Raw genomic sequence first — 54,879 nt, 5'->3', positions numbered from 1 at the left:
TCGGCTCCGTGCAAGGGCTTTTCGGGCCTGATGCCGGAGAGCAAGAGCCGCACCGCCAAGTACGTAGCCCTTAACCGGCTTACCGAACGCGGAGTGATGCTGTGCCTGGAGGCATACAAAGACGATCCGGTCGAGATGTACATCTTCGAGAACGTTCCGCGCATCATGTCGCGCGGTCGGCATCTGCTGGACCGCATCATCGCCCTGTTCCGCGCATATGGATACGTGGTCGCCGAAACCACTCACGACTGCGGCGAGCTTGGCGCCTTGGCGCAGAGCCGCAAGCGTTTTCTCATGGTCGCTCGGCATCGCGACAAAGTGCCGCCGTTCCTGTACGAACCCGTGCGGCGGACGTTGCAGTCGGTTGGTTCGGTGCTGGATCGCATGCCGCTCGCGGGGGATGTGGAACGCGCTGGACCGATGCACCGCGTCCCTGCATTGCAATGGAAAACCTGGGTGCGTCTTGCGTTCGTTGAGGCCGGCAGCGATTGGCGCAGCCTGAACCGCCTGGAGACCGAAGACGGTTATCTGCGCGACTTTCTGATCGTGCCCGAGCATTTCGGCGGATGGCTGGGCGTGCGTCGCTGGGAGGATTCCACCGGCGCCGTCGCCGGCGAGAGTCTGCCGAGCAATGGCGCATTCTCGATCGCGGATCCACGCGCGGCCGCCGGCGCGGCGCAGTACCAGCAATTCGGCGTCATGCGGATGACCGACACTGCCGGCGCCGTCATCGGCGTGAAGTCGCCCGGCCAGGGCACTTTCAGTGTCGCCGATCCGCGGCACAACGGCCCGGCCAAGCACAACAACGAGTTTCGCATCGTGCCGTGGCGCGGAGAAGCCGGGGCGGTGACCGGCGCGCACGGCACAGGGCAATGCGTGCAAGATCCCCGCGCGATTGGTGGCTTCGGCGGCTCAGGCAAATATCAGGTGAGTCGCTATCGCGAGGCCGCTGGCACCGTGATCGCCAGGAGCGACACAGGTCACGGCGCATACGCGGTCGCAGATCCGCGTCCCACCAACCAACGCCAGCAAGGTGACGCCTATCTGACAAACGGGCACTACGGCGTGGTCGGCTGGAACGGCTCCAGCGGCGCCGTGAGCGCCGCCGCCGGTCACGACAACGGCAGGTGGTCCGTGGCCGATCCGCGGCTTCCTGCCGCGCGGGAGAGCCTAACGTGCGTGATTCGGAGTCTCGACGGCACTTGGCACCGGCCCTTTACGACCCTGGAGCTGGCGGCGCTGCAATCGCTGGTCGATCCCGAGGAAAAGCTCGAACTCGACGGCCTCTCCGACCAAGCGTGGCGCGAGCGCATCGGCAACGCGGTCCCGCCGGCAGCGGCGCAGGCAATTGGCGAGGAAATCGGCCGCACGCTGCTACTGGCTTGGACCGGACAAACCTTCGCCCTAGGCGCTACGCCGATCTGGGTTCGAGATTTGGCCGTCGCCCTGGCCCTGCCAGGGGAGGTGCGCCAGTGACCTCGAATGTCCAGCATTTGATCAGCGTTAGCGGCGGCAAAGACTCGACAGCGGTCTATCTGATGGCGCTGGAGTCCGGCCGGCCGTTCCGCGCGGTATTCGCCGACACCGGCAACGAACACGAGCTGACGCTCGAATACCTCGCGCGACTGCCCGAACGCACCGGCGGCCCCAAGATCGAGACCGTTCGCGCCGACTTCACCTTGCAACTCGCGCGACACCGAGAGTACGTCCTGCGCGAGTGGCCAAAGCAAGGCATTCCCGACCAGGTCGTACAAGAAGCGGCCGCACTGCACGAGCCCACCGGAAATCCTTTCCTCGACCTGTGCATCAGCAAAGGCCGATTCCCTTCACGCATGGCGCAGTTCTGCACCGGCGAGCTGAAGGAAATTCCGATTACGACCCAGGTCGTCGGGCCGATGCTCAAGGGCGGGCCGGTGCTGCAGTGGCTTGGCATTCGCGCCGAGGAGAGCGCGAACCGCGCCATGCAGCCGCGATTCAACCGCCACGAGTCCGGCAGTATGGTCTGGCGCCCTATTTTCCGGTGGGAACTGGCCCAGGTCTGGAAACAGCACAGCCGGCACCGACTGGCGCCGAATCCGTTGTACGCCATGGGAATGGGGCGCGTCGGCTGCATGCCGTGCATCAACTGCCGCAAGTCCGAACTGCGATCAATCGCCGACCGGTTCCCCGACCACATCGACCGCATCGAGCGATGGGAAAACGTAGTTTCGGCCGCCAATAAGCGTCGCTCCGCAACATTTTTCCCTGCCGTCACCGATCCGACAGACGCCGAACGACCGGGCACCTATTCCCGGATCCGCACGCTCATCGAATGGAGCCGGACCACGCGGGGGGGCCGGCAGTTCGGCATGTTTTTCGATGAGCAGCCCGGCGGCGGTTGTAGCTCCGACTTGGGCTTGTGCGAGGTGGCGTCATGACCCAGCGCCAGATCTCCCACGAGACGAATTTGCCGCCGTGCGCCGATGGCCACGCAGCGCGGCACATGCGCGACCACCGTTGCGCCACTGCTGGCGGCGGGCACTTCCTCGAATGCGAGTGCCGCCGGACCGTCAGACACGCCAACGTAGAGCTGGCCCTCGTCGATTGGAAAACCATCAATCAGGTCCAAGCGGATCCCGCTATCCAGGCAGATCCGATCATCAAAGAGCGCAGGACGCGCACGCGCAAGAAAAAGACGCCGGTGCCAGTGCCCGCGGCAAGCGCGGACGTTCTGCAGTTCGCCCTCTTTCAAAGGAGCGACAACTCATGAACAAGCCTTTGAACCGCTACGTCGGCGTCGATCAGGCCAGTACCGCTCGGCCGAACGATCGCACCGCGACCACCATTCACGGTCGCAGCTGCTGCAAATGCAAACAACGGCGATTTGCCGCAGGCGGAACCGTACGCTGGGTGCTGGTCAACAACCTGCGGTCGTCAAGATTCGTCTGCGCCGGGTGCCGCCAATGAGCCGCACGATTCGAATCGAACCTGACCAAATCTGGGTGACACGAAAGAAGCACACCCGCACACCCTCGCGACGCGTTGTGGATCTGGCCGGCACCGTCGTGTGCTATTCGTCCGGTGGCGACACAACGCGCTGGTGCAGGATCCGAGCTTTCCGGCTGTGGATCCGTCGCTACCAAGCGATCGCCACTCGCCCTCGCCGCCGGCGCAGCTTGACGTTGCGCAGTGGGGGTGCCTGATGAATCGCTGGATCCGAATGTTCCTTCAGCGTCACGAGCCAACCGAACGAGAGAAAAGACTGCACACGCTGGCTTGCCAATTCGTCGACGAATGCCACGCCTACGACCTGCACGTCTGTAGCGAGCACGGCCCGAACGGCCCGATTCCCTACAGCACGCGCGAGGCGATGCTGTGCAGCCGACACGCCCTTCATGTTCGCAAGCGGCTGTTCGGCGCCGAATCGTTCACGAACAAAGAAATCAGCGACGCAATCGCGATCGCTCATCGGGAACGACCGCAGCGTGAGGCCGAGAAACGCCTCAAAGGGAAAGACGATTGAGCAGTTCGCCCGCTATCACAGGGGCAGCGCCCGGCGACACAGGTCGCCGGGCGGACTCCCCGGAAACGCCGGCGCGGCGCCGGCGCACAGCCTCCAGAACGGCCGAAATCTCAGCTCCTACCCAGAAGCGTCCGGGTAAACAGTGCAATTCCGTAACCTTTAGGGTAATTAATAAGCCCGACCCGCAGCTGCTCGCCGCTGCCCTTGGCCCTTTGATCGCTGAATATCTGAAAATCGAACATGAAGAAAAACTGCGCGCTCTATCTGAGGTCGAGCAAAGACCGTAAAGACGTTTCGCCCGACGCGCAGCGGCGCGCCCTGCAGGAACTGGCGAAGGCGCGCAATCTCCATATCGTTGAGGAATTCGTCGACGCTGTCGAAAGCGGTAAAGACGAGAACCGCCCCGGATTTCAGAAACTGATCAAGGCGGTGCGCAATCCAGCCCGCGGCTGGGACACCGTGCTGCTGCACGACACGTCGCGCCTTTCCCGGCGCCGCGTGATTTCTCTGATCTTCGAAGAGATCGATTGCAAGAACAACGGCGTCAACGTGGTCTACAAGACACTTCCCGAAGTAGACCCGCTAACTGAGATCGTCCTCAAATCCGTCATGGTCGCGTGGGACGAGTACCACAGCATTTCGAGCAAGCAAAAAGGGCTTGCTGGAATGAATGAGAACGTCCGCGCCGGCTTCCGCGCTGGCGGCCGAGCGCCTACCGGGTATCAGCTGCGCAAGATACCCACAGGCGCGATCCGCGACGGTGCGCCGGTGACCAAGTCGGTCCTGGAACCAGATCCCGAGATAGCCCAGGCAATCGGCGTTTATCTGACCGAACGCGCCGCGGGAACTCGCCGGTTGAAAGCGAAAGCAAAGGCTGGCATCAAGGCAATGAAGGACTCGACGCTGAGCAGCCTCGAATGGAACGCGCTCACGTACGCCGGGCATACCGTGTGGAATGTCCACGCGGAGCGCGCGGGCAGCTCGTATGTCGGCGGCGAGAAGCGGCGACCGCGCTCGGAATGGGTCATTCAACGCGACACACATCCGGCGCTGATCACCGACACTGAGGCGCAGCTGCTACTCGATCGCTTGGAGAAGCTCGCCAAGTCGAAAGCGACCCAGCAATCTGAGCAGCGCGATCGCGATTCCTCCGCGCTGCTGGGCGGCCTACTGTTCGCGCCGGACGGTTCTAAATGGTGGACGGAGACGGACCGTTATCGCTACGACCAGAAAGGCCTTGTGCGATCTGTGTCCCGTCCGGTGATCGAGGCACAGTTCATCGAGCAGGTTTTAGAGGATCTGAACTCGCCGGATTTCGCACCTGCGATGCTCGCCGGCACGAAGGCATCGCTCGCGACCGACACCGATCCGGCCGAGATCCGCAAAGTCGCGGCCTCGGTGTCCGAACTGAGCGAGCGCATCAGCAAGACCTTGGATATGGCCGCGCAACTAAGTGACCCGGCGCCGGCGCTACGAAAGATCGAAGCGCTCGAACAAGAGCGCGCGGAAAAAGCCTTGCGCCTGCAGGTGCTCGAAGCCGAAGCCGAACGCGCGAGCTGGATTCACGGCATCAGCGCTGCGGACGTCATGCAAATGATCGCGCGCATCGGCCGCGAAGCAAAAGAAACGGGCCGGAGCGATTTGCTCCGGCCCGTAATTGCTTCTGTAGTTGATCGCGTCGAGATGGATCCTCGAACGCTGAGCGGTGGCATTTGCTACCGCATCATGTGCCCCGATGTTCCGGGGGTTAAGCTGGCGTCCCCACGGGGATTCGAACCCCGGTCGCTACCGTGAAAGGGTAATGTCCTAGGCCTCTAGACGATGGGGACAAAACTGAATGTTCTTGCAGCTAACCCTTCGAAAACCCTTTCAATTCCGAAGAGTGGTGGAGCCAGCCGGGATCGAACCGGCGACCTCTACAATGCCATTGTAGCGCTCTCCCAGCTGAGCTATGGCCCCACGTGCTGGAAAGACGAACATCTTAGCGGCTGTTCAGCGATGTCGTCAAGCGGTCATCGCTAATTTTTTCTGCCGCTCCGGCCAACCCAGGTCCGTGTGGATCGGGTGAAGCCGGGTCGTGTTCGACGGGGCGCAATCTTGCCATGCCATGGCCACGTTCGGCTAGATACTCGAGCCACTTTCCTAAAAAAGTATTCATCCGCATGCGGTGGCCGATCACTTCGGCCGGCGGCGGGTACAGGCCGATCACGTCCTGCCAACGTCGACCGACATAGCAATGGGTGGCTTCGACCTGATGCGCGTCGTGGTACAGACGCAAATAAGCGGACGGATCGGGCTCGCCGGTCAACGGGTCCAACAGCGCATACGTCAAGCGCATTTCGGTGGTGTAGCGATGTTGTTCGATCACGTCCAGGCGCAAGTCCAGGCCGTCGCCGACGCTGGACAGATAAGCGCCGCGCGCCAGTTCGGCCGGCGCGAACAGGCGCGTGAGGCGTTCGTGGTTCTCCGCATAAAGGCCCATCAGCCAACCGAAACGGCTGAGTTTGGGGATGCGTGCGAAACGGGAAGCGGATTGGCTCATGGAGGCGATCCTACACGCCTGCGGCGGATCGCGGCAGGATTGACGAAATCGCAAAAAAGGCCTAATTTATAGGCTCTTTCGCGATCCTTTTCGGGATCGATTCAGCCGGGCGCCATTCAGCATCGCGCGCCGCAGGCAGCCCCGCTCTCTTTCGTCGCCTGCCGCAGCTTTTGGCAGGCATTGGCGTGGGTAAACGCCCGTGCGGGCCGAGGGTGGGAGCCTTACGGGTATTGAGGTTCCGCGCGCGTTGAATCGGGAGGTCGCCAGTGGGCGGCACGCGCCCTCAGTTGCGATATAGCCGCCGATTCGCGGTCGCGGCTCGCGCCGCTCCTACAGTCGCGAGCGTGGCTGCCCTGCGAACATGTTCTCGCTGGCGCTCGGCGCATCTCGGAGAATCAGAACATCTCGCGATGGATCCCCAGCGTGGTCAACACTTTGCTGGCGATTTCCTCGATCGAGGTATGCGTGGTGCTCAAGGTCGGAACGCGCTCGGCGCGGAACATGGTCTCGGCCGCGGCGACCTCGCGCTTGCAGGTGTCGAACTGGGCGTAGCGCGAGTTGGGCCGGCGCTCCTGGCGAATCTGCTGCAGGCGGACCGGGTCGATGGTCAGGCCGAACAGCTTGCTGCGGTAAGGCCGCAGGCGCGGCGGCAGACGGTCGTGCTCCAGGTCTTCCTCGGTCAATGGGTAGTTGGCCGCGCGCACCCCGTAATGCAGGGCCAGGTAGACGCAAGTGGGGGTCTTGCCGGCGCGTGAAACCGCTACCAGGATCAGATCGGCCTCGTTGTAGTCCACGCTCTGGCCGTCGTCGTGGGTCAAAGCGAAGTTCATCGCGTTGATGCGCCGGTGATACGTCTCGAAATCGGCGATGCCGTGGGCCTGGCCGACTCGGCGCTGGCGGGTCTCGTGCAATTCGCGTTCCAGCGGTTCGATGAACGGCGCGAACACGTCCAGCATCAGCGCCCCGCTCTCTGCCAGGGCCGCGCCGACCTCGCCGTCCATGCACGAATTGATGACCACAGGGCGTACTCCGTGGGCGATCGCGGCCTCGCGGATCTTGGCCGCGGCCTCCTGGGCCCGCTCCACGCTGTCGACGAACGGAAGGCGATCGGTGACGAAGCGCGTCTCGGTGAATTGGGTCAGCAAACTGTGTCCGATGGTCTCGGCGGTGATGCCGGTACCGTCGGAAACGTAGAAGACCGGGCGGGTTCCTGCCATCGATAACCTCGTCAAGAAAGCTGCACCAATACGAAAAACCCCGCCGGATCAAGCTTGTATGCCCCGGACGCACGGGCGATCATAGCGTCTTGGCCGCGCCCGACGCGTCCTCGCCCCCCACGGAGATAGTGTGTCTTGAACGAGAACATCCTCTGGCTGCACGCGCTGCGCCTCAACGACCTGGCCCGCGTAGGCGGCAAGAACTCCTCGCTTGGCGAGATGATCGGCAATCTGGCCAACCTGGGCGTCTCGGTCCCCGGCGGCTACGCCACCACCTCAGAGGCCTTCAAGGCCTTCATCGCCCACAACAATCTGCATCAGCGCATCTTCGACAAGCTGGCCACGCTGGACGTGGAAGACGTCCCGGCGCTGACCCAGGCCGGCGGCGAAATCCGCGGCTGGGTCATCGAGGCCCCGCTGCAACCGGACCTGGACCAGGACATCCGCACCGCCTATCGCAAGCTGTGCGAAGAGAACGGCGGCGGCGACGTGGCCGTCGCGGTGCGCTCCTCGGCCACCGCCGAAGACCTGCCCGACGCGTCCTTCGCCGGCCAGCAGGAAACCTTCCTCAACGTCACCGGCGAAGACGACGTCGTCCGCAAGGTCAAGGAAGTCTTCGCCAGCCTCTACAACGACCGCGCCATCGCCTACCGCGTGCATCACGGTTTCAAGCACGAGGACGTGTTCCTGTCGGCCGGCGTGCAGCTGATGGTGCGCTCGGACGTCGGCGCGTCCGGCGTGTTGTTCACCCTGGACACCGAATCGGGTTTCCGCGACGTCGTCTTCATCACCTCCAGCTACGGCCTGGGCGAGATGGTCGTGCAAGGCGCGGTCAACCCGGACGAGTTCTACGTCTACAAGCCCACCCTGGCCCAGGGCAAGCCGGCGATCCTGCGCCGCAGCGTCGGCGCCAAGCAGTTGCGCATGGTGTATTCGGACAAGGCCGGCGAGCGCGTGCGGACCGAAGATACGCCGGCGGATCTGCGTTCCAAGTTCTCGATTGACGATGCGGATGTTCACGAACTCGCCAAGCAGGCGCTCGTGATCGAAAAGCATTACGGCCGTCCGATGGACGTGGAGTGGGCGAAGGACGGCGTCAGCGGCAAGTTGTTCATCGTGCAGGCGCGCCCGGAGACGGTGAAGTCGCGCGGCAAGGCCACCCAGATCGAGCGCTACCAGCTCGAAAAGCGCGGTGAAGTGGTCGCCGAGGGCCGCGCCATCGGCCAGAAGATCGGCTCGGGCATCGCGCGCGTCGTGCGCAGCCTCGACGACATGAGCCGCGTGCAGCCTGGCGACGTGCTGGTCGCCGACATGACCGATCCCGATTGGGAACCGGTGATGAAGCGCGCCGCCGCGATCGTCACCAACCGCGGCGGCCGCACCTGCCACGCGGCGATCATCGCGCGCGAACTCGGCGTTCCGGCGGTCGTCGGCACCGGCAATGGCCTGGATGCGATCAAGGAAGGCCAGGTCGTCACCATCAGCTGCGCCGAAGGCGATACCGGTTTCATCTACGACGGCGCCCTGCCCTTCGAGCGCCACGTCGCCGATCTGGACAAGATGCCGCCGGCGCCGCTCAAGGTGATGATGAACGTCGCCAACCCCGAGCGCGCGTTCGATTTCGCGATGCTGCCGCATGCCGGCGTCGGCCTGGCGCGCCTGGAAATGATCATCGCCAGCCACATCGGCATCCATCCCAAGGCGCTGCTGGAATACGCCTCGCAGGACGCGGCGACCAAGAAGAAGATCGACGAGAAGATCGCCGGCTACGGCGCCGATCCGGTGCAGTTCTACGTGGACCGCCTGGCCGAAGGCATCGCGACCATCACCGCCTCGTTCGCGCCGCATCCGGTGATCGTACGCCTGTCGGACTTCAAGTCCAACGAATACGCCAACCTGATCGGCGGCTCGCGTTACGAGCCGCATGAAGAAAACCCGATGATCGGCTTCCGCGGCGCCAGCCGTTACGTCGATCCTTCGTTCTCCGACGCCTTCGCCCTGGAATGCCGGGCGGTACTCAAGGTGCGCGAGGAAATGGGCCTGACCAACTGCTGGGTCATGATTCCGTTCGTGCGCACGCTCGACGAAGGCCGGCGCGTGATCGAGGTGCTGGAAAAGAACGGCCTGCGCAAGGGCGATGGCGCTACCGATAAGAGCGAGGGCCTCAAGATCATCATGATGTGCGAGGTCCCGTCGAACGCGCTGCTGGCCGACGAATTCCTCGAGATCTTCGACGGCTTCTCGATCGGCTCCAACGACCTGACCCAGCTCAGCCTGGGCCTGGACCGCGACTCGGCGATCGTCGCCCACTTGTTCGACGAACGCGATCCGGCGGTGAAGAAGCTGCTGTCGATGGCGATCTCGGCCGCGCGCGCCAAGGGCAAGTACGTGGGCATCTGCGGCCAGGGCCCGAGCGATCATCCGGACCTGGCCGAATGGCTGATGGATCAGGGCATCGAGTCGGTGTCGCTCAATCCCGACACCGTGGTCGATACCTGGCTGCGCCTGGCCAAGGCGAAGAAGGCCAAGGCCTGAGCGATCGATGGCCAAACAAACCGTCCAACCCGCTCAAGACGCCGTGCAAGCGCTGGTCCCCAAGTCCCTGCTGGGACTTGAGGCCGGCTTCGACATCGACAAGCTCACCGCGTGGGCGCAGACCACGGGGTTGAAGCTGCTCAGCGCCCTGGCGATCCTGCTGATCGGCCTGTGGCTGGCCAAGTGGCTGTCGCGCGCGCTCGAGCGGGCCATGACCCGCGCCAACATGGAAGTCACCCTGCGTGGCTTCCTGCGCAACATCGCCTATGCGGCGATGGTGGTGGTGATCGCGGTCGCCGCTCTGCAGCAGCTCGGCGTTCCGATGACCTCGGTGCTGGCGGTGCTCGGCGCCGCGGGCCTGGCGATCGGTCTGGCGCTGAAGGATTCGTTGTCCAACATCGCCTCGGGCGTGATGCTGATCGTGCTGCGCCCGTTCCGCGCCGGCGATCATGTGCAGGCCGCGGGCGTGGAAGGCACGGTCGAACAGATCCGCGTATTCCAGACCCGGCTGCGCACCATCGACAATCGGGTGATCGTGCTGCCCAACAGCCTGATCACCACCGCGGTCATCATCAATTTCACCGCCAATCCCAAGCGCCGGATCGATCTGACGGTCGGCGTGGGGTACGACGATGATTTGAAGACGGCGAAGGAAACGCTGCTGGCCTTGGCGACGGCGCATGCGAACGTGCTGCCCGATCCTGCGCCGGAGGTGCTGGTGACCGCATTGGCCGAAAGCAGCGTCAATCTGGAACTGCGCGCCTGGGTCAAGACCGCCAACCTGCTGCGCACCCGCAGCGATCTGGTCGAAGGCATTCGCAACGAGCTCATCGGCAAAGGCCTCAACATCCCGTACCCGCAGCGCGATTTGCACGTGTATCACCACGATGCCGATGGGCAGCCGATCGCGGAGCTGCTGACCAAGTCCATCGCCGACGATGGCGACGTGCCCGTGCCGGCGGCCAAGCCTAAGGTCTGATGGCTCGACCGGACCTGCGTCATCGCAGGCGGGGTTCGAAATCCCCGTTGAATTTCCCAACCCCGAATCGAGCTGCCGACCGCTTTTCACTCAACGCGGTCACTGAGCCGGATGAGATGGAGGAAATGCATCATGATCGACGGGGATTTGACGGCCGAGGCAGAGCTTGAACATGTTCGATTCGAATGAGCGGCAGGTGCTGACTGGACTGCTGAAACGACTGGGTCAACCCGATCCGCGGTTCCTCGCCAGCCGTTGGTTGATCGCTGCTGTTTGGCTAGTGCTTTTCCTGTTTTTTATAGTCTTCTTTCAGGTTGTCCAGCGCTACCAGATCGGTCCGATGGGCGTCGCCATCGTTTCGGCTGTTCTGGGTTTACTGACTGCTGTCGTGTTGCTCTATTCCTCTTCGGCCAGACAGTGGTCATGCATCCGAAAGCATCTGAATGAGCAGAGCATTCGAGCTCGCTTGAGCGAGCTGGACGGAGGTTGAGGGGGCGCGACTATCTGATCGGGTTAGCGCACCGTCGCGGTGCGGTAATGCTTCAGCCGGCGACCGAACCACTCGCGAACATCCGTGTCGCGGCTTGCGCCGCTTACAAGCCGATCGCTTCGCTTACACCGCTCGCTGTAGGAGCGGCGCAAGCCGCGACCGCGACATCACATCCACGACGAAAACACGACGCGTCGCCGTGGATCAGCCGCCCGATCCGCCCAGCTTCCCCATCGCCGCGCGGTAATGCTTGAGTTCGGCGATCGAATCCATCACGTCGCTCAACGCGGTGTGCTTGCTGTCCTTGCTCAGGCCGGCCAGCACGTCCGGCGCCCAGCGGCGCGCGAGTTCCTTGATCGTGCTGACGTCCAGATTGCGGTAGTGGAAGTACTTCTCCAGCCGCGGCATGCAGCGATGCAGGAAGCGGCGGTCCTGGCAGATCGAGTTGCCGCAGATCGGCGAGGTATTCGGCGAAACCCATTGGGCCAGGAAGTCGAGGGTGGCCTGTTCGGCCGCTTCCATCGGCACGCCCCGCTCCAGCACCCGCTTCCACAGCCCGGACTTGCCGTGCTGATTGCGATTCCATTCGTCCATCGCCCCCAGCCGTTCCAGCGGATGGGCGATGGCCAGCTCGGGCCCCTGCGCCAGCACGTTGAGCTGCGCGTCGGTGACCACGGTGGCGATCTCCAGGATCGAATCGCGGTCGGTATCCAGGCCGGTCATCTCCAGATCGATCCAGATCAGCCGGTGCTCGTGCCCAGTCTTATCGGTCATAGCCTCGCCGTCGTGTCCATGTCGCGGCATGATAGCCCACCGCCTCCCCGATACCGCCCCGCGATGAGCCCCGTCAACGCCCCCGACGTCCACTACGCGATCCTGACCGCGATGCTGGCCCCGGCCTTCTTCCTGACCGCGACCGCCTCGCTGCTGCTGTCGGCCAACAACCGCCTGGCGCGGGTGATCGACCGCGCACGGGTGCTGCTCAAGGAACTGGCCGAGACCGAGGACGCCGAGGAACGCGAGCTGATCGAGCGCCACATCCTGCGGCAGAAGAAACGCAGCCGCATCATTCTTCGCGGCAGCCAGCTGCTGTACACCGCGATCAGCTTCTTCGTCGGCACCAGCCTGACCGTGGCCGGCGACGCGGTGCTCGGCTACCGTCTGGGCGTGGTCCCAACCGTGCTGGCCGCGCTCGGCGTGCTGTCGATGTTCGCCGCCAGCCTGCTGCTGGCGCGCGAATCCTCGCTGGCGGTCGAGGCGGTCAACGAGGAGATGGACCACGGCCACGCCACCGCGGTCAAACGCTGGGCCAAGGCCCCGACCTGAGCCCAGGCACCGCCTCGCCGCCCCACCGTCCGCGCCCGAGCCCGCCAGCGCTCGAGCCGGCGCCCAATCCACGGAACCCGCCATGGCCGACCTGCTGCAACTGAGCTCTCACTACACCGTGGTCTCGGCGATGATCACCCCGGCGTTCTTCCTGACCGCCACCGCGTCCCTGCTGGTGTCCTCCAACAACCGCCTCGCCCGCGTGGTGGATCGCATGCGCCAGCAGTTGGCGACCCTGGAAGACACCGTCGACGAGCACGCCCGCCAGTATCTGGAAGCGCGCATCATCCAGCACCGGCGCCGGGTGCGGCTGATTCTGATCTGCCTGCAACTGCTGTACGGCGCGATGACCGCCTTCGTCGCCACCAGCCTGGCCATCGGCATCGATCAGTTCACCGATTACCGTCTGCGCGGCGTGCCCACCGGCCTGGCCATGTGCGGCGTGCTGCTGGTATTGGCCGCTTCGATCAACCTCGGCCGCGAGGCGCGGATGAGCGTGACCATGCTCGATGCAGAAGTGAAACGCGAGTTCGACCGCGACAACGGCCGCAAGAAGCGCGGCTGAGCCCCTGTCGCCGCCATGCGCGACTGATCCGCGGCGCCCGCGGAAAATCGGAACTGAGTCACAACTCAAACCCCGATCGCGTGCGGACCGCCGCCCATTTCGATGCGCAACATCCGTGCACGCACGAGCGTCGCGCAGCCTCGTCCGCCGCCATCCAATCCGCCCTGGGGCATGCGAACCCCAGGCCTCGACAGGCACCACCGGCCTGCGGGTAAAAAGGTCACTTTTCGCATGCCCGACGCGGCAACGACGGAATCGGGCCACCGGCCGGCCCGGCTGCTCGAACCGCGGCTGACGCTCCGTGTCCGCCAGCACAAACCGCATGAGCGCTACTCACAGTTCATCGCAGCGGCCGACGCCAGCTGGGCGACAGGAACCCCTTCTGCGACTGTCCGCACGAATCGCGACTCGCCGCCCCGGATATGCTGCACCTACGATCGACATGGAAACTGCAGCTCCGCGTGATAAACCGACTCTTCCGTTTCACGCGCGACGCGCACACGATCCATACGAACCTCACTCCCATCGCACAAAACGCGCGCAGGCCGCTATCTCCAGCACCCATGCGACGCAATAGATGCGAGCTAAGGTCGCATTGTGAAACAAAAATCGATGCCGCTATCTTACGGCTGCCTTTCGACCGTGGTCGCGCGCATCCCGCTCCGAGCGCCCTGGCGCATCGCCCGCGTGTCCGCCTAGCCGCGGTTCGAATCGCACTCATTCATCAACGCGCTCCAGGGGAATAATCCGATGTTTCTTCACTCGCTGCGGGTGCGCCTGCTGCTGCCCGTGCTGGCTTTGGTCCTGGTGTCCGTCGTCGCGCTGACCATCGCGCTGGCCATGATCCAGGCCCGTCACGTCCGCGACGACGCCGCGCAATCCATCGAACGGCGCACCTACGCCCTGCAGAGCCTGTTCGCGGTCACCCGCTCGGTCATGCTCGACCGCACCCACGACGCCATGCGCCTGCTGCGCAGCGAAGGCCGCCGCCTCGGCGCGCCCGCGCTCGGCGGCCGCGTCACCGTCGGCGGCCGCGCCGCCAACGACCTGGTGCTCGGCGGCGTCTCGCAGGCCAACAACTTCGCCCTGGTCGACGGCGTCACCGCCATCGCCGAGGGCACCGCCACGTTGTTCTCCCGCGACGGCGAAAACTTCGTCCGCGTGGCCACCAATGTGCGCAAGGATGACGGCAGCCGCGCCGTCGGCACTCAGCTCGATCCGGTCGGCCAGGTGATCCCGCACATCCGCAAGGGCGAAAACTTCTACGGCGTGGTCGACATCCTCGGCACCCCGTACGTCACCGGCTACGAGCCGATCTTCGCCGGCGACGACAGCCAGCGCGCGATCGGCGTGTGGTACGTCGGCTACAAGACCGATCTGCAAGCGCTCTCCACGGTGGTCGACGCCAGCCAGGTGCTGGATTCGGGCTTCATCGCGGTGTTCGACGGCAAGGGCAAGCTGCGCTTCCATTCCAAGGCCGGCGCCACCACCGATCCGGCCGAAATGGAACGCATCGCCACCCAAAGCCCCGAGGGCTGGGTGGTCATCCGGCAGGACGTCCCGGACTGGGGCTTCAGCCTGGTTTCGGCCTATCCCAAGAGCGACGTTGACAAGGCGATCCTGCGCCAGTCGCTGTGGATCGGCGGCATCGGCCTGTTGGTGTGCGTGCTGATCCTGGGCCTGCAGTGGGGCCTGATCTGGAGCCGAGTGCTCAAGCCGATCCAGCGCCTGACCACGGTGGCCGAGGAACTGAGCGTGGGCAAGTGGGGCCACAGCATCGAGGAAACCGAACTCAAGGACGAGATCGGCAAGCTCGCCCGCGCCATCTCGCGTCTGTCTTATAGTGTGCGCGTGGCGATGGAACGACTCGCCAAGCAAGCGCGCTGAAGGGACGTGCGATCGATTAACGCCTGGCCGGAGAGCCGTGCATGAGCAACGAGTTCCGACCACTGGTGCAGGTGCTGCGCGAGGTCAAGTCGCTGGCGCAAAAACGCGCCTCCGGCTTCGCCTACATCGTCACCGAAGACAATCACTCCTGCATCATCCGCCTGCACAACGGTCAGGTGCAGGAGGTGGTGTACCGCATGCTGCGCAACGAGGAAGCGGTGCAGCGATTGTCGATGGTCGCCGCGGCCAAGGTGCGTTTCGAAAACAGTGGCATCTCCGCGATGCCGCCGGGCCGGGCGCCGCTGAGCGACAGCACGGTGGAATGGCTGCTGGGCGGGTTCGAACAGGACCTGGCCCAGCACGCGGCACCGCCGCCGCCCGCCGCGCTGCCGACACCGTCCGGCGGCGGCGCGGCCACGGCGCCGCCGGCAGCGATGGTCAACCCGCGCGTGCGTCAGGCGATCGAACAGATCGCGCTGAATTATCTGGGGCCGATCGCCAGCATGTTGTGCGACGAGGCGTTCGCGGCGGCGGGCGGCGATCCGAACCGAGTCATCGCCCAACTCGCCGGCCAGTTGTATTCGCAGCAGGAAGCGCAACGCTTCACCGAAGAGGCGCGCAAGGCGCTGTTGGCATTGCGTTGATGCCGCATCGAAGCGTGCGGCACTCGATGCCGCCGCCCATGCGCGGCGCTCAGTCGGTCTTGCCGCGCTTGCGCCGGAAATAGGCGGTCAGCCGGGCTCCGGCCTCCTGCCCCAGCACCCCGCCCTGCACTGCAACGCGATGGTTGTGGCGCGGGTCGGCGAGCAGATCGAAGACGCTGCCGGCCGCGCCGGTCTTGGGATCGCTGGCGCCGTAAACCACGCGGGCGACACGGGCGTGCACCACCGCCATCGCGCACATCGCGCACGGCTCCAGGGTCACGTACAAGGTGGCGCCCAGCAAACGGTGGTTGCCGATGCGCTGGCCGCCTTCGCGCAAGGCGACGATCTCGGCATGCGCGCTGGGATCGAATTCGCCGATGTTGCGGTTCCAACCTTCGCCGAGCACTTCGCCGGTCGCCGACACCAACACCGCGCCGACCGGGATCTCGTCGTATTCGCGTTCGGCGCGCTCGGCCAGCGCCAATGCGTGGCGCATCCAGCGTTCGTCGATGTCGGGCGCGTGGGTCACTCGACGTAGATCCAGCTCTTGGCGTCGCTGCTTTGAGTCAGTATGCGGCCGTTGCGGCGGATCAGCCGATCGGTCCCGCGGGTGCGGCCGAGCATCACCTCGCCGAGCAGCATCTTGACCTCCAGGTCGACCGAGGCGGTCTTGCGATCGGGGGCCAGGTCGATCCCATGGATTTTCACCTTGTACTGCGGCTCCAGCAACCCGCCGGAGGCATCGCTGAGTTTCCTGAAACGGTCCATGCTTTCGACCGACATGCGACAGGTCTGCTCTTTATCGTAATCCTGCTGCGAACGCCCTTGCTGTTCGCCGTACATCACATGGGTCTGGCGATAGTCCGCGGTCATGCGGCTGCAGCCCCACTCGGCATCGAAGCGCTTCAGGGCCTCGACATGGTCGACGTAAAAAGCGCGGATCGCCGTTTCCGACATACACCGGTCGAAATGGAAATACCACAACGCCAGCCCGGCCAGCACCGCCAACAGCAGCCACTTTTTCATTCGCTTTCCCAGCGTCCTTGCATTGCATTCGTTATCGGAACGGTCGCAATCGAAGCGGGTCGCAATCGAACCCGGCCGCGACCGAATACGTATCGACAGGTGCCGTGGCGTTGCGCCGACGCCCATTCTAGGGCAAGTCGGCGCACGCGATGGACGCTAACCGGGCCGCGTCAGGCGCCGCGCAGGAAGTCCATCTTGCCCAGCGGCACGCCCTGGTGGCGCAGGATGCCGTAGGCGGTGGTGAGGTGAAAATAGAAGTTGGGCAGCACGAAACCGCGGATGTAGTCGCGCGCGGTGAACTTCAGCTCGCGGCCGCCGGGGCGGATCACGATCTCCCGCTCCTCCTGCCCGTCCATGCTCTCGGGCGCGATGGACTTGAGGAACTCGCCGGTCTTGGCGATCCGCGCGCGCAGTTCATCCAGGGTGGTTTCGGTATCGGGAAAACTCGGCGGCGCGATCCCCGCCAACCGCGCGGCGCCGAACTTGGCCGCGTCGCTGGCCGATTGCACCTGGCCGATCAGGGTGTACATATCGGGCGCCAGGCGCCCGCCGATCAGCACCGCAAGCTCGATGCCGTTTTCCTCGGCATAGGCCGCGCCTTTGTCGAGCAGATGGGACAGCACGTCCAGACCGCGGGAGAACGCGGGAACGGATATCTCGTACAGCGAGAGGCTCATGGGGAATCCTGTTTTCGTGGCGGGGAAACAGCAGGAAGCGGCGTTCGCCCAGACCGGACAAGGCCGGCGCGGCAGAGGCCGGACGCGAGTCTGAGCGCTTGCTTCGGGCCGGTCAACGAATTTAATATCGATCGCTATGGAAATAGGCGTTGCAAATCCGCAACCCGCCGGCGGCGAAGACGCGCCCGCGAAAAAGCCGTCGCGTCCGCGCGGGCGGCCGCGCGCGTTCGACCGCGAACAAGCCCTGGAAACGGCGATGCAGCTGTTCTGGAGCCAAGGCTACGAGGCCACCTCGCTGAGCGAACTGACCGCGGCGATGGGCATCGCCCCACCCAGCCTGTACGCGGCGTTCGGCAGCAAGGAGCAGTTGTTCCGCGAATCGGTGCAGCGCTATCTGCAGCAGTTCCGCAGCCGGCATGGCGGGGTGTTGAACGCGCCGGGACAGACCGCGCGCGGATCGTTCGAGCGTTTGTTCGCCCTCATCGCCGAGGGCTTCGGCGGTTGCCAATCGCGCAGCGGCTGCATGTTGGTCGCCGCCGAAGTCGGCGGCCTGGGCTCGGCCGCGCACTTACGCGAGGAACTGGCCGCGCACCGGCGCTCGATCGAAGCCGGATTCCGCGCCCGCATCGAGCAGGGCCAGCGCGAAGGCGACGTGACCGGCGCGATCGATGCCGCGGCATTGGCGAAGTTTCTGTCCGCGGTGGTGCAAGGCTTGTCGATCCAGGCCCGCGACGGCGCTACACCAACGCAACTGCTGGAGATATTGCGCACCGCGCTGCGGGCCTGGCCGGCGTCCTGAGCGGCGGTGCGCGCGGCTGATCGCGTCGCGCGCCGGGCGCGGGCGTTCGACCCGCCAATCCGCTCACGGTTGCAGGTAACGGCGCGCCGGAACCACGCCCAACCGCTCGCCGCGTCGCGGCGTCTGCGCGATGCGGTCGTACTGGGCCGCGCAAACCGCAGTCCGCTCGGTCAGGCCCTGCGCCTTGTCCATGCGCACGGCGACCTCGTGGCGCGAGGCCGCCGCCAACAGGTGCGGCAAGGCCAACAAAGCCGCGGCGATCGGCAGATATCTGGACATGGTGTTTCTCCTGATCGGACTCGGGTACTTGCCGGACGCGCCAAGCGCAGTTGTTCCGGCCTGCCTGACACGACGAACCAGGGGTGGCGGATTCGACATCCGCGGCGGACCGGTGCGATTGGGCCGATCCGCCGCTCGCCCAAGGCAGGCAATGCGGAACCGCCGCGACGCCCCGGCAGTGGGTCGATGCGAGCCAGAATACGGAGCATTGCGGACTGTTTTTGTCCTAAATGGCCGTGACCGAGGAGCCGGGGTGGATCGCCATCGCACCCGCCCCGCGGGGCGCGCGCGGCCGATCTTCCCGGGCCCGGCGCAAACGAAAACCGCCTGTGCGCGGGTGCGCACAGGCGGTCGGTGGTCCAGCGATCAACGCGCAACGCGCGCGCGACTCACTCCCATTCGATCGTCGCCGGCGGCTTGCCGCTGATGTCGTAGACCACCCGCGAAACCCCGCGCAGTTCATTGATGATGCGATTGGACACCGTGCCGAGGAAGTCGTACGGCAGATGCGCCCAATGCGCGGTCATGAAGTCGATGGTCTCGACCGCGCGCAGCGCGATCACCCATTCGTAAGCGCGCGCATCGCCGACCACGCCGACCGATTTGACCGGCAGGAACACCGCGAAGGCCTGGCTGGTCTTGTCGTACAGACCGGCCTTGCGCAGTTCGTCGATGTAGATGTGATCGGCCTTGGCCAACAGGTCGGCGTATTCGCGCTTGACCTCGCCGAGGATGCGCACGCCCAGACCCGGACCCGGGAACGGATGGCGGTAGACCATCTCGCGCGGCAGGCCGAGTTCGACGCCCAGGCGCCGCACTTCGTCCTTGAACAACTCGCGCAGCGGTTCGACCAGACCGAGCTTCATGTGCTCGGGCAGACCGCCGACGTTGTGATGGCTCTTGATGACGTGGGCCTTGCCGGTCTTGCTGCCGGCGGACTCGATCACGTCGGGATAAATCGTGCCCTGCGCCAGCCATTTGGCATTGGCGAGCTTCTGCGACTCTTCGTCGAAGATCTCGACGAACAGATTGCCGATGATCTTGCGCTTGGCTTCCGGATCGCTGACGCCGGCGAGTTTGTCGAAGTAACGGTCGGCGGCGTTGACGCGCACGACCTTGACGCCCATGTGCTCGGCGAACATCGCCATCACCTGGTCGCCTTCGTTGAAACGCAGCAAGCCGGTGTCGACGAACACACAGGTCAGCTGATCGCCGATCGCCTTGTGCAGGAGCGCTGCGACCACCGAGGAATCGACGCCACCGGACAGGCCGAGGACGACCTCGTCGCTGCCGACCTGCTCGCGCACGCGCGCGATCTGGTCGTCGATGATGTGCGCGGCGGTCCACAAGGTCTGACAGCCGCAGATGTCGACCACGAAGCGGCGCAGCAGGGTCTGACCCTGCTTGGTGTGAGTGACTTCGGGGTGGAACTGCACGCCGTACCAACGGCGCGCATCGTCGGCGAAGGCCGCGACCGGGATGCGGTCGGTCTTGGCGGTGACGACGAATCCTTCCGGCGCCTTGGCGACGTGATCGCCATGGCTCATCCACACGTCCAGGCGCGGCGGCGAACCGGGATGGTCCTTGAGCCCGTCGAACAGACGGTCCTGCGCCACCAACGAAACTTCCGCGTGGCCGAATTCGCGCTGATCCGCCGCTTCGGTCGCGCCGCCCAACTGCACCGCCATGGTCTGCATGCCGTAGCAGATGCCCAGGATCGGCAGGCCGGAGTCGAACACTTGTTGCGGCGCGCGCGGCGAATCGACTTCGGTGGTCGATTCCGGGCCGCCCGACAGGATGATGCCCTTGGCGCCGTAAGCGGCGATTTCGGCCGGATCGTGGTCCCAGGCCCAGATTTCGCAATAGACGCCGAGTTCGCGGATGCGTCGCGCGATCAACTGCGTGTACTGCGCGCCGAAGTCGAGGATCAGGATCTTGTCGCTATGGATGTCGGTCATGGGGGCCGGGATTCGGGAGTGGGGATTCGGGATTCGTCAAAGCGGAACGCTGGGGATCGGGATGAGGATCGGCTTCACCGAATCTCAAATCCCCAATCCCGAATCCCGCGCGCCGGCTTCAGCCGGCGCGATAGTTCGGCGGTTCCTTGGTGATCTGCACATCGTGCACATGGCTCTCGCGCGCGCCGGCGTTGGTGATGCGCACGAAGCTGGGCTTCTTGCGCATCTCCTCGATGGTCGCGCAGCCCACGTAGCCCATCGTCGCGCGCAGGCCGCCGGCGAGTTGGTGGACCACGCCGCCTAGCGAACCGCGGTACGGCACGCGGCCTTCGATGCCTTCGGGCACCAGCTTGTCGGCGTCCGAGGCGTCCTGGAAATAACGGTCCTTGGAGCCCTGCTCCATCGCGCCCAGGCTGCCCATGCCGCGATAGCTCTTGTAGCTGCGGCCCTGGAACAGTTCGATTTCGCCCGGCGCTTCCTCGGTGCCGGCGAACAAGCCGCCGACCATGACCGTGGACGCGCCGGCGACCAGCGCCTTGCCGATATCGCCCGAATAGCGAATGCCGCCGTCGGCGATCAGCGGAATGCGATCCTGCAGCGCCTCGGCGACCATCGCCACCGCGGTCACCTGCGGTACGCCGACGCCCGCGACCACGCGCGTGGTGCAGATCGAACCCGGACCCACGCCGACCTTGACCGCATCGGCGCCGTGATCCATCAACGCCAACGCCGCGTCGCCGGTGACGATATTGCCGCCGATCACCTGCAACTGCGGGAAGTTCTTCTTGACCCACTTCACCCGGTCGAGCACGCCCTGCGAATGGCCGTGCGCGGTATCGACCACGATCACGTCGACGCCAGCCGCGGCGAGGGCTTCCACGCGCGCCTCGGTGTCGCCGCCGACGCCGACCGCCGCGCCGACCAGCAAGCGCTCGGCGCTGTCCTTGGCGGCGTTGGGGTTGTCGGTCTTTTTCTGGATGTCCTTGACCGTGATCAGGCCGCGCAGCTCGAAGCCGTCGTTGACCACCAGGATTTTTTCGATGCGGTGCTTGTGCAACAGCTGCAGCACTTCTTCGTCGCTGGCGCCTTCGTGCACGGTGACCAGGCGATCGCGCTTGGTCATGATGTGGCGGACCGGATCGTCGAGCTTGGTCTCGAAGCGCATGTCGCGGCTGGTGACGATGCCGACCAGCTGGCCGCCATCGACCACCGGCACGCCGGAGATATTGCGCGCGCGGGTCAGCTTGAGCACTTCGCCGATGGTCGTTGCCGGCCCCACGGTGAACGGCTCGCGGATCACCCCGGCCTCGAATTTCTTGACCTTGGCGACCTGCGCGGCCTGGGCTTCCAGGCTCATGTTCTTGTGCAGGATGCTGATGCCGCCGAGCTGCGCCAGCGCGATCGCGAGGCGGGCTTCGCTGACCGTGTCCATGGCCGCCGACAGAATCGGCAGACGGATCGACAGGTCGCGGGTCAGGCGGGTGGAGAGATTTACGTCCTTAGGCAGGACGTTCGAATGCGCGGGGACGAGAGAGACATCGTCGTAAGTAAGCGCTTCAGCCTGGATGCGCAGCATGGGCGGGCCCGGGAGGATGAAGCGCGCCATTCTAACCCGAACCGGGGGTCGGGCGCTGAATTTTGGGGCTCTGGTGGCGGAAATCGGCGTTCCACCCACAGTGAATCCGGCCCCGCCCTCTGGCAGGCCCGAAGTCTTTTATGGGAGGGGTTTTCAATCCCGACTGCTTTACCCGCGAGGCTTCCATGAGGCTTCGCCACCGCTGAAGCAGTCGGGGCTGAAAGCCCCTCCCACAAAAGACCTCGAAGCCCAAACCAACCCGATCCTGACCTGATCTGGCCTGCCCCAGGCCTTACTGGCGAATCAGGCCTGGCCCGCCGCCTCGGCCGCTTCCAGCGTGTTCTGCATCAAGGTCGCGACCGTCATCGGCCCGACCCCGCCGGGCACCGGGGTGATCCAGCTGGCGCGCTGGGCGGCGGCCTCGAAGCCGATGTCGCCGACCAGGCGGCCGTCGTCGAGGCGGTTGATGCCCACGTCGATCACCACCGCCCCCGGCTTGACCCACTCGCCCGGGATCAGGCCAGGCCGGCCGGCCGCGACCACCAGGATGTCGGCGCCGCGCACCGAGGCTTCCAGCACCGCCGGCGGGGTGAATTTATGGCAGCTGGTGACCGTACAGCCGGCGATCATCAGCTCCAGCGCCATCGGCCGGCCGACGTGATTGCTGACCCCGACGATGGTCGCGCTCTGCCCGCGCACCGGCCGGTCGGTGTAGCCCAGCAGCATGGTGATGCCGCGCGGCGTGCACGGCCGCAGGCCGAACTGGCGCAGCGCCAGATGACCGACGTTTTCCGGATGGAAGCCGTCCACGTCTTTCTTCGGATCGATGCGGTGGATCAACGCGGTCGCGTCGCGCCGGTCCGGCAGCGGCAACTGCACCAGGATGCCGTGGACATCGGGATCGGCGTTGAGCTGGTCGATCAGGGCCAGGAGTTGATCGTTGCCGGTATCGGCCGGCAGGTCGTAGTCGATCGCGCGGATGCCGACCTTCTGCGCGGCGCGGCGCTTGTTGCGCACGTACACGGCGGAGGCCGGATCGGCGCCGACCAGCACCACCGCCAGCCCGGGTCGCGACAGGCCGGCGGCGACGCGCGCATCGACCTGGGCCTTGAGATTGTCGAGCAGGTCTTCGGCGATGCGCTTGCCGTCGAGAATGCGGGCCGGGTGCGATGCGGACGTCATGCGGGGTCGATGGCTCTGCGGTAGAGTCGGGGCCGCGCATTATCGCCGATTCTTCCGCGCGAATTCGCCGATTCCACCACCTATCGCAGCGCGAGCCCCGCCATGAGCCACCCCGCCCCGCCCTCCGAGCACGCCCCCTTGGACCATGAGACCACCGCGATCGAGGCCGCCGCCTTCCGCCGCCTGCTCGCGCACCTGATGCACGAGCGCCGCGACGTGCAGAACATCGACCTGATGATCCTGGCCGGCTTCTGCCGCAACTGCCTGGCCGACTGGTACCGCGAAGCCGCGCAGGCGCGCGGCATCGCCATGAGCAAGGACGAAGCCCGCGAAGCGATCTACGGCATGCCGTTCGGCGAATGGAAGGCCCAGTTCCAGAAGGACGCGACGCCGGAGCAACTGGCCGCGTTCGAAGCCGCGCAAAAACACCACGACTGAGCGCCGGCGCGGATTCTGGGTGTAGGAGCGGCGCTAGCCGCGACCGCGACACCGCGGCTACGGCGAAAGCACGCGGTAGCTGCGATCTCGCAGTCGGGGCTGAAGCCCCTCCCACAAAAGATTCCGCAATAACGTCGTCGCCGCGAGGTTTTTTGTGGGAGGGGCTTCAGCCCCGACTGCGACATTGCAGTGCCCGCGCGGGCTCGCCTGGGCCGAAGCAGTCGGAGAACTTCAGCGAAGTTCATCGCTTCGGTTGGCCAAGTAGTATCAGCCCCCTTCGGCTGGACGAATCCCTGGCGCATTCGGATTAGGACACCGCGGCACCCCCGACCCGACCACGCATTGCACGCAGCACCCCGACGGTTGCTGCGAGGCCGGCGCCTGCTGCGGCGCGAACAACGGCACGGGCGGCACCAGTTGCGCCAGCGAAGCGTCCGGCTTGAGCTTGAGCAACACCGCCCAGTCGAGCTTGTTCATATCGCACGCTGCGGCGGTGTCGGGCGAGCACTCGACCTGGGTCTCGCTGCGCAGCGGCAGCGGCCAGAACTGGTTGTTGCGGTTGACCGCCATCAGCCGCATCGTCGCGCCCTGCTGGACGTTGCCGCCGATCAGATAGGCCTTGCCGTCGTTGCCCGGATTGACCGCGACGACGATGTCGCAATGCATGTTGAGCCCGCCGCCGGCGCCGTCGAGCGCCGCCATCAATCCCTGATAGCCATAGACCCGATTGCTGGAACGCACCGCGCACAGCAGATCGCCAGGCGCGGCCGCCGAGCTGGCCGGATCCAGGTACAGGAACGGGCTCTGGTCCTGGGCGCGGTAGGCATCGCGCACATAGTCGTAATGGCTGGCCGAAGGCCGGAAACCCGGCACGCCGGCCTTCATCATCACGTAGGAGACGAATGCGGCCGACCACGGGTTGTCGATCAGGAACGCGCGGCAGGCCACGGTCGAGTAACCGCTGCCGTAAGGATCGAAGCACTGGTCGGCGCCGGCGAACCCGCTCATACGCTGCAGCAGGCCGGTGTCGCGCCAGTAGCCGGCGACACGGCGCCAGGTTTCGGTGGCGCCGTCTTCCAGGCGCGAGGTCTCGGCCTCGCTGAGGGTCGCGCTGGCCAGCCGGCCCTGGGTGTCGATGAAGGGCCGGAACCACTGCAGATTTTCCTGGCAGGCAGCCGCGGCGACGCGGGTCGCCGCATCGGCCGCGCCGCCCTGCGCGCGCAGCGCCGGACAGGCATCGGCGGCCCGCGCCGAGGTGAACGGCGCGCCCAACGCGGCCAGTGCGGCCAGAATGGGCAAAGCCAGGGCGAACTTGTGCGACATCATCGATCTCCGGAGGGCGATGCGTCCGCGCCACGCGCGAATGCAGGGTTGCTCGGCAGGACTTCGAATGAGCCGCCTGCGGCCAGCCTAGTCATTGTCCGTGCAAGTCGCGTGATCGCGCGAGCGCGCCGTGTCCACGCTGCGCTGGCGGGCATCGGCGCGGCGGGTTATCGTCGCAGCCATCGCACACCGCATTCGCGGCCTCTTGCGGCCGCAGACGGTGCGTCTCCCGCCCCGCTAGGAAGGCTTCCGCATCGATGGCACGCAACCCCCGCATGCTCCAATCCCTCGCCGCTATCGCCGGCGTGGCCGCCGCTGGATACCTCAGCATCTGCGGCTGGATGTATTTCAAACAACGCGAACTGATGTATTTCCCGCAAGGCACCCGGCTCGGCTCGGACATGACCGACTACACGGTCGAGCGCGGCGACATCGTGCTGCGCGGCTGGCGCCTCAACAGCGGACGCGACAAGGCGCTGATCTATTTCGGCGGCAACGCCGAGCGCGTCGAGAACATGCGCGAGACGCTGGCGCAGTGGTTTCCCGACCGCACGATCTACCTGCTGTCCTACCGCGGCTTCGGCGCCAGCGACGGCGCGCCCGAGGAAACGGCCTTGTTCGCCGATGCGCTGGCGATCTTCGACCAGGTCGCGCGCGAGCATCCCAAGCAACCGGTCGCGGTGATCGGCCGCAGCCTGGGCAGCGGCGTGGCCAGCTATGTCGCCGGCAAGCGGCCGGTGCATCGGCTGGCGCTGGTGACGCCGTTCGACAGCCTCAGCGAAACCGCGCAGGCGCATTACAGTTGGCTGCCGACCCGTTGGCTGGTGCGCGACCGTTACGATTCCATCACCAATCTGCGCGGCTATTTCGGCCCGATCCTGGTGGTGCGCGCGACCGCCGACGACGTGATCCCGCCGGCCAACACCAGCCGCCTGATCCATTCCTTGCAAACCCGCCCGCAGGGCGTAGACGTGGTCCAGCTGAAAGGCGCAGACCATCACAACATCGCTCTGTATCCCGAGTACGGTCAGGCGTTGAAGGAGTTCATCGACTGAGCGAAACGGCGCGCTGACACCGGCGAAGTCCGGCCGGTTACGCGCGCTCCCTACCGTTTCACAACCACGAAGGCGCGACCATGGAACGCAACGCGATCCAGCCCACCCAAGTTTCGTATGCACAAGCGCACGAGATCAGCGGTTTCCAGCGCTTGTTGTTCATCAGCGGCCAGTTGCCCCAGTGCGAGAAATGCGTGCTGCCCAAGGACTTCGACGGTCAGTGCCGGCGCGCCTGGGCCAACGTCGAGCATCAGCTCAAACAGGCCGGGATGGATTTCAGCAATCTGGTCAAGGTCACCACGTATCTCAGCGAGCGCCGGCTGCGCCAGCGCAACTACGAGATCCGCCACGAAATCCTCGGCGCGCACACGCCGGCGCTGACGGTCGTCATCACCGACTTGTACGAGGAAGGCTGGATGGTCGAGATCGAGGCGGTCGCGGCGGCCTGAGCGGACGATCTGCGGATTCGGATTATTCGGATTCGGATTCGGATTCGGATTCGGATTCGGGATCGGGATCGGGATCGGGATCGGGATCGGGATTCGGGATTCGGGATTCGGGATTCGAGGTTCGGGATTCGAGGTTCGAGGTTCGAGGTTCGAGGTTCGAGGTTCGGCGATGATCCGCCCGAACGGTCGTCGCGCGCGAACTCGCAAACCCGAGCGCCGTGCGCGAGGCCTATTGTGGGAGGGGCTTCAGCCCCGACGCTTTTCGACCCGATGCGGTGAAAGCGCACTGCGATCGGATCGAAAAGCGTCGGGGCTGAAGCCCCTCCCACAACAGACCTCGCAATTCGACGCGCAGCCGAAGCGGATCGGCCGACGCTACGGCACGACTGCTTCAACGCAGCTGCTTCAAGGCAACCGCATCAAGGCCGGTGATCCAACGCAGCCGCTTCAAGGCATACGACACAGATCGCCGAATGCGCGCGACAGCGCGATGCGATGCAACTCGTCGAGCCGATGGCGCCGCGCGGCCTGCCGCTGGGCCCGATCGGTGCGCTGCACACAAGCCGCGCCGCGCGACTCCGACAACGCCGGGGCCAGGCTGTCGAGCAGATCCGCGTTGATGCCGTCCAGGCGCTCGCGCACCGGCGCCAGATCGATCGGTGCGGCCGGCCGACCCGCACGAGCCGGCTCGGCCAGCAAGCGGTACTGCACCAGTTTGTTGGCCTCGATCTGCGCCTTGAAGAACGCCGTCGCCTGCTCGCGGACGAGTCCGTGCGCGGCGGCCTGCTGGCCGAGCGTTTCGAGTTGCGACTGCTCGCGCGCGGCGTCTTCGACCGGTTTGCCGGACTGGCGTTTGCTCGCCGCGACCGTGTCGGCCAGCAGCAGGCGCTGCGCGCTCAGATCGGCCAGACGCTGCAAGGCCGCATCTGACTCGGTCGCCGGTTCGGCCGCGCAGGCCGCCATCGCGGCGAACGACAGCGTCGCGATCGCGGCGATCGTCGGCAGCCATCGAGCGGCAACGCGCAGCGGTCGCGGGGTGGAGTGGCGGCCCGGGTCGCTCGCGCCGCCGACAGGTCGGATCATTCGCGGATCTCTTTGCAAGGATGAGAGCAATCGCCGATCAAAACATGCCACGGTCCAGCGCGGCCAGGCCGCGTGAAACGCACAGCGAAGGTCCGCGCCCGGTTCGACACAACGCGCCCTGCCCGCCCTATTGCGCGGCGCAGAACGCCTGATAATCGATATAACCGGGAAACGCCCGCCCCGTCGCGCACACCGGGCAATCCGGGTCGGGACGCAGCCGGGTCTCGCGCATGCGCATGCCCAAGGCGTCGAAGTGCAGCAAACGTCCAGCCAGCGACTCGCCCAGGCCCAGGATCAGCTTGACCACTTCGGTGGCCTGGATCAGCCCGACCACGCCCGGCAGCACGCCGAGCACACCGGCCTCGGCGCAGTTGGGCGCGGCCTCCGGCGGCGGCGGTTGCGGAAACAGGCAGCGATAGCACGGGCACGCGCCGCGATGGCGGCCGGCGTCGAACACGCTGACCTGGCCTTCGAAACGATGGATCGCGCCGTACACCAACGGCTTGCCGAGTTTCACGCAGGCATCGTTGAGCAGATAACGCACCGGAAAATTATCCGCGCCGTCGAAGACCACATCGGCGTCGGCGATCAGGCGCTCGACGTTGTCGGAGGTAATACGCTCGGCGAAGGTCTCGACCTGCACCCGCGGATTCAAGGCGTTCAGCGCGATACGCGCCGACTCGACCTTGGCCACGCCGATGCGGTCTTCGGTGTGCAGGATCTGCCGTTGCAGATTGCTGCGGTCGACCACGTCGTCGTCGGCCAGCATCAAGGTACCGACGCCGGCGGCGGCCAGATAGAACGCGGCCGGCGATCCCAGCCCGCCGGCGCCGACCATCGCCACGCGCGCGGCCTGCAGCTTGCGCTGGCCGGCCTCGCCGACCTCGGGCAGGCGCAGATGGCGTGAATAACGGTCGTAGAAATCGCGGTCGGCTTCGGATTGCTCCGACACCACCATCAGCAGGCCTTCGGCGATCCAGCGCGCGGTGCCGCCGTCGACCGAAGCCACGCGGGCGTAACCGGCTTCGAGCAAGCGCTGCGCCGCGCGCAACGAACGCGCGCCGGATTGGCAGATCAGCACGATCTCGGCGCCGCGGTCGGGCAGATTCGCGTCCGGATCGGCTTCCAGCGCGTCCTTGGCGATGCCCAGGGAGTGTTCGGCGTGACCGGCGGCGCGTTCGTGGGCCTCGCGCACGTCGATCAGGATCGCGCCGGCCTGTTGCCGCTGACGCGCCTGCGCCGGGGAAATCTGTTCGATGCTCATGCGGCGATTATCGCTTGTCGCGAGAGCGTCGGGGCAGAGGCCGCGCGACGGTGTGTTGCGTGGAGGCCCGCAAGCCGACTACTCAGCCCAACGCATACGGCAACACCTCCATCACCGCACCCTCGCCCAGGCGCTGCGGCCCCTCGGGCACCACCATCAGCGCATCCGAATCGGCCGCCGCGCGCAGCCGGTGCGAACCGGTCGCCGGATTGGGATCGACCCGCAAACTCCCGTCTTCGCCGCTGAACAAACGGGCGCGGATGAACTCGCGACGCGGGTGGGTCTTCTCGATCGAACCGACCAGGCGCGCACGCCAGGTCGGGCGCGGCTCGGCACGGCCCTGCAGACCGTCGATCAAGGCGCGGCCGAAGCTGAGATACGTCGCCATCACCGAGACCGGATTGCCGGGCAAGCCCAGGAACCGCGCCTGATCCATGCTGGCGAACAGCAACGGCATGCCCGGGCGCATCTTCACCTTCCAAAAATGGATGCGGCCGAACTCGCCCAGCACCGCCGGGATGTGATCTTTCTCGCCGGCCGAGACCGCGCCGCAGGTGAACACCAGGTCGAAGGCGCAGGCCGCGTCGCGCAGCGCGATCTCGACCTGCTTGGGATCGTCGCGCAGACGCGGCCACGCGGTCGGCTCCAGCCCGTCGGCGCGCAGCAGCCCCATCAACAGGTCCCGGTTGCTGTCGTAGATCTGCCCCGGCGCCAACGGCATGCCCGGCTCGACCAGTTCGTCGCCGCTGGTGAATACCGCCACCGTCGGCCGCCGGTGCACGCTCAGGCCAGCCAGTCCCAACGAGGCCGCCAGCGACACCCGCGCGGGCGCGAGCACTTGCCCGGTGCGCAGCACGCGCTCGCCCTCGCGGACGTCTTCGGCCGCGTAGCGCACGTTCTGCCCGCGCGCGAGCGTCGGCACGATCACCCGATCGCCTTCGATGCGCACGTTCTCTTTGATCGCAACCGTGTCGGCGCCGGCCGGCAGCGGCGCGCCGGTGGTGATGCGCGCGCACTGGCCGGCGCCCACGCTCAATCCCACCGACAGACCGGCGAACTGCTCGCCGATCAGGCTCAGGGCGGTGTGCTCGCCGTCCAGATCGGCATGGCGCAGGGCGAAACCGTCCATCGCGCTGTTGTCGAACGGCGGCAGCGACAGCGGCGCATCCACGTCCTGCGCCAACACCCGCCCGTGACTTCGCGGTAACGCGAGGAATTCGCGGTCCAAGCGATGCTCGGCCGCGACCTGGGCCACGATCCCCATCGCGTCATCAAACAACAAGCCGGTCGGAAAATCGTTCATAGGCGCTCGCTTTGCGACCGCGTGGCGCGGTCTGGTTCACGGATCCGGGTCGGCGACGAAGCCGGCCGCGGCCAGATCGTCGGGCGTATTGAGATTGCCGAAGCGTAGGCCATCACGGCGCACCGCGGCCATGCCGAGTGCGGCCTGCAGTTCGCGCACGGCCAAGCGGCGCTGCGCGAACGCCAGCTTCAGGCCATCGCGCAATGCCGCCACCGGCCACAACGCGAACAAGGGCTGCACGCCGTCGTCGTCTACGGCATAGGCGCCCTGCCCCGTCTGCGCAGCGATCAGCACGGGCAGCAGATCCGCATCCAGGTTGACCGCATCCACCGGCAGGGTGAACAGCCATGGCGTCGTGCAGGTCGCGGCCAGCGCATCGAGGCCGCCGAGCGGGCCGAGATCCGGCGCCGCGTCGGCGACCGCGCGCAGACCGTTGGCGGCGTAGCGCTCCAGATCGCGATTGGCGCTGACCAGCATCTGGGCGACCCGCGGCGCATAGCACTCGGCCAAGCGCAGCACCTGCGCCCGGCCGTCGCGCCGCAGCCAAGCCTTGTCGATGCCGCCCAGCCGCGAAGCGCGGCCGCCGGCCAACAGACCCAGGCTCAGTTCAAAGGTGCCGATGCTCATGGGCAATGCGTTCGGGGCCAGCGGGGTTCGCCTCGTATTGTGCCCATTGATCCGTGCGCGAGTCGTGGCTGGACCGTCACGCTAAGGACGCGACTTACGAAGGTCGGCATGGCTTCGCGCTTGCATCGTCGGTGAGGTTGCGAGTCGGGGCTCAAGCCCCTCCCACAAAAGACTTCGGGCGGGCGCGGGGGATGAGGCGTCAGGCTGAGCTTGCGAGGTCCGAAGCTTTGCGCCGCCTCGCGCTTGCGTCGTCGGTGAGGCTGCGAGTCGGGGCTCAAGCCCCTCCCACAAAAGACTTCGGGCGGGCGCGGGGGATGAGGCGTCAGGCTGAGCTTGCGAGGTCCGAAGCTTTGCGTCGCCTCGCGCTTGCATCGTCGGTGAGGCTGCGAGTCGGGGCTCAAGCCCCTCCCACAAAAGACTTCGGCGGGCGCGGGGGATGAGGCGTTGGGCTGAGATTGCCAGGTCCGAAGCTTTGCGTCGCCTCGTGATGGCTGGCGCAATACATTTCGAGCCGGTTAGGCAAACAAAAAACCTCGCGGGCCGCGAGGTTTTTTGTGGGAGGGGCTTCAGCCCCGACACGAGACGCGATGCGGCTCGCAGCGATGGCGAAGCAGCCCGAGCCGCCAAACTTACTTCCCGCGCTTGACGTGCCGGATCAGTCGCTTCTTCTTCGCCACCTGCCGTTCGGTCAGCACGTTCTTCTTGCCTTCGTACGGGTTGCTGCCTTCCTTGAACACGAACCGCACCGGCGTGCCGACCAGCTTGAAACGCTTGCGGAAGAAATTCTCCAGATAGCGTTTGTAGCTGTCGCTGAGCGTGCGCAACCGGGTGCCGTGCACCACGAAGGTCGGCGGATTGGTCCCGGCCGGATGGGCGAAGCGCAGCTTGGGCACATGCCCGCGCACCACCGGCGGCGGATTGGTTTCGTAGGCGATTTCCATCGCCTTGGTGACTTCGCTGGTGCCGATCTCGATGGTCGCCGAGGCATGCGCGCGATGGATCGCAGCGAACAGTTCGCGCAGGCCCGAGCCGTGCTTGGCGCTGATGCGCACCGGTTCGGCCCATTCGACGAAGGCCAGCTTGCGCTGCAACAGGTTTTCGGTCTGCTGACGCTGATATTCGGTCTGCCCGTCCCACTTGTTGACCGCGACCACCAGCGCGCGGCCGGCATCGAGCGCATAGCCGAGCACGCTGGCGTCCTGATCGGTTACGCCTTCGCCGGCGTCGAGCATGACCACCGCGACCTGGCACTGCTCGATCGCCTGCAGGGTCTTGATGATCGAAAACTTCTCGACCGCTTCCTCGACCTTGGACTTGCGCCGCACGCCGGCGGTGTCGACCAACCGGTACAGGCGGCCGTCGCGCTCCATGTCGATGGCGACCGAGTCGCGGGTGGTGCCGGGCACGTCGGACGCGATCATCCGCTCCTCGCCGAGCAGACGGTTGACCAGGGTCGACTTGCCCACGTTCGGACGGCCAATGAAGGCCACGCGCACGCGGTTGGGATCGTTGTCGAGCTCGGCCGTGGTGCCTTCTTCGGGCAGACGCGCGAACACCTCGGCCAACAGTTCGTCGATGCCCTGACGGTGCGCGGACGACACCGCGATCGCGTCGCGGATGCCGTAGCGGGCGAAATCGTTGATCGCCGCGCGTGCGTCGAGGCCGTCGGTCTTGTTGACCACCAGCAGGGTCGGCCGCGCGGACTTGCGCAGCCAGGCCAGTATCTCGTCGTCCAGCGCCGAGGCGCCTTCGCGGCCGTCGACCACGAACAGCACCAGATCGGCCTCTTCGGCCGCGGCGCGCGCCTGGCGCGCGGTCGCGCCGGCCAGACCCTCGTCCTTGCCGGCGATGCCGCCGGTGTCCACGACCGCGAACGGGCGCTGGCCCTCGGGCCGGCAGACGCCGTAGTGGCGGTCGCGGGTGACGCCCGGCTCGTCGTGGACGAGCGCGTCGCGGCTGCGCGTAAGCGCGTTGAACAGGGTGGATTTTCCGACGTTGGGGCGGCCAACGAGGGCGACTAGGGGCAGCATGATTGAGGAGCCGGGATTCGAGATTCGGGATTTGGGAGTCGCAGAACGGACGTTCTGCGCGGCCGTTGTTGCCGTGCGGCACCGATTTTGCGGGTGCCAATGGCCTACATAGTGCCAGAGCGGCCGCGAACGCGTCGGTAAAACGAGGCGATGACGGTCCGCCAGGACCATTCGACGCTTGATAAAGGGAACCTACGCGGCCACTCAAAACGAACGGCCCGGCTCGGCTGATCGCCGATCCGGGCCGCGTACTGCCAGGATAAGTGGAGGATGGGGATCCGCGAACCGCCGTTCGGCGCCGTTCGAATCCCTAATCCCCAATCTCGAATCCCGGCTTCACTGCAACTTGAACGCGGTCAGCTCGCCCTTGACGTTCTGCACGATCAGCACGCCGTCGGCGACCACCGGGGCGGCCTTGAGCGGCTTGCCGCCGGCGCGCGCGCGCGCGGCGAACTCGCCGGTGTCGAGCTTCATCCAATGCACGTAGCCGTCGAAATCGCCGACCACCGCGTAATCGCCCTGCACCGCCGCGCCGGTCAGATTGCGGCGCGCCAGCGAGGGCTGCGACCACAATGCGCTGCCGCCGCTCTTGTCCAGGCCGTAAACGATGCCGGTCGGATCGCTGACCACCACTTTGTCGGCGCTCACGCCCACGCGGCCGACGCCGCCGTGTTCGCTCGACCACAGCGGACGGCCGCTCGGCGCATCGATGGCGACGGTGTGTTTCTTGAAGCTGCTCGCGAACAGCGTGGTGCCTTCCAGCACCGGGGTGCCGTCGACGTCGGCCATGCGATCGAGTTCGCTGCGGCCTTCGGGCTGCGACACCGCCTGATCCCAGGTGCTGTTGCCGTCGCCGGCGGCCAGCGCGCTGAGCGTGCCGTCGTCGTTGCCGACGAACACGTAGCCCGGGCCGAGAACCGGCGAACCGTTGCCGCGCACCGACAGCATCGGCACTTCGTGATTCCAGAACCAGCGACGCTCGCCGCTGGCCGTATCGAACGCGGTGACCCGGCCGTCGTTGGAGCGCACGAACACCATGCCCAAACCGATGGTCGGCGCGGCGATGACTTCATTGGTGACCTTGGCGGTCCACTTCTCCGCGCCGGTGGCCGCGTCGAGCGCGATCACTTCGCCGTCCAGACCGCCGATCACGACCAGGCCTTCGCCCGCACCGGGACCGCCGGACAGGCGGATTTCCTTGTCCTTCTTGTCCTTGTCCTTGCGCATCGGCACGTAATGCCAGACTTCCTTGCCGCTGAGCAGATCGTAGGCGTGCACGCCGCCCTTGATCGCGGCCGCATACACGCGGCCGTCGGCGACGGTCGGGCCCTGGCCCACGCCGATCCGGTCCTCGCCCTTGCCGGCGTTGACCGACCAGATCTTGTCGACCTTGATGCTGGGGGTGATGTCGGTGAGTTCGGTCGGCTCGTTGGGCTTGCCGTCGTCCTTCTTCTTGCCGCCGAACCAGCCCTTGACGGTGGAGCAGCCGCTCAGCGCGAAAGCGCACAGCACGACAGCGGCGGTGGCGCGGACAGCGGCGCCGGAGGACATCTTCTGGGCTTGGATCATTAAGACTTGGCCTCGGGCTTGACCGGCGTGCCGCCGGCTTCGGTGAGCTTGAGTTCGAGCAGGCGGCGACGCGGCGAGGCTTGGTCGAGCTTGCCGAGCGCGGCGTTGTATTCGTTGCGGGCCAGATCGGCCTTGCCGAGCGCGAACTGCGCGTCGCCGCGCACTTCGATCGCCATCGGCGAGGTCGACTTGCCGAGCAGCTTGACCGCTTCGGCGGGCTTCTTGGCGTCGATCAGCAAACGCGCCAGGCGCTGGGTGACGATGTCGGCCATGGCCGCGTCGTCGGTCTTGATGCCCTGCAAAGTAGCGATGGCGACGTCGCGCTGGTCGGCCTCGACCTGCGATTTGGCCAGTTCCAACGCGGCCAGGGTCTGGTACATGCCCGCAGGCAACGCCTTGACCTTGGTCGCGGCGGCCTTGTCCTTGGCGCCGACCGCATCGACCGCGGCCTGGAACTCGGAAGCGGCCTTGCCGTGCTGTTCGAGCTGATGGTTGCCCCACCACTTCCAACCGCCGATCGCGGCCAGGCCCAGGGCGATGCCGCCGATCAGGCCGGCGCCGTTGGCGCGCAGCCAGGACAGTACGCGTTCGCTTTGTTCGTGTTCGTCGAGCAGGTCGTCTATCGCCATGATGCGCCGTCGCTAAGCTGACTGAAACGGCCCGCCACCGCGCGGACGCGGCGGAATGGGCCGTAATGGACCGGCCCGATGCCGCACTTATCGCAGCGTCGGGCCGATGAGGGTGTTCGCGGACCCGCGCAGCGGGTCAGTCAGAGACCGGCGCGAGGGAACCGTCAGAGGATAGCGTAAAGCGCGCGACGTTCGCGCGGCTGAACGGCGCCAGATCGACCGGTTGGCCGGCGTTGCGGACTTCGACCGCGGAGGTGTTGCCCAGACGCACGCTGGCGACGTCGCTGGGGGTGTAGCTGCGCTCCTGGCCTGCGCCGAGGATGCCTTCTTCCAGCTTGCTGCCGTCGGTGCCGACGATCTGCACCCAACTGTCGCCGCTGAACTTGAAACTCAGGGTCTTGACCGCCTGCGCGGGCAGCGGCGGTGCCATCGAAGCGATCAGCGGCGTGCGCTGCGGCGGCGTGGCGGCCGGTTGCCGATTCGCGCCCGGCTCGGGCGCGACCGCGCTGGAACCGGCCGGAATCGTGGCCATGTCCAGCGATTGCACGGTGGAGTTGCTGCTGGGATGACGCGTGGCGATCCAGATCGGCACCGCGATGGCCGCGGTCATGACGATGTAAACGGCCCGGCGAGTGGTTTGCTCGAACACGCGGCGATAGCGCGGCGTGTGGGTATGGCTGATCAGTTCCGACGGCGCGGTCGATGCGACCGGCGTGCCACTGAGCTGGCTTTCCAGGTCGATGCCGACCAGACGCGCATAGCTGCGCAATTGGCCGCGCACGAACACCGGCGCGCCGATGCTGGCGATATCGTCGTTTTCCAACGATTGGACGACGCGCGACGGCATTTTGAGCCGCGCGGCCACTTCCTCTATGGACAGCCCCGCCGCCTCGCGAGCCTGTTTAAGACGCGCGCCACAGCTTCCGCCGCCATCAGGCGCGAATTCGTTCGACTGCATCATCACTTACCGCCATCCCCCGATTCGGAGCCCTGCGCGTCAGGGAACTCCGCCCTCATTCGCTGAACGTATCTCGCGGCGGCTGCCCTGTCGCCGAGTTTTTGTTCGATTTGTGACGCAGTCATCAGCGCTTCAGCTGAAATAGGCTCAAGAGCTAAGCGCCGTTCAGAAAAAGCCCGCGCCTCGAAGGCATTGCCCAGACGCAGTTGCCGCTTGGCCATCGCGCTCAGCGCCAGGGTGCTGCTCGGATCGAGCGACAAGGCCATGCGCAGATCGCGATCGGCGCGTTCGCCCTGCCCCAGCTGATCGGCGCAGGCGCCGCTGTTGGCCAAGGCCACCGCCGGGCTGTTGTACTCGGGATCGGTCATAGCACGATCGAAGTAACCCATCGCCTCGCTGGCCCGCCGGTTACCGCACAGCCACACGCCGTAATTGTTCAGCGCCGCGCCCCGGGTCGGCGCCAGTTCGGTCGCCTTGCGGTAGTAGCCGCCGGCTTCGGCGCCCTTGCCGTCGCGCTCGGCCAGCAGCGCCATCAGGCTGTAGGCCTCGGCCGACTTGGGATCGAACTTGAGCGCCTGCTTGAGCTCGTCGCGGGCCTTGGCCACATCGCCGGTCTGCAGAAAGTGCTGCGCCGACAGCACCCGTCCCATCGCGGCGCTCTCGCCGCCGGCCGCCTTGCGCTTGTCACTGAAGTCGTAGGTCGGCGCGACCTGCTCGTAGCCTTTGCGCTCCATGTTCGGCCGAATGAAGCTGAGCCGGTTGCAGGCGCTGACCGCCAGCACGACCAGCACCAGCATCGCCACGCCGCGCATGCGCGCGCCGACCACGGCCCGCTGTGCCGGATCAAGCCGCGGCATGGCCGATGTCCCTGTCCGTGCCGTTGCCGTCCAGCCCCTGGGCCTGCAGTTGTTTACGGAACTCGGTCTGGCGCCGGGTGCGGTCCATGACCTGGCCCTTGAGCTGGCCGCACGCGGCGTCGATATCGTCGCCGCGCGTACGCCGCACCGGCGCGATCATGCCGGCATCGTTGAGCAGCTTTTGGAATGCGCGGATCGCCGCTTCGTCCGGACGTTCGAAACGGGTGCCCGGGAACGGGTTGAACGGGATCAGATTGACCTTGGCGGCATCCTTCATCTGCACCGCGTTGTCGAACTGACGCAGCAGACGGACCAGCTGGCGCGCGTGCGTGGGCTGATCGTTGACGCCCTTCATCAGGGTGTACTCGAAGGTGACCGAGGTGCCGCGCTTGCGCAGTGCGTAACGCACGCAGGCTTCCATCAGTTGTTCGATCGGGTATTTCTTGTTGAGCGGCACCAGCTGGCTGCGCAACTCGTCGTTGGCCGCGTGCAGCGAGACCGCGAGCGAGACGTCGCTGACCTCGCCGAGCTTGTCGATCATCGGCACCATGCCGGCGGTCGACAGGGTCACGCGCTTGTTGGCCAGGCCGTAGCCTAGATCGTCGCGCATGATGCTCATCGCGCGCACGACGTTGTCGAAATTCGCCAGCGGCTCGCCCATGCCCATCATCACCACGTTGGTGAGCTTGCGCTGCTGATGCGGGACATTGCCCAGGTGACGCGCCGCGACCCAGACCTGGCCGATGATCTCGGCGGTCGTCAGATTGCGGTTGAAGCCCTGGGTCGCGGTCGAACAGAACTGGCAGTTCAAGGCGCAACCGACCTGCGAAGACACGCACAACGTGCCCCGGCCCTTGTCGGGGATGAAGACCGCCTCGATGGCGTTCTTGGGGTCCATGCCGAGCAGCCACTTGTGGGTGCCGTCGGTGGAAGGCTTGTCGAACACGACCATCGGCGCGCGCACTTGCGCATGCGCTTCGAGCTTGGCGCGCAGCACCTTGCCCAGGTCGGTCATGTCGTTGAAGTCGGTGACGTAACGGTGATGGATCCACTTCATCACCTGATGCGCGCGGTAGCGCTTCTCGCCCAGGGTCTGCTCAAAGAAGTCTTCGAGTTGAACGCGGTCGAGATCGAACAGATTGGTCTTGCCGTTGTCGGGGACGGCGGCGCCGAAGGATATCGGCGCCGTCGTCTCGGCCTCGACCTGAGCGATCGGAATCCGCGCGCGCGCGGCCGATTCCGTCGTCTGCGTGTCGCCGGCGAGCGGAAGATCGTTTGCGTTGTCGCGGATGTCGTTCACTGGGGTCTCGTAACGTGTTGCTTAGCGCGCGTACACGTCGGTGGCCGGGAAGAAGTACGCGATTTCGATCGCGGCGTTCTCCAGGCTGTCCGAACCGTGCACGGCATTGGCGTCGATGCTGTCGGCGAAGTCGGCGCGGATGGTGCCCGGCGCGGCGTCCTTCGGATTGGTGGCGCCCATCAGGTCGCGGTGCTTGAGCACGGCGTTGTCGCCCTGCAGGGTCTGGATCATCACCGGGCCGCTGATCATGAACTCGACCAGCGAGGCGAAGAACGGACGCTCGCGATGCACCGCGTAGAAGCCTTCCGCTTCCTGCTTGGACAGGTGCTTCATCTTGGCGGCAACGACCTTGAGGCCGGCCTTCTCGAAACGGGCGTAGATCTCACCCACGACGTTCTTGGCGACGGCGTCGGGCTTGATGATGGACAGGGTGCGCTCCAGCGCCATGGAAAGTCTCCGGGTAGGCGGGCCGCTTGCGGTCGGCCCTGAGAATAACAGAAAACCCGCGACGAAACGCGGGTTTAGCCGATATGGCTCCCGTAATTCTACATGTAACCACGCGCTCGCCGCCACATCCCGGATGCGACGGCGCGCTGGTTTGGCGAGCCCCTTGCCGCGGGGCGCCGACCCGGTGCCTCGCCTCCGGAACGAGATCGCGCAGACGATTTGCGACGCGCGACACACCGCACCGGTCCACCCGGCACGCCAACCGCCAGATCCGGCTCAGTCCGTCCTCCTTGGGTGGATTGACGCCGCCACGCCCTGGGACTAGCATCAAACAAGCGTTTGATTCATGCCGCCGCTTTAAGACAAGACCAGCGTCCACGACCCGCGCCCGGCCCCGCCCGCGCCGGGCCATCCCCCGCTCCCGGAGTCCGCCCGTCCGCATGTCCAGCACCGCTCATTTCTCGACCAAGGACCGCATCCTCGGCGCCGCCGAAGAGTTGTTCGCCCAGTTCGGCTTCACCGGCACCTCGCTGCGCCAGGTCACCAGCCGCGCCGACGTCAACATCGCCGCGGTCAACTACCACTTCGGCAGCAAGGAAAACCTGGTCAACGAGGTATTCCGCCGGCGCATGGACGAGATGACCGAGCAGCGCATGAGTGCGCTCAAGGCCGCGACGGCCCAACATCCGGGCGAGTTGGAGCCGATCCTGGCGGCCTTCGTGCAGCCGGCCCTGGCGCTGGCCCAGGACCGCAACGGCGGCGGCGCCTTCGTGCGGGTGATCGCCCGCGCCTACGCCGAAAAGAACGACAGCCTGCGCAAGTTCCTGTCCGACCACTATGGCCACGTGCTGCGCGAGTTCGCCAAGGCCATCGCCGTGGCGGTGCCGGGGCTGACCAAGGAAGAACTGTACTGGCGCCTGGATTTCCTGGCCGGGTCGCTGACCTACGCCATGGCCGACTTCGGCCTGATCAAGCGTCCCGCTGGCGTCACCGAGTCGGCGCATCGTGAACGCGCCGCGCGCGAACTGATCCGTTTCGCCGCCGCCGGCTTCAAGAGCTGAGCGGCGCAGGCCCGGTCCCGGCGGGGACCGGCGCCGCCGGCGTGCCCAGTGCACCGGCGATTTCACCCGCCCGCTCTTAACGAGCGAGTCCCTCCCCCTCGCCACGTCCCAGATTCTCGAATTCCTTCAAGGAGTTGTAGACGATGTCCAACCAATTGCTAGTCCGTCGCGCCGCGGTCCTCGGGGCCGGCGTCATGGGCGCCCAGATCGCCGCGCACCTCACCAACGCCGGCGTCGACACGGTCCTGTTCGATCTGGCCGCCAAAGAGGGCGACCCCAACGGCATCGTCAACAAGGCCATCGCCAACCTGGCCAAGCTCAGCCCGGCGCCGCTGGCCAGCAAGGCCCTGGCCGAGCGCCTGACCGCCGCCAACTACGACACCGGCCTGGAACTGCTGGCCGGTTGCGACCTGGTGATCGAAGCGATCGCCGAACGCATGGATTGGAAGCAGGACCTGTACAAGAAGATCGCCGCACACGTGCCCGACCACGCGGTGCTGGCTTCCAACACCTCGGGCCTGGGCATCAACAAGCTCGCCGAAGTGCTGCCCGAACAGCTGCGTCACCGCTTCCTCGGCGTGCATTTCTTCAACCCGCCGCGCTACATGCATCTGGCCGAGCTGATCCCGGCCAAGACCACCGACGCCTCGGTGCTGGAAGGCCTGGAAACGTTCCTGACCACGACGCTCGGCAAGGGTGTGGTGATCGCCAAGGACACCCCGAACTTCATCGGCAACCGCGTCGGCGTGTTCTCGATGCTTGCCGCGATGCATCACACGGAACAATTCGGCCTGGGCTTCGACACCGTCGACGCGCTGACCGGCCCGGCCATCGGCCGTCCCAAGTCGGCGACCTACCGCACCGCCGACGTGGTCGGTCTGGATACCATGGCCCACGTCATCAAGACCATGGCCGACACCCTGCCCGACGATCCGTGGCATCAGTACTTCAAGGCGCCCAAGTGGTTGAGCGCGCTGGTCGAAAAAGGCGCGCTGGGCCAGAAGGCCGGCGCCGGTTTCTACACCAAGAAGGGCAAGGACATCCTGGTCCTGGACCTGAAGGCGCAGGACTACCGCATCAGCGCCGGCGAACTCGACGCCGACGTCGCGGCGCTGCTCAAGGAAAAAGATCCGGCCAAGAAGTTCGCCGCGCTGCGCGCCAGCACCAATGCGCAGGCGCAGTTCCTGTGGGCGACCTTCCGCGACACCTTCCACTACAGCGCCTTCCATCTGGAATCGATCGCCGACACCGCGCGCGACGTCGATTTCGCCATGCGCTGGGGCTACGGCTGGTCGCTGGGCCCGTTCGAAACCTGGCAGGCCTCGGGCTGGAAGCAGGTCGCCGACTGGATCGCCGAAGACATCGTCGCCGGCAAGGCGATGGCCAGCGCCGCGCTGCCGAACTGGGTGTTCGACGGCCGCGAAGGCGTGCACAGCAAGGACGGCAGCTTCAGCCCGGGCCGCGGCGCGCAGGTGCCGCGTTCGTCCAACCCGGTGTACGCGCGTCAGCGTTTCCCCGACGCGCTGCTCGGCGAGAAGTTCTCGCAGGGCCAGACCGTGTTCGAGAACGACGGCATCCGCCTGTGGGCCGATGAAGGCGACGACATCGCGGTGATCAGCTTCAAGACCAAGATGCACACGGTCAACGACCATGTGCTCAACGGAATCCAGGAAGCCATCGCCCTCGCCGAGAAGAAGTTCAAGGGCGTGGTGATCTGGCAGCCGAAGGAGCCGTTCTCGGCCGGCGCCGATCTGTCCGGCGCGCTGGGCCTGCTGCAGGCCGGCGATCTGAAGGGCTTCGATGCAATGGTCGCCAACTTCCAGGCCACCAGCCAGCGCATCAAGTACTCGCTGGTGCCGGTGGTCGCGGCGGTGCGCGGTCTCGCGCTCGGCGGCGGTTGCGAATTCCAGATGCATTCGGCGCGCAGCGTGTTCGCGCTGGAAAGCTACATCGGCTTGGTCGAGGCCGGCGTCGGCCTGCTGCCGGCCGGTGGCGGTCTGAAGGAATTCGCGGTGCGTGCTTCTGAAGCGGCCGGTCCGGGCGGCGACGTGTTCGCCGAGCTCAAGACCGCGTTCGAGAGCGTGGCGATGGGCAAGGTCTCGACCTCGGCCTTCGAAGCGCGCGAACTCAAGCTGGCCCGCGAAGGCGACCGCGTGGTGTTCAACGCGTTCGAACTGCTGCACGTGGCCAAGGCGCAGGCGCGCGCGCTGGCCGAAAGCGGCTACCGCCCGCCGCTGCCGGGCCGCCGCATCCAGGTCGCCGGCGACGTCGGTATCGCCACATTCAAGATGATGCTGGTGAACATGCTCGAAGGCCGCTTCATCTCGCCGCACGACTACGAGATCGCCACCCGCATCGCCACCGTGATCTGCGGCGGCGAAGTCGACCGCGGCGCGCTGGTCGACGAGCAATGGCTGCTCAAGCTCGAACGCGAACACTTCGTGGCCTTGGCGCAGATGCCCAAGACGCAGGAGCGCATCGCGCACATGCTCAAGACCGGCAAGCCGCTGCGTAACTAAGCGACGACGACTACAGGAATCATAGACATGACCAAGCAAGTTCAAGACGCCTACATCGTCGCCGCCACCCGTACCCCGGTCGGCAAGGCCCCGCGCGGCGTGTTCCGCAATACCCGTCCCGACGACATGCTCGCGCATGTGCTCAAGTCGGTCGTCGCGCAGGCGCCGGGCATCGATCTGAACCGCATCGACGACGCGATCATCGGCTGCGCCATGCCCGAGGGCGAGCAAGGCATGAACGTGGCGCGCATCGGCGTGCTGCTGGCCGGCCTGCCCAACACGATCGCCGCGCAGACCATCAACCGCTTCTGCTCGTCCGGCCTGCAGGCCGTGGCGCTGGCCGCCAACGAAATCCGTCTGGGCAATTCCGATCTGGTCTTGGCCGGCGGCACCGAGTCGATGTCGATGGTGCCGATGATGGGCAACAAGGTCGCGCTGTCGCCGAGCGTGTTCAACGACGACCACGTCGCCATCGCCTACGGCATGGGCATCACCGCCGAGAAGGTCGCCGAGGAATGGAATATCTCGCGCGAGGATCAGGATGCGTTCGCCCTCGCCTCGCATCAAAAGGCGATCGCCGCGCAGGCCGCGGGCGAGTTCAAGAGCGAAATCAGCCCGTATGAAGTGATCTCGCACCAGCCCGATCTGTCCGGCAATCTGATCAAGCTGCGCAAGACACTGGTCGAACTCGACGAAGGTCCGCGTCCGGATGCGTCGCTGGAAGCGCTGGGCAAGCTCAAGCCGGTGTTCCGCAACGGCCAGTTCGGCGGCAGCGTGACCGCCGGTACGAGTTCGCAGATGAGCGACGGCGCCGCCGCCGTGCTGCTGGCCTCGGGCCAGGCGGTGAAGGATTACGGCCTGACCCCGCTCGCGCGCTTCGTCAGCTTCTCGGTCGCCGGCGTGCGTCCGGAAGTGATGGGCATCGGCCCGATCGCGGCGATTCCCAAGGCGCTCAAGCAGGCCGGCCTGAGCCAGGACCAGATCGACTGGATCGAGCTCAACGAAGCCTTCGCCGCGCAGGCCCTGGCGGTGATCCGCGACAGCGGCCTGGACCCGTCCAAGGTCAACCCGCTCGGCGGCGCGATCGCGCTCGGCCACCCGCTCGGTGCGACCGGCGCGATCCGCACCGCGACGATCGTGCATGGTCTGCAACGCCGTAAGCAGAAGTACGGCCTGGTGACCATGTGCATCGGCACCGGCATGGGCGCGGCAGGCGTGTTCGAATCGCTGTAAGCGGCGCGGCAGTCCGCTGAGCTTCAATCAGAACCCCGGGGCGACCCGGGGTTTTGTTTTGCCGGCGCCGAGGGGTGGGCGTTCGCGCATTTGGCCGAGATCCGCCCCTGGGTCCGGCGCCTCGCCCATGATGGGATGAGATGATCGGCGTCGATCGCCGGACATCCTTCGGAGCGCAACCCCGATGAGCCCCTCGTCCCCGTCCACCCCCGCGCCCGGTTGGGCCGTAGCCATGCGCCGGTTCACCCACTACCTGTCGCAGGACTTTCTCGGCGGCCCGCGTCCGTGGAAGCTCGCCTGGGTGGTCAATTTCCAGAAAGCCGGCACCTTCGTCTTTCTAGGCGCCTTGATCGCCTACTACCAGAACACGTCCACCGCCGCGTGGATCTACCTGGCGATGCACGGCAGCTACGGCCTGGTGTGGATCATCAAGGACGTCGCGTTCCCCGATCCGAGTTGGCAGGTCAAGGTCACTATCGGCGGCGGCATCAATGCGTTCGCGAGCGTGCTCGGCTGGTACTGGGTGTTCGGCTGGCTGCTGATTTCCGCGCCGACGCCGCCGGACTATCCGCTGCCGGCGCCGGTCTGGTTCTGTTTGTGCATCAGCCTGTGCATCGTGGGCTGCGCGATCATGATCGCCGCCGATGCGCAGAAGTATTTCACCCTGCGCCTGCGCGCCGGACTGATCACCGACGGCATGTTCCGCTACGTGCGCCATCCGAATTATCTCGGCGAGATCATGATCTACGGCAGCTTCGCGCTGATGGTCTGGCACTGGCTGCCGGCGCTGGTGCTGGCCTGGGTGTGGCTGGGCCTGTTCGCTGTGAACATGGCGCTCAAGGAAGCGAGCATGTCGCGATACCCGGAATGGTCGGCGTACAAGAAGCGCAGTTGGTGGTTGTTGCCGGGCTTGTTCTAGGCCGATGAGCGGTTGACCGGCCGCGCGCGCGCGAAGCGCAAAACTCCGGCGAGAAAGATAAAAACTCCGACGGACGATCAACGTCCGCCGGAGCGGGTCGTCGACGCGAGCGCTGCCAGGCGCGGCGGGCCGGACGGACTAAACAGACGCGGTTGCGCGGCGCTTATTTCGGGCAGGCGGTGAACTTGCCCTTGTCGTCGCGGCAACGCTTGGTTTCGGCCTTCTTGGCACAGGCGATGAACTTGCCCTTGTCGTCGCGGCAGCGCTCGGTCGCGGCCTTGGCCGGGGCAACCTTGGCCGGCGCGACGCTGGCCTTGGCGGCCGGAGCGGCGGCGGGTGCGACGGCCGGCGCGGATTTACCCGTGGTCGGTTGCGCCGCGGGCGCGGGCTGCGGCGCGGCGATCGCGCCCAGACTCAGGGACAACAGAACGGCGGCGAGCGAAACGGCGAGCGTACGGCGCATGGCGAAATCTCCCTGGAACGCGACCGGAACGTGGATCGCAGGGCGATGCTAGCAATCGATACACACCGAATGCGTGTTCTTGGGATTAATTTTACTTAATGAAGCTGGCTATCTGACGCAAGGCCGCGCCGTCAGCCTGCTCGTCGCGGTCGCGGCTTGCGCCGCTCCTACAGGAAGAAACCGGGCCGGCGTTGGCGGTTGCAGGAGCGGCGCGAGCCGCGACCGCGCAAACCGGCTTACACCGCAGGCCATGGGCCACGTCCCATCCATACCGCGTCACTGCCCCACTCGCCCTCAGGCCAGCCGCGTCCCATTCGGCACCGGCCGCTCGATGGTCGTGATGACCACGCCCTCTTCGGTCGGAAACCCGGTCAGCAAGAACTCCGACACGAACGGCCCGATCTGCTTGGGCGGGAAATTGATCACCCCGACGATCTGGCGGCCCACGAGATCCTCCGCCGCATACAGATGACGGATCTGCGCGCTGGTCTTGCGCGTGCCATAGGGGCCGAAATCCACCCACAGCTTCCACGCCGGCTTGCGCGCCTGCGGAAATTCCTCGACCTGCAGCACGGTGCCCGCGCACAACACGACTTTCTCGAAGTCGCTCCAAGCGATCGATGCGTGCTCGGCGGTCGCGCCGGTTTGATCCTGACTCATGTCCGGGTTCCTTCTGTCTTGTCCTTCCACCAATCCTTGAACTGCGCCCAGCCGTAACTTAACTGAGCGGCCAACAGGCCGGCGGGTTTCATCGCCGAGACCAGGCCGTAGTCGGACAGCTCGCGCCAGCGCTCGTCGCCGTGCGCGATCGCCGCAGCCAAGACCTCGCCGGCGAAGGTGGTCGGCGCCACCCCGTGACCGCCGAAGGCCTGGGCCAGCCACAATCCGTCGTCGACCCGTCCAATCTGCGGCATCTGATGCCGCGCATAACTCATCAGGCCGGACCAGGCGTAATCGATCCGCGCGCCGGCCAATTGCGGGAACACCTTGAGCAAGTCGCGATACAGCAACCGCTGCACCTCGCCCGGCGAGCGGTCGCGCACCGAAATGCGCCCGCCCCACAGCAGCCGCGTATCGGCCAGCGGCCGGTAGTAATCGAAGGCGAAACGGCTGTCGTAGACCGCCGCGCGCGTGTGCAGGGCGCTGTCCAGGCGCGCGCCCAAGGGCTCGGTGACCATGACGTAGGTCGCGATCGGCATCACCGCCGCATCCACCTCGCGACGCAGACCGGCCAGATAACCGCCGCAGGCCAGCACCACCTGTTCGGCCTGGATGTCGCCGTGCGGCGTGCGCACGCGCCAGCCCGCCGAGCTGCGTTCGAGCCCGATCGCGGGCGTGGCTTCGTGCACGCGCACGCCACGCGCTTGCGCCAATCCGGCCAGGCCGTGGGCGTATTTGAGCGGATGAAAATGGAATGCCTGCGGTTCGAACAAGCCGTCGAAATAACGCTGACTGTGCACGCGTTCGCGCAGACGCTCGCGCGGCCACCACTGCCAATGGGTGTCGTAATGCTCCGCCAGCAGGCGCTGGCGCGAACGCAGCACCTGTTGATCGCGGAACCAATTGGCCCAGATGATGCCGGCTTCGGTCGCATCGCAGTCGATGCCATGGCGGTGGATGCGCGAACGGATCAGTTCCACCGCTTCGAGCGTGCCCGCATACAAAGCGCGCGCGCGTTGCGGCCCGAGCTCGCGCAGCAACGCGTCTTCGCCGCGCGAAAATCCGCCGAACACGAAACCGCCGTTACGCCCGGAAGCGCCGTGGCCGACGCGCTGCGCTTCGATCAGCGTCACCTCATCCACGCCGCGCTCGGCCAGGCCCAAGGCAGTATTGAGCCCGGCGAACCCGCCGCCGATCACACACACCCTCGCCCGAGCCGCGCCCTCGAGCGCCGGCCACCGGCGATCCTGGTCGAGACTGGCGCGGTAGTAGTTTTCGGCGGGTATGGACATGGGTGGATCGGAACGGTTTGATGGCGGCCAGTCGACAGCGAGGGGCCCATCGCGGACCGCGCCGTGCTTGCCGAGATCGCAGACGATGGACATCCACCGCGCCGACCTAGCCTACCGCAGACGCAGCCTCCGACTGTTGCTGGCGCTGCTGTGCCTGTGCGCGGTCGGGCTATGGCAATTGCACGAATGGCTGCAGATCGTGCAAGCCCGGGCGAGCGGCGGCGATGCTGCGCAGGCGCGACGCTGGTTGCGTTGGGCGATCGCCGGATTGCTCGCCTCGCCGGTGGTCCCGCTGCTGTTGTGGGGCCGCAGCCTGCGCCGCCTGGGTTCGGCCGCGCGCCAGGAGCAGCGTTTTCCGCCGCGCGCCTGGAAAACCTACCGCGACGTGCGGGTGCTGCGCGACCGCGCCGCGCAGGATTGGTCGCGGCGGACCGAACGCATCGGGCGGGTCGCGCAGTATGGCGCGGGGTTGTTCGGGGTTGCGGCGTTGGTCGCTTGGGTTTGGCTCAGCTGACGCTGGGCTTAGCGCTGATTTCGGCGCCGAATGGAACGTGGAAGCTTACAAGCCGTCGCTGCGACCTACTCCCTCTCCCGCTTGCGGGAGAGGGCTGGGGTGAGGGCCCACGACTTCCGGCGCGCGCCGCAAGCTAGAAACTTCGCGTACCCTCATCCGGCCCTCCGGGCCACCTTCTCCCGCAAGCGGGAGAAGGACTCCAACATGTAGATCTTCAGTACTGAAGCAGAAGCTTCGTACTTAAGCCAGGTCTTCCACGCCCAACTCGCTCAATGCGTTCTGCATCAGCAGCCGCGCCGAATCGCTGAGCTTCTCGTGATCGAGCGCGTAGCGAATCGTCGCCTCGATCAGGCCCAGATGGGTACCACAGTCGAAACGCGTACCCTGGAAACGATAGGCGTTGACGGTTTCGCGTTCGAGCAAGGTCGCGATCGCGTCGGTCAACTGGATTTCGCCGCCGGCGCCGGGCGTGGTGTTCTCCAACAACGCGAAGATGCTCGGATTGAGCACATACCGACCGACCACCGCGAGATTGCTCGGCGCCACATCGGGCTGGGGCTTTTCGACGATGGCGCGGATGCGGCCCTGGCGGGCATCGAAGTTCTCGGTAGCCACGATGCCGTAGCTGCCGGTCTGCTCGCGCGGCACATCCTGCACGGCGATCACGCTGGCGCCGCTGCTTTCGGCCGCGTCCGCCATCTGCTTGAGCGCGCCGGGGCCGCGGTTCCAGATCACGTCGTCGGGCAGCAACACCGCGAAGGGTTCGTTGCCGACCACTTCCTTGGCGCACAACACCGCATGTCCCAGGCCCAAGGCCTCGGCCTGGGTCACGAACACCGCGCGCACGCCGGGCGGCAGCACGTTGCGGATCAGCTCCAACTGCTCGGTCTTGCCGGAGCGTTCGAGCTTGTGCTCGAGCTCGTAAGCCTTGTCGAAATAGTCGGCCACCGCATGCTTGTAGCGGTTGGTGATGAAGATCAGGGTGTCGCAACCGGCTTCGACAGCTTCGTCGACCGCGTACTGGATCAGCGGCCGATCGATGATCGGCAGCATTTCCTTAGGGACGGTCTTGGTCGCGGGAAGGAACCTTGTGCCGAGGCCGGCGACGGGGAAAACGGCCTTGCGAATGCGTGCAGCCATCAAATCTTCCTAGCGTTGCGAGCGGGAAACGCAACCACGGTAGCCGATTCCTTGTAGTCGGGGTGTTCGCCGACCGGCTGGAATTCCGGAACCGCGATGCGCAGCAAGCTGCCGAGCGCCTCACGGTCGTAGCGGATCGAAGCCTCGCGCAGTTGCTGCAGCGAGTGCTCCAGCGCACTGCTGGACACGTCGCGAGGCTCGGCCTGCAGAATCTTGGGGTGCACCGTCGGGCGATAGCGCTCGTCGGCGTGGAACAGGGTTTCGTGCAGCTTCTCGCCCGGGCGCAGGCCGGTGTAGACGATCGCCACGTCGCGGCCGGGCTGCTTGCCGGCCAGACGGATCATCTGCTCGGCGAGCAGGCGGATCGGTACCGGCTCGCCCATGTCGAGGGTGTAGATCGCTTCATGGGTGCCGATCGCCGAGGCCTGCAGGATCAACTGGCAGGCTTCCGGAATGGTCATGAAGAAACGGGTGACTTCCGGATCGGTGACCGTGACCGGGCCGCCGCTGCGGATCTGTTCGCGGAACAGCGGCACCACGCTGCCGGCCGAGTCGAGCACGTTGCCGAAGCGCACGGTGACGAAGCGGGTCTTGCGCTGGTCGGCCAGCAACTGGCAGGTCATCTCGGCCAGTCGCTTGGTGGCGCCGAGCACGTTGACCGGGTCGACCGCCTTGTCGGTGGAGATCAGCACGAAGGTGCCCACGCCCGCGGAACGGCAGGCGCGCGCGACGGTCTCGGTGGACAGCACGTTGTTGCGCACCGCTTCGCGCAGTTGCGCTTCCAGCAGCGGCACCTGCTTGTAGGCGGCGGCGTGGAAGGCGGCATCGGGCTCGGCCAGCTTGAGCGCGTATTCGATGACCGCCTTGTCGCCGCAATCGCCGAGGATCGGAATGAACTCGACATCGGGGAAATCGCGGCGCAGCGCGGTTTCGGTGGTGACCAGGGCGAGTTCGTCGATCTCGATCAGGGCGACGCGGCTGGCGCCGTGACGCGCGCATTGGCGGCACAGCTCCGAACCGATCGAACCGCCGGCACCGGTGACCAAAACAGACCGCGCACCCAACCAGCCGCGGATCGCCTTCCAATCCGGCAACACCGGCTTGCGACCGAGCAAGTCCTCGATCGCGACCTCTTTCAACTCGCCCGGCAACGAACGCCCTTCCAGCACGTCCTGCAGACGCGGCACCATGCGGAACGGCACCGCGGTGCGCTCGCAGGCCATGACGACGCGCTGCATCGCATTGGCGTCGGCCGAAGGCATCGCGATCACCAGCAGCTTGGCCGCGGTTTCGCGCGCGATCTCGGCGACGTCCTCGACCCGGCCCAGCACCGGCACGCCCTGAACCTTGCTGCCGCGCAGTCGCGCGGCGTCGTCGAGGAAGCCGACCGGATGGTAGGTGCCGAAGCGGCGCAGATCGCGCACCAGCGCTTCGCCGGCGCGGCCGGCGCCGAGAATCAGGATGCGCACCGAAACCGCATTGGCGTTGTCGATGCGGCTGTCCTTCCAGGCCCGATACAGCAGCCGCGGCGCCCCGAGCATGCCCATCAACACCAGCGGATACAGCACCAGCACGGTGCGCGGCACCAGGTCGACGCGGTTATAGAGGAACAGGCCGAGCACGATGGCGAACAGGCCCAGCATGCAGGCCTTGAAGATGTTCCAAAGATCCGGGACGCCGGCGAATCGCCACAGCCCCCGATACAGACCGACCTGCCAGAACACCAGGCCTTGCGCGACCAGGACCAGGGCAATCTCGGTCGACCACAGCGGCAACGGCGGCGGCGAAGCGACCACGCCGAAGCGCAGCTTGTGCAGGGCTTGCCAGACCAGCCAGACCATCGCGAGATCGTGCGCGACCACCGCCAACCGAGGCAGTCCGCTTTTGAGCCGATCACGCAATGAACTCATTCCTGCCTCGTCTGTAAAAAATACAAGTTGGTTTGCTCAGCCGTCCCGAGCGCCGGATCGCGCGTCGGCCCGTTGGATCAGCCACCAAAAAAAAGCGCCGGATATATACCACCCGGCCCCCATACACAGCATGAAACCGCTTCGGACTTCGGTCACAAGGTGCAGCGAGGCTAAGGCCAAACCCGTGAAAACGGTATAGGCAATAGTGACTCGGGTATGACCGATGCGCCTGGCCCACACCTGATAGGCATGCTGGGTGTGCGGGGTCCACCAGCGTTCGCCACGCCGCATGCGCCTGAGCAGGGTCAGGCTGGAATCGACCATGAATGCGGCCAGTGGGATCAGCAGCAGCCAGGCCCGGGCGCCCAGCCCGCTGCCGGCCAGGGCGCTCAGCGCCGCGATCGCGTAGCCGATCGAACCGCTGCCCACATCGCCCATGAAGATCCGTGCGCGGGGGAAGTTGAATGGCACAAACCCCAGACAGGCCGCCAGCAGCGCCAGTGCCAGCCAGCCCCAGACCGGACCGCCGAACCAGGCCAGCCCCAGCGCGACCAGGGCGGCCTGGGACGCGGCCAGACCGTTGATCCCGTCCATGAAATTCCAGACGTTGGTCAGCCCGACCGCAAGGACGAAGGCGGCCAAGGCCAGCCAGGGATCGCCGCGCAGCTGCCAGATCGCCCCGGCCAGGATCGCCGCGGCCAGTACGTGCACGCCCAGGCGAAGCCAGGGCGACAGCGGGCGGTGGTCGTCGACCCAACCGATCGCCGCGACCAACACCAGCCCGATCGCGAACGCCAGCGCCAGCGGCGCCTGCGCGGGAAACCGCAGCCCCAGCGCGATCGCCGCGACCAGCACCGCGGCGACGATAGCGATGCCGCCGCCGCGCGGCGTGGCCACGCTGTGGCTGCGGCGCTCGCCGGGTTCGTCGATCATCTTGCTGCGCAGCGCGTAGGCGCGCGCCAGCCAGGTGCCTGCCGCGCCCAGCGCCGCGTAGATCGCCATCCACTCCCACATCGCTCAAACCACCGCGTAATTCAGCAGCGGCTTGATCGATCCCCACTCCTTGCAACTGGGGCATTGCCAATGGTGGCTGCGCGCGCCGAAACCGCAGCGGTTGCAGCGGTAGCTGGGGTTGCGCACCAGCAGCTGATCGGTGATGTGTTTGAGGTCGTGCAGGGTCGCCAGCGGGTCGGCGTTCTCGGCCAGGGTCAGATCGATCAGCGCGGCCTCGCCGCGCACCGAGGGACGGTCCTTGAGCTGGCGCGCCAGGTACGCGCGCGCGGCCGGCACGCCGTCCTCGGCTTCGACCATGCGGGTCAGCGCCAGCACCGGCGCGATGCCGCGGTAGTGTTCGCACATCTCGGCCAGGAACGCGCGCGCGCCGGTGGCGTCGCCGTTGCGCTCATAGCAGCTCAGCAGCGAGGGCAGCACTTCGGGCAGGTAGTCCGGGTCGGCGCGGGCCACGCGTTCGAAGGCGCGGATCGCCGCGGGGTCGTTGCCGGCCTCCACTTCGATGCGGCCCTCGAGCATGCCGGCGCGCACCGAATTGGTATCGGCCTCGTAGGCGCGCTTGACCGCGGCGCGCGCAGCCTCGCTCTCGCCGGCGGCGCGGTGGCGGTCGGCGAGCTCGCATTCGAACTGGGCGATCAACTTGCCCATCGGCTCGCCGGTGGCGGCCTCGAAGCGCCGCGCGTTCTCGATCGCCTTGTCCCAATCGCGTTCGGACTGATAGATGCCGATCAGGTGACGCAACGCCAGCGGCGCGTTGTCGAGCGCGACCAGATCGCTGAACACGGTCTCGGCGCGGTCGAGCAGGCCCGAGCGCATGTAGTCCTCGCCCAGCGCCAGCAACGCCTGCACTTTCTGCTGATCGCTCAGGCCGGGCCGTTGCACCAGCGCTTGGTGCAAGCGGATCGCGCGATCGACTTCGCCGCGACGGCGGAACAGATGGCCCAGCGCGACCTGGGTCTCGAAGGTGTCCTTGTCGAGTTCGGCGATATGCAGGAACAGCTCGATCGCCTTATCGGGCTGCTCGTTGAGCAGATAGTTCAGGCCGCGGAAATAAGTGGTCGACAGGCGGCTGACCTGATTGTCGCTATGGCGCTCGCCACCGCGGCGGCCGACGACCCAGCCGCTGACCGCGGCGACCGGCAACAACAAGAAGAACCAGAACCACTGACTGATGAATTCCATGCTCAGACCTCGGGCCCGGTGAGCGTCGGCTGAGCCGCGGCGGCGCTGCGTTCGGCGCGCTCGGCGCGGGCCAGGCGGCGGCGCAACGGCAACACCACGCTGGCGCTGATCGCCAGGCCGCCGATCAACGCGCCGATCAGCAAAGCCACGATCAGGGCGATGCCCAACGAGGTCGCCGGAATGAAGCCGATGCCCAGGTCGATGCTGACCAGTTGCCGGTTGAGGGCACCCAGGATCGCGCCGGCGGCCAGACAGATCAGGGCGATGAGAAGACGGATCACGCGCATGTGGGGTTCCGATCAGTCGTGCACGATCTCGTGCGTGTCGCGCCTAGCTTAACGGACGCGGATGGACGCGGCGTATAGGCGCCGCCGCGAGGAGCGGGCGCGGCACCGAACCGCGGGCGCGTCGATGCGACCCAGGACGGCAGCCGGCGGGCATCGGGACGCTGAGTTCGGGGGTGAGACGAAAAACGGCAGTGCGGGCTAGCCTGCCCCGCGAAATCGCGCGGCCGCCGCGGAACGGACGATCAGGTCTCTTCGTCCAACGGCGTGACGCCGCTGACGCGTTCGCGCAGTTCCTTGCCGGGCTTGAAGTGCGGCACGTGCTTGCCGGGCAGCGCGACCGATTCGCCGGTCTTGGGATTGCGGCCCAGGCGCGGCGGACGGTAGTGCAGCGAGAAGCTGCCGAAACCGCGAATCTCGATCCGCTCGCCGGCCGACAGGGCACCGCCCATCATTTCCAGCAAGGCCTTCACCGCCAGATCCACATCGTCGCCCTTGAGATGGGCCTGACGCTGCGAAAGGATCTCGATGAGCTCGGACTTGGTCATGCGGAGTGTTGCCTGGCCTTATGAAGGTCGTGAGGAAGACTGCGACATCGCGATTACCACGCGATCCCCTGCCGCAGACCCAAGGCGGCCGGCCAATGCCGGACCGCCCCGGTGGTGCATCGCGGCTGGCCTGGGGCCGGACCGCGACGCGGATGTTGCCGGCCCGGACGAATCCGGGCCGTATTGCGATGGAACGCGAAGCCGAGGATTACTCGGACTTGCCGCTCAGACGCTCGCGCAGCAACGCGCCGAGGCTGGTGGTGCCGCTGGCGGCTTCGGAGCTCTGGCGGCTGTAATCGGCCATCGCTTCCTGCTGCTCGTGCTCGTCCTTGGCCTTGATCGACAGCTGCATGCTGCGACCCTTGCGATCGGTACCGATGATCTTGGCCTCGACTTCCTGGCCGACCTTCAGGTACTGCGAAGCGTCTTCGACGCGCTCCTTGGCGATGTCGCGCGCGGCGACGTAGCCTTCGATGCCATCGGCGAGTTCGATCGTGGCGCCCTTGGCGTCGACTTCCTTCACCACGCCCTTGACGATCGAGCCCTTGGCGTTGGAAGCCACGTACTGACCCATCGGGTCCTGCTCGAGCTGCTTGACGCCCAGCGAGATGCGCTCGCGCTCCGGATCCACGGCCAGGACCACGGCTTCCAGCGTGTCGCCCTTCTTGAAGTTGCGCACGATGTCTTCGCCGGTGGTGTTCCAGCTGATGTCCGACAGGTGCACCAAGCCGTCGATACCGCCGTCCAGGCCGATGAAGATGCCGAAGTCGGTGATCGACTTGATCTGGCCTTCGACCTTGTCGCCCTTCTTGTGGATGGCCGCGAAGGTCTCCCACGGGTTCGAGGTGACCTGCTTCATGCCCAGCGAGATACGACGACGCTCTTCATCGACGTCGAGCACCATGACCTGAACTTCATCGCCGACCTGCACGATCTTGGACGGGTTGACGTTCTTGTTGGTCCAATCCATTTCGGACACGTGGACCAGACCTTCGACGCCCGGCTCGATCTCGACGAACGCGCCGTAATCGGTGACGTTGCTGACCTTGCCGAACACGCGGGTGTTGGCCGGGTAGCGACGGGCGATGTTGTCCCACGGATCCTCGCCCAGCTGCTTGAGGCCGAGGCTGACGCGGTTGCGCTCGCGGTCGTACTTGAGCACGCGGACGTCGAGTTCCTGACCGACTTCCACGACTTCCGACGGGTGACGCACGCGCTTCCACGCCATGTCGGTGATGTGCAGCAGGCCGTCGATGCCGCCCAGGTCCACGAACGCGCCGTAATCGGTGAGGTTCTTGACCACGCCCTTGAGGATCGCGCCTTCCTGCAGCTTCTCCATCAGCTGTTCGCGCTCGACGCTGTACTCGCTCTCGACCACCGCGCGGCGGGAGACGACGATGTTATTGCGCTTGCGGTCCAGCTTGATCAGCTTGAACTCGAGTTCCTTGCCTTCCAGGTAGGCGGAGTCGCGCACCGGGCGCACGTCCACCAGCGAACCGGGCAGGAAGCCGCGGACATCCTTGATGTCGACGGTGAAACCACCCTTGACCTTGCCGCTGATGCGGCCGGTGATGGTCTCGTTCTTTTCGAGCGCCTCTTCGAGCTCGTCCCACACCATGGCGCGCTT

The 54,879-nt window shown here is 66.2% G+C and carries 54 protein-coding genes, 2 tRNA genes and 1 pseudogene (2 of these 57 running past the window's edge); 22 read left to right on the top strand and 35 right to left on the bottom strand.

The annotated features are described in order from the left end of the window. From ACTOWJ_RS23265 to ACTOWJ_RS23245, 5 genes are all read left to right on the top strand, one after another. Positions 1-1,476: the 3' portion of a DNA cytosine methyltransferase gene (locus tag ACTOWJ_RS23265; protein WP_441336996.1), read on the top strand. It extends 315 nt beyond the left edge of the window; only the last 1,476 of its 1,791 coding nucleotides appear in the window; its start codon lies beyond the left edge, outside the window; the stop codon is at positions 1,474-1,476. Further along, on the top strand, positions 1,473-2,417 hold the full coding sequence (locus ACTOWJ_RS23260; protein WP_441336995.1) for a phosphoadenosine phosphosulfate reductase domain-containing protein: 945 nt from the start codon (positions 1,473-1,475) through the stop codon (positions 2,415-2,417). Before ACTOWJ_RS23265 ends, ACTOWJ_RS23260 begins: the two co-directional genes overlap by 4 nt. Continuing rightward, entirely contained in the window at positions 2,414-2,749 is a 336-nt protein-coding gene (locus ACTOWJ_RS23255; protein WP_441336994.1) for a hypothetical protein, read from the top strand. The genes ACTOWJ_RS23260 and ACTOWJ_RS23255 overlap by 4 nt, the downstream gene beginning before the upstream one ends. Positions 2,750-3,181: 432 nt before the next feature. Next, the gene (locus tag ACTOWJ_RS23250) at positions 3,182-3,502 is read left to right on the top strand and encodes a hypothetical protein (protein ID WP_441336993.1); all 321 of its coding nucleotides are present in this window, start codon (positions 3,182-3,184) and stop codon (positions 3,500-3,502) included. 240 nt (positions 3,503-3,742) lie between these two features. After that, positions 3,743-5,296: a recombinase family protein gene (locus tag ACTOWJ_RS23245; RefSeq protein WP_441337092.1), complete on the top strand. Its 1,554-nt coding sequence runs from the start codon at positions 3,743-3,745 to the stop codon at positions 5,294-5,296. Here ACTOWJ_RS23245 and ACTOWJ_RS23240 read toward each other — a convergent pair. The 4 genes from ACTOWJ_RS23240 to ppsR all read right to left on the bottom strand — a co-directional run bounded on the left by ACTOWJ_RS23240 (position 5,256) and on the right by ppsR (position 7,261). After that, a tRNA-Glu gene (locus ACTOWJ_RS23240) sits at positions 5,256-5,331 on the bottom strand. The genes ACTOWJ_RS23245 and ACTOWJ_RS23240 overlap by 41 nt on opposite strands. Before the next feature lie 54 nt (positions 5,332-5,385). Next, positions 5,386-5,461: transfer RNA gene (locus tag ACTOWJ_RS23235), tRNA-Ala, on the bottom strand. A gap of 22 nt (positions 5,462-5,483) precedes the next feature. After that, positions 5,484-6,044: a DUF1249 domain-containing protein gene (locus tag ACTOWJ_RS23230; RefSeq protein WP_441336992.1), complete on the bottom strand. Its 561-nt coding sequence runs from the start codon at positions 6,042-6,044 to the stop codon at positions 5,484-5,486. 395 nt (positions 6,045-6,439) lie between these two features. Next, positions 6,440-7,261, bottom strand: coding sequence for a posphoenolpyruvate synthetase regulatory kinase/phosphorylase PpsR (gene ppsR, locus ACTOWJ_RS23225; protein WP_441336991.1), 822 nt, complete (start codon positions 7,259-7,261; stop codon positions 6,440-6,442). A 135-nt stretch (positions 7,262-7,396) separates the two neighbouring features. Between ppsR and ppsA the strand changes: the two genes are divergently transcribed. From ppsA to ACTOWJ_RS23210, 3 genes are all read left to right on the top strand, one after another. Continuing rightward, a complete protein-coding gene (gene ppsA / locus ACTOWJ_RS23220) occupies positions 7,397-9,796 on the top strand; it encodes a phosphoenolpyruvate synthase (RefSeq protein WP_441336990.1) in 2,400 nt (799 codons plus the stop codon). A gap of 7 nt (positions 9,797-9,803) precedes the next feature. Further along, positions 9,804-10,775, top strand: coding sequence for a mechanosensitive ion channel family protein (locus ACTOWJ_RS23215; RefSeq protein ID WP_441336989.1), 972 nt, complete (start codon positions 9,804-9,806; stop codon positions 10,773-10,775). A 166-nt stretch (positions 10,776-10,941) separates the two neighbouring features. Then, entirely contained in the window at positions 10,942-11,265 is a 324-nt protein-coding gene (locus ACTOWJ_RS23210) for a hypothetical protein (protein ID WP_441336988.1), read from the top strand. Positions 11,266-11,469: 204 nt separating this feature from the next. Here the strand turns inward: ACTOWJ_RS23210 and orn are convergent, their stop codons facing one another. Beyond that, positions 11,470-12,039: an oligoribonuclease gene (gene orn, locus ACTOWJ_RS23205; protein ID WP_441336987.1), complete on the bottom strand. Its 570-nt coding sequence runs from the start codon at positions 12,037-12,039 to the stop codon at positions 11,470-11,472. Between the two features lie 63 nt (positions 12,040-12,102). Between orn and ACTOWJ_RS23200 the strand changes: the two genes are divergently transcribed. From ACTOWJ_RS23200 to ACTOWJ_RS23185, 4 genes are all read left to right on the top strand, one after another. Further along, entirely contained in the window at positions 12,103-12,591 is a 489-nt protein-coding gene (locus tag ACTOWJ_RS23200; protein WP_441336986.1) for a DUF2721 domain-containing protein, read from the top strand. Positions 12,592-12,673: 82 nt separating this feature from the next. Beyond that, a complete protein-coding gene (locus ACTOWJ_RS23195; RefSeq protein ID WP_441336985.1) occupies positions 12,674-13,156 on the top strand; it encodes a DUF2721 domain-containing protein in 483 nt (160 codons plus the stop codon). A 750-nt stretch (positions 13,157-13,906) separates the two neighbouring features. Next, positions 13,907-15,043, top strand: coding sequence for a Cache 3/Cache 2 fusion domain-containing protein (locus ACTOWJ_RS23190; RefSeq protein ID WP_441336984.1), 1,137 nt, complete (start codon positions 13,907-13,909; stop codon positions 15,041-15,043). A gap of 41 nt (positions 15,044-15,084) precedes the next feature. Beyond that, entirely contained in the window at positions 15,085-15,687 is a 603-nt protein-coding gene (locus ACTOWJ_RS23185; RefSeq protein WP_441336983.1) for a hypothetical protein, read from the top strand. A gap of 49 nt (positions 15,688-15,736) precedes the next feature. Here the strand turns inward: ACTOWJ_RS23185 and tadA are convergent, their stop codons facing one another. From tadA to ACTOWJ_RS23170, 3 genes are all read right to left on the bottom strand, one after another. Then, positions 15,737-16,216, bottom strand: coding sequence for a tRNA adenosine(34) deaminase TadA (tadA, locus tag ACTOWJ_RS23180; RefSeq protein WP_441336982.1), 480 nt, complete (start codon positions 16,214-16,216; stop codon positions 15,737-15,739). After that, positions 16,213-16,713 carry a hypothetical protein gene (locus ACTOWJ_RS23175; RefSeq protein ID WP_441336981.1) on the bottom strand — a complete coding sequence of 167 codons (501 nt, stop codon included), beginning with the start codon at positions 16,711-16,713 and terminating at the stop codon, positions 16,213-16,215. The genes tadA and ACTOWJ_RS23175 overlap by 4 nt, the downstream gene beginning before the upstream one ends. A 170-nt stretch (positions 16,714-16,883) precedes the next feature. Further along, entirely contained in the window at positions 16,884-17,390 is a 507-nt protein-coding gene (locus tag ACTOWJ_RS23170; protein ID WP_441336980.1) for a DUF1993 domain-containing protein, read from the bottom strand. 136 nt (positions 17,391-17,526) lie between these two features. Here ACTOWJ_RS23170 and ACTOWJ_RS23165 point away from each other — a divergent pair, with 136 nt between their 5' ends. Continuing rightward, complete coding sequence (locus ACTOWJ_RS23165; protein ID WP_441336979.1) at positions 17,527-18,189, top strand: TetR/AcrR family transcriptional regulator; 663 nt, start codon at positions 17,527-17,529, stop codon at positions 18,187-18,189. A 63-nt stretch (positions 18,190-18,252) separates the two neighbouring features. Here ACTOWJ_RS23165 and ACTOWJ_RS23160 read toward each other — a convergent pair whose 3' ends face one another. The 4 genes from ACTOWJ_RS23160 to folD all read right to left on the bottom strand — a co-directional run bounded on the left by ACTOWJ_RS23160 (position 18,253) and on the right by folD (position 23,184). Beyond that, positions 18,253-18,468: a hypothetical protein gene (locus tag ACTOWJ_RS23160; protein WP_441336978.1), complete on the bottom strand. Its 216-nt coding sequence runs from the start codon at positions 18,466-18,468 to the stop codon at positions 18,253-18,255. Between the two features lie 389 nt (positions 18,469-18,857). Further along, positions 18,858-20,426, bottom strand: coding sequence for a glutamine-hydrolyzing GMP synthase (gene guaA / locus ACTOWJ_RS23155; RefSeq protein WP_441336977.1), 1,569 nt, complete (start codon positions 20,424-20,426; stop codon positions 18,858-18,860). A 118-nt stretch (positions 20,427-20,544) separates the two neighbouring features. Further along, positions 20,545-22,002 carry an IMP dehydrogenase gene (gene guaB, locus ACTOWJ_RS23150; protein WP_441336976.1) on the bottom strand — a complete coding sequence of 486 codons (1,458 nt, stop codon included), beginning with the start codon at positions 22,000-22,002 and terminating at the stop codon, positions 20,545-20,547. Positions 22,003-22,305: 303 nt separating this feature from the next. Next, complete coding sequence (gene folD, locus ACTOWJ_RS23145) at positions 22,306-23,184, bottom strand: bifunctional methylenetetrahydrofolate dehydrogenase/methenyltetrahydrofolate cyclohydrolase FolD (RefSeq protein ID WP_441336975.1); 879 nt, start codon at positions 23,182-23,184, stop codon at positions 22,306-22,308. A gap of 102 nt (positions 23,185-23,286) precedes the next feature. On the opposite strand from folD, the gene ACTOWJ_RS23140 reads away from it, so the two are divergent. Then, the gene (locus ACTOWJ_RS23140; protein WP_441336974.1) at positions 23,287-23,622 is read left to right on the top strand and encodes a DUF1244 domain-containing protein; all 336 of its coding nucleotides are present in this window, start codon (positions 23,287-23,289) and stop codon (positions 23,620-23,622) included. A gap of 267 nt (positions 23,623-23,889) precedes the next feature. Here ACTOWJ_RS23140 and ACTOWJ_RS23135 read toward each other — a convergent pair whose 3' ends face one another. After that, complete coding sequence (locus tag ACTOWJ_RS23135) at positions 23,890-24,945, bottom strand: DUF2272 domain-containing protein (protein ID WP_441336973.1); 1,056 nt, start codon at positions 24,943-24,945, stop codon at positions 23,890-23,892. A gap of 275 nt (positions 24,946-25,220) precedes the next feature. Between ACTOWJ_RS23135 and ACTOWJ_RS23130 the strand changes: the two genes are divergently transcribed. Together ACTOWJ_RS23130 and ACTOWJ_RS23125 are read left to right on the top strand one after the other, a co-directional pair. After that, positions 25,221-26,000, top strand: a complete 780-nt coding sequence (locus ACTOWJ_RS23130) for an alpha/beta hydrolase (protein ID WP_441336972.1) — start codon at positions 25,221-25,223, stop codon at positions 25,998-26,000. 80 nt (positions 26,001-26,080) lie between these two features. Next, on the top strand, positions 26,081-26,449 hold the full coding sequence (locus ACTOWJ_RS23125) for a RidA family protein (RefSeq protein WP_441336971.1): 369 nt from the start codon (positions 26,081-26,083) through the stop codon (positions 26,447-26,449). Here the strand turns inward: ACTOWJ_RS23125 and ACTOWJ_RS23120 are convergent. Next, positions 26,335-26,778 (bottom strand): DUF6053 domain-containing protein, encoded by a 444-nt coding sequence (locus tag ACTOWJ_RS23120; protein ID WP_441337091.1) that lies wholly within the window; start codon positions 26,776-26,778, stop codon positions 26,335-26,337. The genes ACTOWJ_RS23125 and ACTOWJ_RS23120 overlap by 115 nt on opposite strands. Here ACTOWJ_RS23120 and ACTOWJ_RS23115 point away from each other — a divergent pair. Then, positions 26,738-26,881, top strand: a pseudogene (locus tag ACTOWJ_RS23115) (DUF6053 domain-containing protein); the annotation flags it as partial. The gene ACTOWJ_RS23120 and the pseudogene ACTOWJ_RS23115 sit on opposite strands and share 41 nt — an antisense overlap. A gap of 15 nt (positions 26,882-26,896) precedes the next feature. Here ACTOWJ_RS23115 and ACTOWJ_RS23110 read toward each other — a convergent pair. The 11 genes from ACTOWJ_RS23110 to ndk all read right to left on the bottom strand — a co-directional run bounded on the left by ACTOWJ_RS23110 (position 26,897) and on the right by ndk (position 38,516). Beyond that, a complete protein-coding gene (locus ACTOWJ_RS23110; RefSeq protein WP_441336970.1) occupies positions 26,897-27,532 on the bottom strand; it encodes a chorismate mutase in 636 nt (211 codons plus the stop codon). 127 nt (positions 27,533-27,659) lie between these two features. Then, positions 27,660-28,796, bottom strand: a complete 1,137-nt coding sequence (moeB, locus tag ACTOWJ_RS23105; RefSeq protein ID WP_441336969.1) for a molybdopterin-synthase adenylyltransferase MoeB — start codon at positions 28,794-28,796, stop codon at positions 27,660-27,662. Positions 28,797-28,878: 82 nt separating this feature from the next. Beyond that, positions 28,879-30,099, bottom strand: a complete 1,221-nt coding sequence (locus tag ACTOWJ_RS23100; RefSeq protein WP_441336968.1) for a molybdopterin molybdotransferase MoeA — start codon at positions 30,097-30,099, stop codon at positions 28,879-28,881. A gap of 36 nt (positions 30,100-30,135) precedes the next feature. Continuing rightward, the gene (gene mobA, locus ACTOWJ_RS23095; protein ID WP_441336967.1) at positions 30,136-30,726 is read right to left on the bottom strand and encodes a molybdenum cofactor guanylyltransferase; all 591 of its coding nucleotides are present in this window, start codon (positions 30,724-30,726) and stop codon (positions 30,136-30,138) included. 629 nt (positions 30,727-31,355) lie between these two features. Next, positions 31,356-32,756 (bottom strand): ribosome biogenesis GTPase Der, encoded by a 1,401-nt coding sequence (gene der, locus ACTOWJ_RS23090; RefSeq protein ID WP_441336966.1) that lies wholly within the window; start codon positions 32,754-32,756, stop codon positions 31,356-31,358. A gap of 336 nt (positions 32,757-33,092) precedes the next feature. Beyond that, on the bottom strand, positions 33,093-34,307 hold the full coding sequence (gene bamB, locus ACTOWJ_RS23085) for an outer membrane protein assembly factor BamB (protein WP_441337090.1): 1,215 nt from the start codon (positions 34,305-34,307) through the stop codon (positions 33,093-33,095). 17 nt (positions 34,308-34,324) lie between these two features. Then, positions 34,325-34,954: a YfgM family protein gene (locus ACTOWJ_RS23080; RefSeq protein ID WP_441336965.1), complete on the bottom strand. Its 630-nt coding sequence runs from the start codon at positions 34,952-34,954 to the stop codon at positions 34,325-34,327. A 136-nt stretch (positions 34,955-35,090) separates the two neighbouring features. Then, a complete protein-coding gene (locus ACTOWJ_RS23075; protein ID WP_441336964.1) occupies positions 35,091-35,918 on the bottom strand; it encodes a helix-turn-helix domain-containing protein in 828 nt (275 codons plus the stop codon). After that, positions 35,915-36,769, bottom strand: a complete 855-nt coding sequence (gene pilW / locus ACTOWJ_RS23070; protein WP_441336963.1) for a type IV pilus biogenesis/stability protein PilW — start codon at positions 36,767-36,769, stop codon at positions 35,915-35,917. Before pilW ends, ACTOWJ_RS23075 begins: the two co-directional genes overlap by 4 nt. Beyond that, the gene (rlmN, locus tag ACTOWJ_RS23065; protein WP_441337089.1) at positions 36,756-37,949 is read right to left on the bottom strand and encodes a 23S rRNA (adenine(2503)-C(2))-methyltransferase RlmN; all 1,194 of its coding nucleotides are present in this window, start codon (positions 37,947-37,949) and stop codon (positions 36,756-36,758) included. Before rlmN ends, pilW begins: the two co-directional genes overlap by 14 nt. 141 nt (positions 37,950-38,090) lie before the next feature. After that, on the bottom strand, positions 38,091-38,516 hold the full coding sequence (gene ndk, locus ACTOWJ_RS23060; protein ID WP_441336962.1) for a nucleoside-diphosphate kinase: 426 nt from the start codon (positions 38,514-38,516) through the stop codon (positions 38,091-38,093). 440 nt (positions 38,517-38,956) lie between these two features. Between ndk and ACTOWJ_RS23055 the strand changes: the two genes are divergently transcribed. From ACTOWJ_RS23055 to ACTOWJ_RS23040, 4 genes are all read left to right on the top strand, one after another. Continuing rightward, complete coding sequence (locus ACTOWJ_RS23055; RefSeq protein ID WP_441336961.1) at positions 38,957-39,577, top strand: TetR/AcrR family transcriptional regulator; 621 nt, start codon at positions 38,957-38,959, stop codon at positions 39,575-39,577. Positions 39,578-39,720: 143 nt separating this feature from the next. Then, the gene (locus ACTOWJ_RS23050; protein ID WP_441336960.1) at positions 39,721-42,096 is read left to right on the top strand and encodes a 3-hydroxyacyl-CoA dehydrogenase/enoyl-CoA hydratase family protein; all 2,376 of its coding nucleotides are present in this window, start codon (positions 39,721-39,723) and stop codon (positions 42,094-42,096) included. A gap of 27 nt (positions 42,097-42,123) precedes the next feature. After that, entirely contained in the window at positions 42,124-43,329 is a 1,206-nt protein-coding gene (locus ACTOWJ_RS23045) for an acetyl-CoA C-acyltransferase (protein WP_441336959.1), read from the top strand. A 184-nt stretch (positions 43,330-43,513) separates the two neighbouring features. Further along, entirely contained in the window at positions 43,514-44,248 is a 735-nt protein-coding gene (locus ACTOWJ_RS23040; RefSeq protein WP_441336958.1) for a methyltransferase family protein, read from the top strand. A 163-nt stretch (positions 44,249-44,411) separates the two neighbouring features. On the opposite strand, the gene ACTOWJ_RS23035 is transcribed toward ACTOWJ_RS23040, so the two are convergent. The 3 genes from ACTOWJ_RS23035 to ACTOWJ_RS23025 form a co-directional block, all read right to left on the bottom strand. Further along, positions 44,412-44,711, bottom strand: a complete 300-nt coding sequence (locus tag ACTOWJ_RS23035) for a hypothetical protein (protein WP_441336957.1) — start codon at positions 44,709-44,711, stop codon at positions 44,412-44,414. Between the two features lie 294 nt (positions 44,712-45,005). Continuing rightward, positions 45,006-45,371: a tRNA-binding protein gene (locus tag ACTOWJ_RS23030; protein WP_441336956.1), complete on the bottom strand. Its 366-nt coding sequence runs from the start codon at positions 45,369-45,371 to the stop codon at positions 45,006-45,008. Next, the gene (locus tag ACTOWJ_RS23025) at positions 45,368-46,663 is read right to left on the bottom strand and encodes an NAD(P)/FAD-dependent oxidoreductase (RefSeq protein WP_441336955.1); all 1,296 of its coding nucleotides are present in this window, start codon (positions 46,661-46,663) and stop codon (positions 45,368-45,370) included. The genes ACTOWJ_RS23030 and ACTOWJ_RS23025 overlap by 4 nt, the downstream gene beginning before the upstream one ends. Before the next feature lie 85 nt (positions 46,664-46,748). Here ACTOWJ_RS23025 and ACTOWJ_RS23020 point away from each other — a divergent pair, with 85 nt between their 5' ends. Further along, the gene (locus ACTOWJ_RS23020; protein WP_441336954.1) at positions 46,749-47,177 is read left to right on the top strand and encodes a hypothetical protein; all 429 of its coding nucleotides are present in this window, start codon (positions 46,749-46,751) and stop codon (positions 47,175-47,177) included. A gap of 240 nt (positions 47,178-47,417) precedes the next feature. Here ACTOWJ_RS23020 and galU read toward each other — a convergent pair whose 3' ends face one another. The 7 genes from galU to rpsA form a co-directional block, all read right to left on the bottom strand. Then, positions 47,418-48,317 carry a UTP--glucose-1-phosphate uridylyltransferase GalU gene (galU, locus tag ACTOWJ_RS23015; protein ID WP_441336953.1) on the bottom strand — a complete coding sequence of 300 codons (900 nt, stop codon included), beginning with the start codon at positions 48,315-48,317 and terminating at the stop codon, positions 47,418-47,420. Next, a complete protein-coding gene (locus tag ACTOWJ_RS23010) occupies positions 48,317-50,227 on the bottom strand; it encodes a polysaccharide biosynthesis protein (protein WP_441336952.1) in 1,911 nt (636 codons plus the stop codon). Before ACTOWJ_RS23010 ends, galU begins: the two co-directional genes overlap by 1 nt. 36 nt (positions 50,228-50,263) lie before the next feature. After that, positions 50,264-51,229 carry an MraY family glycosyltransferase gene (locus ACTOWJ_RS23005; RefSeq protein ID WP_441336951.1) on the bottom strand — a complete coding sequence of 322 codons (966 nt, stop codon included), beginning with the start codon at positions 51,227-51,229 and terminating at the stop codon, positions 50,264-50,266. A 15-nt stretch (positions 51,230-51,244) separates the two neighbouring features. Then, positions 51,245-52,420, bottom strand: a complete 1,176-nt coding sequence (gene lapB / locus ACTOWJ_RS23000; RefSeq protein ID WP_441336950.1) for a lipopolysaccharide assembly protein LapB — start codon at positions 52,418-52,420, stop codon at positions 51,245-51,247. Positions 52,421-52,422: 2 nt separating this feature from the next. Next, a complete protein-coding gene (locus ACTOWJ_RS22995) occupies positions 52,423-52,707 on the bottom strand; it encodes a lipopolysaccharide assembly protein LapA domain-containing protein (protein ID WP_441336949.1) in 285 nt (94 codons plus the stop codon). A 242-nt stretch (positions 52,708-52,949) separates the two neighbouring features. Then, the gene (locus tag ACTOWJ_RS22990; RefSeq protein WP_441336948.1) at positions 52,950-53,252 is read right to left on the bottom strand and encodes an integration host factor subunit beta; all 303 of its coding nucleotides are present in this window, start codon (positions 53,250-53,252) and stop codon (positions 52,950-52,952) included. Positions 53,253-53,460: 208 nt separating this feature from the next. Then, positions 53,461-54,879 carry the 3' portion of a 30S ribosomal protein S1 gene (gene rpsA, locus ACTOWJ_RS22985; RefSeq protein ID WP_441336947.1) on the bottom strand. 270 nt of this gene lie beyond the right edge of the window, so 1,419 of the gene's 1,689 nt are visible here — the last part of the coding sequence; the start codon falls outside the window, past its right edge; the stop codon is at positions 53,461-53,463.

The sequence above is a fragment of the Lysobacter sp. CA199 genome (genome assembly GCF_052078715.1).
Lineage (GTDB): Bacteria > Pseudomonadota > Gammaproteobacteria > Xanthomonadales > Xanthomonadaceae > Lysobacter.
This window is presented reverse-complemented; position numbering and strand designations above follow the sequence as displayed.

What these genes read in the sequence shown, in the direction of transcription:
- ACTOWJ_RS23255 (WP_441336994.1), top strand. Translation starts at nt 2,414, where the DNA reads ATGACCCAGCGCCAGATCTCCCACGAGACGAATTTGCCGCCGTGCGCC.
- ACTOWJ_RS23250 (WP_441336993.1), top strand. Translation starts at nt 3,182, where the DNA reads ATGAATCGCTGGATCCGAATGTTCCTTCAGCGTCACGAGCCAACCGAA.
- ACTOWJ_RS23245 (WP_441337092.1), top strand. Translation starts at nt 3,743, where the DNA reads ATGAAGAAAAACTGCGCGCTCTATCTGAGGTCGAGCAAAGACCGTAAA.
- ACTOWJ_RS23230 (WP_441336992.1), bottom strand. Translation starts at nt 6,044, where the DNA reads ATGAGCCAATCCGCTTCCCGTTTCGCACGCATCCCCAAACTCAGCCGT.
- ppsR (WP_441336991.1), bottom strand. Translation starts at nt 7,261, where the DNA reads ATGGCAGGAACCCGCCCGGTCTTCTACGTTTCCGACGGTACCGGCATC.
- ACTOWJ_RS23215 (WP_441336989.1), top strand. Translation starts at nt 9,804, where the DNA reads ATGGCCAAACAAACCGTCCAACCCGCTCAAGACGCCGTGCAAGCGCTG.
- orn (WP_441336987.1), bottom strand. Translation starts at nt 12,039, where the DNA reads ATGACCGATAAGACTGGGCACGAGCACCGGCTGATCTGGATCGATCTG.
- ACTOWJ_RS23200 (WP_441336986.1), top strand. Translation starts at nt 12,103, where the DNA reads ATGAGCCCCGTCAACGCCCCCGACGTCCACTACGCGATCCTGACCGCG.
- ACTOWJ_RS23195 (WP_441336985.1), top strand. Translation starts at nt 12,674, where the DNA reads ATGGCCGACCTGCTGCAACTGAGCTCTCACTACACCGTGGTCTCGGCG.
- ACTOWJ_RS23190 (WP_441336984.1), top strand. Translation starts at nt 13,907, where the DNA reads ATGTTTCTTCACTCGCTGCGGGTGCGCCTGCTGCTGCCCGTGCTGGCT.
- ACTOWJ_RS23185 (WP_441336983.1), top strand. Translation starts at nt 15,085, where the DNA reads ATGAGCAACGAGTTCCGACCACTGGTGCAGGTGCTGCGCGAGGTCAAG.
- ACTOWJ_RS23175 (WP_441336981.1), bottom strand. Translation starts at nt 16,713, where the DNA reads ATGAAAAAGTGGCTGCTGTTGGCGGTGCTGGCCGGGCTGGCGTTGTGG.
- ACTOWJ_RS23170 (WP_441336980.1), bottom strand. Translation starts at nt 17,390, where the DNA reads ATGAGCCTCTCGCTGTACGAGATATCCGTTCCCGCGTTCTCCCGCGGT.
- ACTOWJ_RS23165 (WP_441336979.1), top strand. Translation starts at nt 17,527, where the DNA reads ATGGAAATAGGCGTTGCAAATCCGCAACCCGCCGGCGGCGAAGACGCG.
- ACTOWJ_RS23160 (WP_441336978.1), bottom strand. Translation starts at nt 18,468, where the DNA reads ATGTCCAGATATCTGCCGATCGCCGCGGCTTTGTTGGCCTTGCCGCAC.
- guaA (WP_441336977.1), bottom strand. Translation starts at nt 20,426, where the DNA reads ATGACCGACATCCATAGCGACAAGATCCTGATCCTCGACTTCGGCGCG.
- guaB (WP_441336976.1), bottom strand. Translation starts at nt 22,002, where the DNA reads ATGCTGCGCATCCAGGCTGAAGCGCTTACTTACGACGATGTCTCTCTC.
- folD (WP_441336975.1), bottom strand. Translation starts at nt 23,184, where the DNA reads ATGACGTCCGCATCGCACCCGGCCCGCATTCTCGACGGCAAGCGCATC.
- ACTOWJ_RS23140 (WP_441336974.1), top strand. Translation starts at nt 23,287, where the DNA reads ATGAGCCACCCCGCCCCGCCCTCCGAGCACGCCCCCTTGGACCATGAG.
- ACTOWJ_RS23135 (WP_441336973.1), bottom strand. Translation starts at nt 24,945, where the DNA reads ATGTCGCACAAGTTCGCCCTGGCTTTGCCCATTCTGGCCGCACTGGCC.
- ACTOWJ_RS23130 (WP_441336972.1), top strand. Translation starts at nt 25,221, where the DNA reads ATGCTCCAATCCCTCGCCGCTATCGCCGGCGTGGCCGCCGCTGGATAC.
- ACTOWJ_RS23125 (WP_441336971.1), top strand. Translation starts at nt 26,081, where the DNA reads ATGGAACGCAACGCGATCCAGCCCACCCAAGTTTCGTATGCACAAGCG.
- ACTOWJ_RS23110 (WP_441336970.1), bottom strand. Translation starts at nt 27,532, where the DNA reads ATGATCCGACCTGTCGGCGGCGCGAGCGACCCGGGCCGCCACTCCACC.
- moeB (WP_441336969.1), bottom strand. Translation starts at nt 28,796, where the DNA reads ATGAGCATCGAACAGATTTCCCCGGCGCAGGCGCGTCAGCGGCAACAG.
- ACTOWJ_RS23100 (WP_441336968.1), bottom strand. Translation starts at nt 30,099, where the DNA reads ATGAACGATTTTCCGACCGGCTTGTTGTTTGATGACGCGATGGGGATC.
- mobA (WP_441336967.1), bottom strand. Translation starts at nt 30,726, where the DNA reads ATGAGCATCGGCACCTTTGAACTGAGCCTGGGTCTGTTGGCCGGCGGC.
- der (WP_441336966.1), bottom strand. Translation starts at nt 32,756, where the DNA reads ATGCTGCCCCTAGTCGCCCTCGTTGGCCGCCCCAACGTCGGAAAATCC.
- bamB (WP_441337090.1), bottom strand. Translation starts at nt 34,307, where the DNA reads ATGTCCTCCGGCGCCGCTGTCCGCGCCACCGCCGCTGTCGTGCTGTGC.
- ACTOWJ_RS23080 (WP_441336965.1), bottom strand. Translation starts at nt 34,954, where the DNA reads ATGGCGATAGACGACCTGCTCGACGAACACGAACAAAGCGAACGCGTA.
- pilW (WP_441336963.1), bottom strand. Translation starts at nt 36,769, where the DNA reads ATGCCGCGGCTTGATCCGGCACAGCGGGCCGTGGTCGGCGCGCGCATG.
- ndk (WP_441336962.1), bottom strand. Translation starts at nt 38,516, where the DNA reads ATGGCGCTGGAGCGCACCCTGTCCATCATCAAGCCCGACGCCGTCGCC.
- ACTOWJ_RS23055 (WP_441336961.1), top strand. Translation starts at nt 38,957, where the DNA reads ATGTCCAGCACCGCTCATTTCTCGACCAAGGACCGCATCCTCGGCGCC.
- ACTOWJ_RS23050 (WP_441336960.1), top strand. Translation starts at nt 39,721, where the DNA reads ATGTCCAACCAATTGCTAGTCCGTCGCGCCGCGGTCCTCGGGGCCGGC.
- ACTOWJ_RS23045 (WP_441336959.1), top strand. Translation starts at nt 42,124, where the DNA reads ATGACCAAGCAAGTTCAAGACGCCTACATCGTCGCCGCCACCCGTACC.
- ACTOWJ_RS23040 (WP_441336958.1), top strand. Translation starts at nt 43,514, where the DNA reads ATGAGCCCCTCGTCCCCGTCCACCCCCGCGCCCGGTTGGGCCGTAGCC.
- ACTOWJ_RS23035 (WP_441336957.1), bottom strand. Translation starts at nt 44,711, where the DNA reads ATGCGCCGTACGCTCGCCGTTTCGCTCGCCGCCGTTCTGTTGTCCCTG.
- ACTOWJ_RS23030 (WP_441336956.1), bottom strand. Translation starts at nt 45,371, where the DNA reads ATGAGTCAGGATCAAACCGGCGCGACCGCCGAGCACGCATCGATCGCT.
- ACTOWJ_RS23025 (WP_441336955.1), bottom strand. Translation starts at nt 46,663, where the DNA reads ATGTCCATACCCGCCGAAAACTACTACCGCGCCAGTCTCGACCAGGAT.
- ACTOWJ_RS23020 (WP_441336954.1), top strand. Translation starts at nt 46,749, where the DNA reads ATGGACATCCACCGCGCCGACCTAGCCTACCGCAGACGCAGCCTCCGA.
- galU (WP_441336953.1), bottom strand. Translation starts at nt 48,317, where the DNA reads ATGGCTGCACGCATTCGCAAGGCCGTTTTCCCCGTCGCCGGCCTCGGC.
- ACTOWJ_RS23010 (WP_441336952.1), bottom strand. Translation starts at nt 50,227, where the DNA reads ATGAGTTCATTGCGTGATCGGCTCAAAAGCGGACTGCCTCGGTTGGCG.
- ACTOWJ_RS23005 (WP_441336951.1), bottom strand. Translation starts at nt 51,229, where the DNA reads ATGGCGATCTACGCGGCGCTGGGCGCGGCAGGCACCTGGCTGGCGCGC.
- lapB (WP_441336950.1), bottom strand. Translation starts at nt 52,420, where the DNA reads ATGGAATTCATCAGTCAGTGGTTCTGGTTCTTCTTGTTGTTGCCGGTC.
- ACTOWJ_RS22995 (WP_441336949.1), bottom strand. Translation starts at nt 52,707, where the DNA reads ATGCGCGTGATCCGTCTTCTCATCGCCCTGATCTGTCTGGCCGCCGGC.
- ACTOWJ_RS22990 (WP_441336948.1), bottom strand. Translation starts at nt 53,252, where the DNA reads ATGACCAAGTCCGAGCTCATCGAGATCCTTTCGCAGCGTCAGGCCCAT.